The following is a 56,420-nucleotide window of genomic DNA, read 5'->3' as shown; positions in this document are numbered from 1 at the left end:
TTGCTGTTACGATTTACTTCTGGATTCTAGACATCGGGATTTCAGCTCTCGTAGATCTAATTGTCTAACGAAGGCCCAAAGGTGGATTTGTGATGGAAAAAAGATGGTACGTCGTGCATACGTATTCCGGCTATGAAAACAAAGTGAAGGCTAATTTGGAACGTCGTGTTGAGTCCATGAATATGGAAGATAAAATTTTCCGTGTTCTTGTACCGATGGAAGACGAGATCGTAGAGAAGGACGGTAAGCGTAAAACCGTTCAGCGCAAGGTATATCCTGGCTACGTGCTTGTCGAGATGATCCAAACAGATGATTCATGGTATGTTGTTCGTAATACGCCTGGAGTTACGGGTTTCGTAGGATCGACTGGTTCAGGATCAAAGCCTACTCCATTATTGCCTGAAGAAGTGGAACAAATTCTTAAGCATATGGGTATGGAAGAGCCTAAGCCGAAGATTGAGTTTGAGCTGAAAGAAACTGTTCGCGTCAAGGTAGGTCCTTTTGCAGACTTTGTCGGAACTGTGGAAGAAATTCTGCTCGACAAGGCGAAGCTAAAGGTTCACGTCAACATGTTTGGTAGAGAAACCCCGCTTGAGCTTGACTATACTCAAGTCGAGAAGGTGTAACCTTTATCGAAGGGGACTCGGGCAAGAGCTTGTAAAAGCTATCTTGTATATCACGTCAAGGAGGTGTGAATCATGGCAAAAAAAGTTATCAAATTGGTAAAACTGCAAATCCCTGCAGGAAAAGCTAACCCAGCGCCACCGGTCGGTCCAGCACTAGGTCAAGCTGGTGTTAACATCATGGCATTCTGTAAAGAGTTTAACGCTCGTACAGCTGACCAAGCGGGATTGATTATTCCGGTTGTTATCTCAGTATTTGAGGATCGCTCCTTTACTTTTGAAACAAAAACGCCACCTGCTGCTGTACTTCTTCGTATCGCTGCTGGCGTTGAAAAAGGATCTGGAGAACCTAACAAGAAAAAAGTTGCAACGGTTAAACGTGACAAAGTTCGCGAAATCGCTGAAACAAAAATGCCAGACCTTAACGCAGCTACTGTTGAAGCAGCTATGCTTATGGTTGAAGGTACTGCTCGTTCAATGGGTATCACGATCGTTGACTAATCAACAGATGATATCTACGCGAGAACAACTCGCTTTGTGAAGCTTTTGCTTCACGGGTGGGAGGAGTGGCGTTTGAAGTCACCCCGTTATAACCACAATAGGAGGAATTTACAATGGCTAAACACGGCAAGAAGTATGTTGAAGCAGCTAAGCTGATCGATCGTGAAGCTAGCTACGAGCCACTACAAGCAATTGAGCTTGTTAAGAAGGCATCTACTGCAAAATTCGACGAGTCCGTTGAAGTTGCTGTACGTTTGGGCGTAGACCCACGTAAACAAGACCAAGCTGTTCGTGGTGTAGTTGTACTACCACACGGTACTGGTAAAACAAAAAAAGTTTTAGTTTTCGCTAAAGGTGAAAAACTAAAAGAAGCAGAAGCTGCTGGCGCTGACTATGTTGGCGACACAGACATGATTAACAAAATCCAACAAGGTTGGTTCGATTTCGATGTCTGCGTAGCAACACCAGACATGATGGCTGAAGTTGGTAAGCTAGGTCGTATCCTTGGTGGTAAAGGCCTAATGCCTAACCCTAAAGCAGGCACAGTAACATTTGATGTTGCTAAAGCCGTTCAAGAAATCAAAGCGGGTAAAATTGAATACCGTCTTGATAAAGCAGGTCAAATCCATGCTCCAATTGGTAAAGTTTCATTCGATGCTGAAAAGCTGAATGAAAACTTGAAAGCTCTAGTTGATGCACTTCTTCGTGCTAAACCAGCAGCAGCTAAAGGGGTTTACCTGAAAAACATCGCTGTTTCTTCTACAATGGGTCCTGGTGCTCGTGTTGATACTTCGAACTACCGCTAATTGATCGAAGAATAGTGAATTAAATTTGAATATGCATACCGTAGACAGTAGGTGCCTATAAGGCTTAATTTCCTACCGAGGTGTTATGATAGAGCGTTAAGCAATTCAAGATTATTGAAGTGCGAATCGAATCATGGCCCTTGCTACTAGATTGCGAGGGCCTTTCTCATGCATCGAGGGCAGGATCTCTCTTTTACACGGGATGTAAATTTTTACAGGAGGTGTACAGTTTGGCTAACGCTAAGATTATTGAGCAGAAACAACAAGCAGTTAACGTGGTAGCTGAGAAGCTTTCTTCCAGCCCAAGTACGATTATCGCTGATTATCGTGGACTTAATGTTGCTCAAGTAACTGAGCTACGTAAACAGCTTCGTGAAGCTGGTGTTGAGTTCCAAGTTCTTAAAAACTCAATCGTTCGTCGTGCGACTGAAGGTACTGATTACACAGCGCTTAACGATATTCTAACTGGTCCTACAGCTGTTGCATTCAGTAATGAAGATGCAGTTGCTCCAGCTAAAATCCTTTACAACTTCGCAAAAGAAAATGATGCGTTGCAAATTAAAGGTGGTCTAGTTGAAGGTAAAGTAGTTGACGAGGCACAAGTTAAAGCACTTGCTCAACTTCCTTCTCGCGAAGGTCTTCTTTCTATGCTACTCAGCGTACTTCAAGCGCCAGTTCGCAACTTCGCGCTTGCAGTTAAAGCTGTTGGTGATAAGCAAGAAGCAGAAGCTCAAGCTTAATATCGCTTGATGCATGTACTGTTGAATGACAATCGATGCTTGAAGCATCGCAAAAAAACTAAATTATAATATATTTCGGAGGTAATACCATGTCTAAAGAGCAAATCTTAGAAGCAATTAAAGGTATGACAGTTCTTGAACTGAACGATCTTGTTAAAGCAATTGAAGAAGAATTCGGCGTTACTGCTGCAGCTCCTGTAGCTGTTGTAGCTGGTGGCGGCGACGCTGGCGGCGCAGCTGCTCAAACTGAGTTTGATGTAATCCTTACAAGCGCTGGCGCTGGTAAAATCAACGTAATCAAAGCAGTTCGTGAAATCACTGGTCTTGGCTTGAAAGAAGCTAAAGAACTTGTTGATGGCGCACCTAAAGCAATCAAAGAAAAAGTTGGCCAAGAAGAAGCAGATTCTATCAAAGCTAAACTTGAAGAAGCTGGCGCATCTGTAGAAGTTAAGTAATTAACTTTTACTTGTGGCAGATCAAACCCCTTGAAGCCTGGCTTCAAGGGGTTTCTTTCCATGTGTTAAGGTAATAACTAGGATTTAGAATTAGAATATATGTTGTAGGCTGGTGACCTTATTGAGCAATCACTATTATAGCGAAAAGCCGAATGTAGCTAGTAATGAACAGCAGCATGAATGGCAGTTACGTGGATTTAAGCTGAAATTTACGACCGATGCTGGTGTTTTCTCTAAAGCTGGAGTTGATTATGGAAGTCAGGTATTAATAGGTGCCATGGAATTTGCAGAGCATGCTACCGTATTGGATGTAGGTTGTGGCTACGGCCCGATTGGAATTACTGCAGCCAAGTTAGCTCCTAAAGGACATGTTACGATGATCGATATCAACGAGCGGGCGGTAGAGCTAAGCAAAAGAAATGCAGCACTAAACGAAGTTCACAATGTAACGGTTATGCAGAGTGATCTATATGAAGCGGTTAAAGAAATGCGCTTTGACTGTATTATAAGCAATCCACCTATCCGAGCAGGAAAAGCGGTAGTTCATCGTGTGTTTGAAGAAGGATATGAGCTTTTGAATGATGGCGGTACAATGTGGATCGTCATTCAAAAAAAACAAGGAGCTCCTTCTGCAAAAGCAAAGCTGGAATCGATGTTTGCTGGGGTGGAAGAGGTGACCAAGGATAAAGGCTATCGCATCTTCAAAGCTACTAGATGAAGTTCAAAAATTTAACTTTGATCACGATGTGCTGCGTTGTAGCTTATTCGACATCGAATCTTGAATTCAGCCGGGACTTCCGGTACTCACGTACCAACTACGTACGCTGCGTTCCTCATTCCCTAGCTTTATTCAACCTTCTCGGTGCTGAAAGTTGAATTTTTGAACACCTATTTGAAGATGAAGTTCAAAAATCCAACTTTGATCACGATGTAATACGCTGTAGCTTATTCGACATCGAATATGAAACGCTACCGAAAACTTCGGTGCTCACGTACCAATACCGTACGCTGCGCTCCTCGTATTCTAGTATCGTTCCATCTTCTTGGTGCTGAAAGCTGTATTTTTGAACACCTATTTGAAGGGGAGTTCAAAAATCCAACTTTGATCACGATGTATAACTGAAAGCATACTCGACATCGAATCTTGAATTCAGCCGGGACTTCCGGTACTCACGTACCAATTACGTACGCTGCGTTCCTCATTCCCTAGCTTTATTCAACCTTCTCGGTGCTGAAAGCTGAATTTTTGAACACCTATTTGAAGATGAAGTTCAAAAATCCAACTTTTGATCACAATGTACGACTGAATGTATACTCGCATCGCAGCTTGAATATGGCTGATTCACTTGGATTAGCAGTTTATGAAAATTATTCTGAAAACCAAGAAAAAGATTTGACTTGACATTTCGGATATGTTAGTATTATAAAATGTCAGCATAAAATTGCTTGAATTGTGCTTAGTTATCTACTGTCAAGTGTCAAATTGCGGTATAACCAAAATAATTTGTACATCTTGGAGTATAACGATATAAATTTGGGCAAAATTACTTGATATGGACCATTATGTAAGATTACAGGTGGTCATCAGCCGGAAACATGCTCTTTTTTCGAACTATTCGATAAGGGCTTTTCTTTATTTTTATGATCTCTAACTATGAAAAATGTAGAGATTGCAACAGCTGTATAAAATATTGCTGCTGTTAGACAGACATGAGGGGTGAGGTTAAGTTGGCAGGACAACTTGTTCAGTATGGTCGTCGTACGCGTAGAAGCTACAGTCAGATCAGAGAGGTGCTGGAAGTCCCGAACCTGATTGAAATCCAACAAAAATCGTATGAGAAATTTCTGGAGACAGACTTGATCGAGTTATTCCAGGATATATCACCGATTACGGACTTTACGGGCAATTTATCGCTTGAGTTTATTGATTACAGCTTAGGTGAACCTAAATATTCAGTCGATGAATCGAAAGAACGGGATGTTACGTATGCAGCTCCTTTGCGCGTGAAGGTACGCTTATTTAATAAGGAGACTGGCGAGGTTAAGGAACAAGAAGTCTTTATGGGTGATTTCCCACTAATGACAGAGACCGGCACGTTTATTATTAACGGGGCGGAACGCGTTATAGTCAGCCAATTGGTTCGATCCCCAAGTGTTTACTTCAGCACTAAGGTTGATAAAAACGGTAAAAAGGCATACACGGCTACTGTAATTCCTAACCGTGGTGCTTGGCTCGAGCTAGAAACGGATGCGAAGGACATTGTTTATGTTCGTATCGACCGTACGCGTAAAATTCCTGTAACAGTATTGCTTCGTGCTTTAGGTTTCGGAACAGACGCAGAAATTCTTGATCTGCTCGGACACGATGAATATATCTCTAATACGCTTGATAAAGACAGCACGGACTCTACAGAAAAAGCACTCATTGAAATTTATGAGCGCCTGCGTCCAGGTGAACCACCAACATTGGATAACGCAAAAAGCTTGCTAGTAGCTCGCTTCTTTGACCCAAAACGCTATGATTTAGCGAATGTTGGTCGTTATAAAATTAACAAAAAGCTTCATATCAAAAACCGTCTGTTCAATCAGCGCCTTGCAGAGGATCTGATTGATGCATCGACTGGTGAGATTGTTGCTGAAAAAGGCCAAGTTATTGATCGACGCTTGCTTGATCAAATTCTAGATCGTCTAGAATCAGATATTGGCTTCAAAACATATGGAGTAGCGAATGGTGTGCTTGATGCACATGACATTCCGCTGCAAACGATCAGCGTGTACTCGCCGCTTGATGAAAGCAAAGTAATTAAGATTATCGCAAATGGCATTATCGATAAGTCTGTTAAGCATATTACACCTGCAGATATTATCGCTTCGATCAACTACTTCTTGAACTTGCTTCATGGCGTAGGTGACGTAGATGATATTGACCACTTGGGTAATCGTCGTTTGCGTTCAGTTGGTGAGCTACTGCAAAACCAATTCCGTATTGGTCTTTCTCGTATGGAACGTGTTGTTCGTGAGAGAATGTCCATTCAGGATGCGAATGCTATTACGCCTCAGGCTCTAATTAATATTCGTCCAGTGATTGCATCCATTAAGGAGTTCTTCGGATCCTCCCAGCTATCACAGTTTATGGACCAAACGAACCCACTGGCTGAACTAACGCATAAGCGTCGTTTGTCTGCACTAGGACCTGGTGGTTTGACGCGTGAGCGCGCGGGCTTCGAGGTGCGTGACGTTCATAACTCTCACTATGGTCGTATGTGTCCGATCGAGACGCCAGAGGGACCGAACATCGGTTTGATCAACTCCTTGTCTACGTATGCACGTATTAACGAGTACGGCTTTATCGAAGCTCCGTATCGTTGGGTTGATCCTGAGACAGGTGTTGTTACAGATAAAGTAACGTATATGACTGCGGATGAAGAGTACAACTATATCGTTGCGCAAGCGAATGCTCCTCTAACGGAAGAGAACAAGTTCGCTGAGAAAGAAACGATTGTACGTTTTAATAAGCAGGCAGATAATATCTTGACTATGCCAAGTTCTCGCGTTGACTATATGGACGTATCTCCTAAGCAGGTTGTATCTGTGGCAACGGCGCTAATTCCGTTCCTTGAGAATGATGACTCCAACCGTGCGCTTATGGGATCGAACATGCAACGTCAGGCGGTACCATTGCTTATACCGAAAGCTCCTTTTGTAGGTACAGGTATGGAGCATAAAGCTGCGAAGGATTCTGGTGTATGTATCGTTTCTAAATACGATGGTGTCGTTGAACGCGTATCGGCAAATGAAATCTTGCTGCGCCGCGTTGAGATCGTTGACGGCAAGGAAGTACAAGGTGACCTTATTAGACATAAGCTTCATAAGTTTATGCGTTCTAACCAAGGTACATGTATTAACCAACGCCCTCTTGTTCGCAAAGGTGACGTCATTAAAAAAGGCGATATCATGGCGGATGGCCCATCAACAGAGAACGGTGAATTGGCATTAGGTCGCAACGTAGTCGTTGCCTTCATGACTTGGGAAGGCTACAACTATGAGGATGCGATCTTGCTAAGCGAGAAGCTAGTTAAAGAAGATGTGTACACATCTATTCATATTGAAGAGTATGAATCCGAAGCTCGTGATACGAAGCTAGGACCAGAAGAAATTACTCGCGATATTCCGAACGTAGGTGAAGAAGCGCTTCGCAACCTTGATGAGCGTGGAATTATTCGTGTCGGAGCAGAGATTAATTCTGGAGATATTCTTGTAGGTAAAGTAACACCTAAGGGTGTAACGGAGCTTACTGCTGAAGAACGTCTACTTCATGCGATCTTTGGCGAGAAGGCACGCGAGGTTCGTGATACGTCCCTACGTGTACCGCACGGTACAACAGGTATCGTTGTCGATGTGAAAGTATTTACTCGTGAGAATGGCGATGAGCTTCCTCCTGGAGTGAATCACCTTGTACGTGTATATATTGCACAAAAACGTAAAATCTCTGAAGGGGATAAGATGGCGGGACGTCACGGTAACAAGGGTGTCATCGCACGTATTATGCCAGAAGAGGATATGCCATTCCTACCAGATGGAACACCAGTAGAGGTTGTTCTTAACCCACTAGGGGTACCGTCTCGTATGAACATCGGTCAGGCTCTTGAGGTACACTTGGGCATGGCTTGTAAATACCTTAACATTCATGCAGCTACCCCAGTATTCGATGGTGCGAATGAGGAAGATGTATTCGACACGATGGAAGAAGCAGGTATGCAGCGTAATGGTAAGACGAAGCTATTTGATGGCCGTACAGGTGAAGAGTTTGAGCGCGAAGTAACCGTTGGTGTCATGTATATGATTAAGCTAGCGCACATGGTAGAAGACAAAATCCATGCTCGTTCAACAGGACCTTACTCACTTGTTACACAGCAGCCGCTTGGTGGTAAAGCACAATTCGGTGGTCAGCGCTTCGGTGAGATGGAGGTATGGGCGCTTGAAGCCTATGGTGCAGCCTATACACTACAAGAAATTCTTACCGTTAAATCCGATGACGTTGTCGGTCGTGTAAAAACGTATGAATCGATCGTTAAAGGTGAAAATGTTCCTGAACCAGGTGTTCCTGAGTCATTCAAAGTATTGATTAAGGAGCTTCAAAGCTTAGGTATGGACGTGAAGATCCTGACAGAGGACGAAGAGGAAATCGAAATGAAGGAAATCGACGACGAGGATGATGGAACAAGCGAAAAGCTAAACCTCGATGAAGTCGATAACTTCGAAAGAGCTCCTGTCAGCGTCGGTGCTTCCGAGCTCGAAGCTGCTGGATTTAGCGAACAAGAAGAAGATATGGATGATCTAGCATAAAAGGTATAACGTAAGCAGAAGAGCTTCAGTCGGTGTGCGCACTGATTGAAGTTCGATGCTTCATTAAGACATAGTCATACATGACGAAGGAGGGTTGCTCCTTGTTGGACGTGAACAACTTCGAGTATATGAAAATTGGTTTGGCATCGCCAGACAAGATTCGCTCATGGTCCCGCGGAGAGGTTAAGAAACCGGAAACCATCAATTACAGAACTTTAAAACCGGAAAAGGAAGGTCTTTTCTGTGAAAAGATTTTCGGACCAACTAAGGACTGGGAATGTCATTGTGGTAAATATAAACGTGTACGCTACAAAGGTGTAGTGTGTGATCGTTGTGGTGTTGAAGTAACACGCGCTAAAGTGCGTCGTGAGCGTATGGGTCACATTGAGCTTGCTGCTCCTGTATCTCATATTTGGTACTTCAAAGGTATTCCAAGCCGCATGGGTCTTGCACTAGACATGTCTCCTCGTTCTCTTGAAGAGATCATCTATTTTGCATCCTATGTTGTAACAGATCCAGGTGAAACTCCACTGGAGAAAAAACAGCTACTATCCGAGAAGGAATATCGCAGCTATCGTGAAAAATATGGCTACGGCTTCCAAGCAGGAATGGGTGCTGAAGCTGTTAAAAAATTGCTTCAAGATATCGATCTTGAACGCGAGCTCGAAACATTGAAGGAAGAGCTTCGCACAGCACAAGGACAACGTCGTAACCGTGCGATCAAACGTCTAGAGGTCGTTGAAGCATTCCGTAACTCTGGCAACAACCCAGAGTGGATGATCATGGATGTACTTCCTGTCATTCCACCGGAGCTTCGTCCAATGGTTCAATTGGATGGTGGACGCTTCGCTACATCGGATCTAAATGATCTTTACCGTCGTGTTATTAACCGTAATAACCGCTTGAAACGTCTATTAGATCTTGGTGCTCCAGACATTATCGTACAAAATGAAAAACGCATGCTTCAAGAAGCAGTGGATGCGTTGATTGACAATGGTCGTCGTGGTCGTCCAGTTACTGGACCTGGTAACCGTCCATTGAAATCACTTTCTCATATGCTTAAAGGTAAGCAAGGTCGTTTCCGTCAGAACCTACTAGGTAAACGTGTCGACTACTCTGGTCGTTCCGTTATCGTTGTAGGTCCTAACTTGAAAATGTACCAATGCGGTTTGCCTAAAGAAATGGCGCTTGAGCTGTTTAAGCCATTCGTCATGAAAGAGCTTGTGAATAAAGGTCTTGCGCATAACATTAAAAGCGCAAAACGCAAAGTAGAGCGCGTTAGTCCAGAGGTATGGGATGTGCTTGAGGAAGTAATCAAGGAGCATCCAGTTCTGCTTAACCGTGCCCCTACATTGCACAGACTAGGGATTCAAGCGTTCGAGCCGATTCTTGTTGAAGGTCGTGCGATTAAGCTTCATCCACTAGTATGTACAGCGTACAACGCGGACTTTGACGGTGACCAAATGGCCGTTCACGTTCCATTGTCTGCTGAAGCACAAGCAGAGGCGCGTATGCTAATGCTTGCGTCTGGTAACATCTTGAACCCTAAAGACGGTAAACCTGTTGTTACTCCGTCTCAGGATATGGTTCTTGGTTCTTACTATTTGACTATGGATAATAATGAAGCGAAGGGTAGCGGTTCGATCTTTGCTACGGTAAACGAAGCTGTATCTGCATACCAACGCGGTATCGTTTCTCTTCATGCTCGTATTGTTATTCCAGCAAAAGTATTGAACAAATCAAGCTTTACTGAAAAGCAAAACAATGCATTACTTTGTACAACGGTCGGAAAAGTCATTTTCAATGAAATTTTCCCTTCTGAATTCCCGTATATCAATGAGGCTACTAAATCTAACTTGATTAACGGAATTCCTGATAAATACTTCGTTTTCGATAAAGGTGTAGATTTGTTATCGGTGCTTAATGAATTGCCAATCGCTCCTGCAGTTGGTAAGGACTACCTAGGCTCCATTATTGCGGAATGCTTCCGTAAATATCACACTACGAAAACTTCGGTTATCCTTGACGAAATCAAGCAGCTTGGTTTCACTTACTCTACAAAGGCTGGTATTACGATCGGTGTTGCCGACGTTATCATCCCAGAAGAGAAGAAAGAAATTATGCGTGCATCTGAGGAAAAAGTTCAAGTCGTGATGAATCAATACCGTCGTGGTTTGATTACGAACGAGGAGCGCTATGACCGTATTATTAGCATTTGGAGTAAATGTAAGGATGATGTTACAGATATCCTGATGAGATCGATGGATCGCTACAACAACATTATGCTTATGGTTGACTCTAAAGCCCGCGGTAACAAATCTCAGATTACACAGCTTGGCGGTATGCGTGGTTTGATGGCCAACCCGTCTGGTCGTATCATCGAGTTGCCGATCAAATCTAACTTCCGTGAAGGTCTTACAGTCCTAGAGTACTTTATCTCGACGCATGGTGCGCGTAAAGGTCTTGCCGATACAGCACTACGTACAGCCGATTCTGGTTACTTGACTCGTCGTCTTGTTGACGTTGCTCAGGACGTAATCGTTCGTGAAGAGGATTGCGGCACAGATAAAGGCTTTACCGTTAGCAAAATCCAAGACGGTAAAGAGGTTATCGAGGATCTATTCGACCGTATCGAAGGTCGTTATTCCTTCGAAACTGTTCGTCATCCACAAACAGGAGAGGTTCTTGTTAATCGCAATGAACTAATCGATGCAGATAAAGCGGAGGAAATTGTAGCTGCAGGTGTAGAAAAGCTGCAAATCCGCTCTGTTCTTAGCTGCCGTGCTCGTCACGGTGTATGTAAAGTGTGCTATGGCCGTAACTTGGCTACAGGTAAGCATGTTGAGATTGGTGAAGCGGTTGGTATTATCGCTGCTCAATCCATCGGTGAGCCGGGTACACAGCTGACGATGCGTACGTTCCATACAGGGGGCGTAGCCGGAGACGATATTACACAGGGTCTACCGCGTATCCAGGAGCTTTTCGAGGCGCGTAATCCGAAAGGTCAAGCGATTATCTCTGAGCTTGATGGTGTCGTGAAGAAAATTCACGAAGCGAAAGATCGCCGTGTAATCGAAATCCAAGGTGAAGCAGAATCGAAAGAATATGCGGTAACCTATGGTTCTCGTATCCGTGTCACAGAAGGCCAGCATATTGAAGCTGGGGATGAGTTAACTGACGGTTCCATCGACCCTAAAGAAATGCTTCGCATTAAAGGGGTTCGTGGTGTTCAAAACTACATCCTTCAAGAAGTACAACGCGTTTACCGTAACCAAGGGGTAGAAATTAACGATAAGCACGTTGAAGTAATGATCAAGCAAATGCTTCGTAAAATCCGTATCGTCTTGTCTGGAGATACGAGCCTATTGCCAGGTTCCTTCGTTGACATGCACGAATACGAAAGTGCGAATCTGGAAGCGATTCTTGCAGGTAAAGAGCCGGCTATCGCTAAGCCAGTGCTATTAGGTATTACGAAAGCATCACTTGAAACAGATTCCTTCCTATCTGCAGCATCGTTCCAGGAGACTACTCGTGTCCTTACAGATGCAGCGATCAAAGGTAAGGTTGACCAGCTTCTTGGTCTTAAGGAGAACGTTATTATCGGTAAGCTGATCCCTGCAGGTACAGGTATGCAGCGCTATCGCAATATTCGTTTCCAAGGGATGGAAGACGCGAACGACTCAGATCAAAATACTGACGAACAGCAAGAAGCATTAGCTGTCGAGTAACTTTGATATAAATTAAAACGACAAATTTCAAGCCTTAGTGGTGCGAGATTTGTCGTTTTTTTATTCAGGGCTACTCATATTCGTATCCAGAGGTAATGAAGAATTTGTCTAAACAAACGTGTAGAAATAAAGAGTTTGTAAATATGAGTATAACGGAGTAAATGTTGGTACAAGCTTCAAGTATTAAGCGTTATAATATGTGTGTGAAGCTCGAGTCGAAGCGATCCTAACAAGGGATATCATATGCTTTACAGCTATTGAGTACATTCGAAAAAAATGTTTCAGAAAGCAACAAAGATAACTTGACACACTCTACCCGCAAATGATACTATATCTGAGTGCGCCTAGGAATCAGGCTTAAGAATTCTTACGCAAAATTATGATTCGCCTGGATCTGTGGGCTTGAATTTAGGGTGAAATGTCTACCAACATAAATGACATAATTATGGGAAGGGGGTGGCACAATTGCCAACAATTAACCAGCTAGTTCGTAAAGGACGTCAAGCGAAAGTAGTGAAATCTAAATCTCCAGCTTTGCATAGAGGTTATAACGCGTTGAAACGTGAGATTACTGAGCTTAACTCTCCACAAAAACGTGGTGTTTGTACTCGTGTAGGTACAATGACTCCGAAGAAGCCGAACTCCGCGCTTCGTAAATATGCCCGTGTACGTCTAACTAACCGTGTAGAGGTTACTGCGTACATTCCAGGTATCGGTCATAACCTTCAAGAGCACAGTGTAGTACTAATCCGTGGTGGCCGTGTTAAGGACTTACCGGGGGTACGTTACCACATCGTTCGTGGTGCGCTAGATACTGCAGGTGTGAACAACCGTATGCAAGCTCGTTCTAAATACGGTACGAAACGTCCTAAAGCTAAAAAATAATCGTACGCTCATAAAGAGCAACGTCAAACCAACAACCAACAACTAATAACAATATTGATGAAAGGGGGACTTCTAAATGCCACGCAAAGGTCCTGTTACTAAACGCGATGTGCTACCAGATCCGTTGTATAACTCTAAACTGGTAACACGCTTGATTAACCGTATTATGATCGACGGTAAAAGAGGCGTTGCGCAAACAATTTTGTATGATGCATTCAAATTGGTTCAAGAACGTACTGGAAATGATCCAATGGAAGTTTTTGAAGCAGCTATGAAGAACATCATGCCTGTACTTGAAGTTAAAGCTCGTCGTGTAGGTGGTGCGAACTATCAAGTACCTATCGAAGTTAAACCAGAACGCCGTACGGCACTAGCACTTCGCTGGTTGGTTAACTACTCCCGCAACCGCGGTGAGAAAACGATGGAAGAGCGTCTTGCAGCAGAAATCATCGATGCTTCCAATAACACTGGTGCATCTGTGAAAAAACGTGAAGACACTCACAAAATGGCGGAAGCTAACAAAGCATTCGCACACTACCGCTGGTAGAATTAAGAGAATTGAAAGGAGAAAATCACTGTGGGTAAAAGAGAATTCTCCTTGGAAAATACACGTAACATCGGTATCATGGCGCATATCGATGCGGGTAAAACGACAACTACCGAGCGTATCCTTTTCTTCACTGGTCGTAATCACAAGATCGGTGAAACTCATGAAGGTACTGCTACAATGGACTGGATGGAGCAAGAGCAAGAGCGTGGTATCACAATCACATCTGCTGCGACAACAGCTCAATGGAAAGGTCACCGCATCAACATCATTGATACTCCAGGTCACGTAGACTTCACAGTTGAAGTTGAACGTTCCCTACGCGTATTGGACGGGGCTGTAGGCGTATTTAGTGCAAAAGAAGGCGTTGAGCCGCAATCTGAAACTGTATGGCGTCAAGCTGATAAATACAACGTACCTCGTATTGCGTATGTTAACAAAATGGATATTATCGGTGCAGATTTCTTGAACGTAGTCAAGGATATGCGTGATCGTCTACAGGCTAATGCGGTTGCGATTCAAGTACCAATGGGTGCTGAATCTGACTTTGTCGGCGTAATCGACATCATTGATCGTGTAGCTTACACGTACAACGATGATAAAGGTACTGATGCAGTAGCTGGTGAAGTACCTGCTGAGTATGCTGATCAAGTTGAAGAGCTTCGCAATGAGCTTATCGAAAAAGTTGCAGAACTTGACGAAGATCTAATGATGAAATATCTTGAAGGTGAAGAGATTTCTATTCCAGAAATCAAAGCCGCTCTTCGTAAAGGCGTAACTGAAACTAAAATTTTCCCTGTTGTTGCTGGTTCTTCTTACCGTAACAAAGGGGTTCAACCAATGCTAGATGCGGTTGTAGCATATCTACCTTCACCGGTTGATATCCCTGCAATCAAAGGTACACTTGAAGATGGTACTGAAACAACTCGTCCTTCTTCTGATAGTGAGCCATTCTCAGCGCTAGCTTTCAAAATTATGACTGACCCTTATGTTGGCCGTTTGACGTTCTTCCGCGTATACTCTGGTGTTCTTACATCCGGTTCTTACGTATTGAACTCTACAAAAGGTAAACGTGAGCGTATCGGTCGTATCCTGCAAATGCATGCGAACCACCGTGAGGAAATCCAAGAGGTATTCTCTGGCGATATCGCTGCTGCTGTAGGCTTGAAAGATACAACAACAGGGGATACACTATGTGATGAGAAGAATGCAGTTATTCTTGAATCCATGAATTTCCCTGATCCAGTTATCCAGATCGCAATTGAGCCTAAAACAAAGGCTGACCAAGATAAACTTGGTGTTGCGATTTCTAAACTTGCTGAAGAGGATCCAACTTTCCGCGCTTACACTGACGAAGAAACTGGTCAAACAATTATCGCTGGTATGGGTGAGCTTCACCTAGACGTTCTTGTAGACCGTATGCGTCGTGAGTTTAAGGTAGAAACAAATGTTGGTGCTCCACAGGTTGCTTACCGTGAAACATTCCGCGCTGCTGCGAAGGTTGAAGGTAAGTTCGTTCGTCAGTCTGGTGGTAAAGGTCAATTCGGTCATTGCTGGGTTGAATTTGAACCACTTGAGGCAGGTAGTGGATTCGTATTCGAAAGCAAAATTGTCGGTGGTGCAATTCCTCGTGAATACATCGCTCCGATCCAAGCTGGTATCGAAGAATCCATGAAAAATGGTGTGGTTGCAGGCTATCCACTTGTTGATATTAAAGCAACAGTTGTAGATGGTTCATACCATGACGTTGACTCCTCTGAGATGGCGTTCAAAATTGCAGGTTCTCTAGCGCTTAAAGCTGCTAAAGATAAATGTAATCCGGTTATTCTTGAGCCTATCATGAAGGTTGAAGTTACAGTTCCTGAAGAATACTTCGGTGATGTAATGGGTATGATCAGCTCTCGTCGTGGACGTATTGAAGGTTCAGATAGTCGCGGAGGCGCTCAAATTATCCGTGCTAAAGTACCTTTGTCCGAGATGTTTGGTTACTCCACAACTCTTCGTTCCGGTACTCAAGGACGCGGTGTATTCGCAATGGAGCTTTCTCACTACGAAGAGGTTCCAAGATCTATTGCTGAAGCAATTATTGCTAAGCATAAAGGCGAATAATTCAAATATTTGATTTTGGCCGAATTTAGATATAAAATAGTCTAAACTCGGCCTACACATAAATATAAATTAAGATACATTGAGGAGGATTAAGTTCAATGGCAAAAGCTAAATTTGAACGTACTAAACCACACGTTAATATTGGTACTATCGGTCACGTTGACCATGGTAAAACAACTCTAACTGCTGCAATCACTACTGTTCTTTCTGTAAGAAACGGTGGCGCAGCTATGGGCTATGACCAAATCGATAAAGCTCCAGAAGAGCGCGAGCGCGGTATCACAATCTCTACTTCTCACGTTGAGTATGAGACTGCTAACCGTCACTACGCACACGTTGACTGCCCAGGTCACGCCGACTACGTTAAAAACATGATCACTGGTGCTGCTCAAATGGACGGCGCGATCCTAGTAGTTTCTGCTGCTGACGGTCCAATGCCACAAACTCGTGAGCACATCCTTCTTTCTCGTCAAGTAGGTGTTCCTTACATCGTAGTATTCTTGAACAAATGTGACATGGTTGAAGACGAAGAGCTTCTTGAGCTTGTTGAAATGGAAGTTCGCGATCTTCTTTCTGAGTATGAGTTCCCTGGTGATGATACTCCAATCATCCGTGGTTCTGCTCGTGAAGCTCTTCAAGATCCTAACGGCCAATGGGCTGACAAAGTTGTTGAGCTATTCGAACAAATCGACTCTTACATCCCAACTCCAGAGCGTGCTACTGACAAGCCATTCCTAATGCCTGTCGAGGACGTATTCACAATCACTGGTCGTGGTACAGTTGCTACTGGCCGTGTTGAGCGTGGCGAAATCAAAGTTGGTGATGAAGTTGAAATCATCGGTCTACAAGAAGAAGTTCGTAAGTCTGTAGTAACAGGCGTTGAGATGTTCCGTAAATTGCTTGACTATGCTCAAGCTGGCGATAACATCGGTGCTCTTCTTCGTGGTGTTGATCGTAAAGACATCGAGCGTGGTCAAGTTCTAGCTAAACCAGGTTCTGTTAAACAACACACAAAATTTACAGCTTCTATCTACGTTCTAACTAAAGAAGAAGGTGGCCGTCATAAGCCTTTCTTCACTGGTTACCGTCCACAGTTCTACTTCCGTACAACTGACGTAACTGGTATCATCAACCTTCCAGAAGGTTCTGAAATGGTTATGCCTGGTGACAACATCACTGTAACTGTTGAATTGATCGCTCCAATCGCGGTTGAAGAAGGTACTCGCTTCTCTATCCGTGAAGGTGGTCGTACAGTAGGTGCAGGTGCGGTTGCATCCATCGAAGCTTAATAATTGCGCAGCATAAGCTGCTCAAAGCTCCCAGTTTACTGGGAGCTTTTTTTATTGATTATACATAAATATTTTCCTTATCAATTTAATGTGTTGACGCGAAACTGCGTTAATATTAAGATGATGTAAAGTAGCTTATCCTATATTGTTCGAGAGGGGTCAACCAATGAAGAAGAAAAGTTTATTTGTTACATTATTAGCAACAATGATGCTGCTAATGACAGCTTGTGGTGAAGGCAATACGAATACAAATAAGAACAGCAACAGCAATACTGGGGAAGAGGCTTCGGGTAAAAAGTATAAAGTAGCAATTTCGCAGTTTGTTGAGCATCCATCACTAGACGCTGTTAAAGACGGTATTATCGCAGCATTAGCAGATGGCGGCATTAAAGAAGGCGAAAATCTTGAAATTGACTATCAAAACGCTCAGGCTGACTTTAATAACTTACAGCCTATCTCGCAAAAGATTAAAGATGGAAAACCAGATGTAGCGGTAGGTATTGCAACACCAAGCGCATCTGCACTTGTAGATGAAATTACAGATTCACCGGTTGTATTTGCAGCGGTTACAGATCCAATTGATGCGAAACTAGTTCCTTCATTAGAGGCATCTGGTAGTAATGTAACAGGGGCTTCGGATTCTAACCCTGATGCTATTCATCAATTGATGGATTTCATTGCAGCTGAGTTTACTGAAGTGAAGAAAGTTGGTATCGTAATTAATAAAGGTGAGCCTAATGCTGTCGTTATGGCGGATACTGCGAAAGCACGCTTAGCAGAGCATAACATTGAGCTTATTGAAGCGGCGATCGCGAATAGCTCAGACATTCCGCAAGCAGCTCAATCTCTTGTTGGTCAAGTCGATGCATTGTATGTAACGCTAGATAATACGGTTGTTGAAGCGATTGATATTATTCTAGATGTTGCACATAAGCATGATCTTCCGCTGTTCACTTCTGATCGTGACACAGTAGAGGCGGGCGCATTTGCAACAGTTGGTTTTAAATATTATGATCACGGCTATGAAGTCGGTGAAATGCTGCTTGAAATCTTAAAAGACGGTAAAAATCCTGGGGATATGAATATCCGCAAACCAGAAAATCTTGATTTTATTCTTAACGTAGGTGTTGCCGAAGAAATGGGCATTACGGTTACAGATGAAATGAAAGCTTACGTAAAAGACCCAGCAACTAATATTCTTGAATAGTATAGAACTTACAAGTATTTGCAGGGATCAGGATGTGCTGATCCCTTTTTTCATGAAAAACTAACTAGTAATAACATAAGTAGAATTGGAGGTAGATACATGTGCTGACTTCTTTGCTTGGTGCAGTAGAAAGCGGTTTATTGTATGCATTAATGGCACTTGGTGTTTATATCACCTATCGTGTGCTTGATTTTCCCGATTTGACCGTTGACGGAAGCTTTACCACAGGGGCGGCGATCGCTACTGTTTTGACACTTAACGGTACACCACCGGTCCTTTCATTAATATGTTCGTTTATCGGTGGAGCATTAGCAGGGCTTATGACAGGACTTCTTCATACGAAGGGTAAAATTAATGGGCTATTATCCGGTATTATTATGATGATTGCTTTATATTCTATTAACTTGAGAATTATGGGTAAACCTAACGTTTCACTTCGTGGTGAAGCAAACTTGTTTGATGGTGCTAATGTATTGCTCGTTGGATTAATTATTGCGGTTGGTGTGAAGCTGCTGCTTGACCTATTCTTCAAAACGAATGTAGGTCTAAGCTTGCGCGCTACTGGAGACAACAAGCGAATGATTCAAAGCTTCGGTGCAAACACTGATCGCACAACCATTATTGGTGTATCATTGTCCAATGCACTAGTTGCAACATCTGGTGGTTTGATCGCGTTTTCTACAAACCAAACTAATAACAACATGGGTGTCGGTATGATTGTTATCGGACTTGCATCTGTCATTATTGGTGAGGCCATCTTCGGTAAGTCTTCAATTTTCCGCACGACACTTGCTGTCGTGCTTGGTGCCATTGCATATCGCCTGATCTATGCGCTAGCACTTCGCGTGCCAGGTATGGATGCTCAGGATATGAAGCTGATCACAGCTATTATTATTGTAGGTGCACTCGTTATTCCGACGATAAGGTCGGCGATTCAGGATAAAAGTGTTTCGCGTAAACGAGCTGCTGAGGTCATTGAGAAAGTTGCCTCGAAGGGAGGCGTAAGTTAGATGCTGCATATTAAAGAGGTATCGAAATTATTTAACCCAGGGACGATTGATGAGAAGGTTGCTTTGCTTAAAGCGGACCTTCAGCTTAAGCAGGGTGATTTTGTTACGATCATCGGAAGTAACGGTGCGGGGAAATCTACGCTGATGAATATCATTTCTGGCGTTCTGAAGCCTGATATTGGAGTTGTCGAGATCGACGGTAATGATGTTAGTTCGTTGCCTGAGCATAAACGGAGTCAATGGATCGGCAGAGTATTTCAGGACCCTATGGCAGGAACAGCGCCGCGAATGACCATTGAGGAGAATTTGGCTGTTGCTTATAAGCGCGGTCAGTCGCGTGGTTTTTCTTTCGGTGTTACGAAGAAAACCAAAATGATCTTTAGAGAAGAGCTATCGAGACTAGGGATCGGTTTAGAAAATCGTATGAATGCGAAGGTTGGTCTACTCTCTGGTGGAGAGCGTCAAGCGTTAAGCTTGCTCATGGCAACCTTTACACGTCCGCAAATTTTATTGCTAGACGAGCATACAGCCGCTCTGGATCCAGCTCGAGCAGAGCTAGTTACAGATTTAACAGAAAAAATCGTTAAAGACTTAAATCTAACGACCTTGATGGTTACACATAATATGGAGCAAGCCATCCGCCTAGGTAATCGATTAATTATGATGGACAAGGGTCAGATTATTTTGCAGGTGAATGAGGATCGTAAAAGTGAGCTGACTGTTGAAAGATTGCTAGGTGAATTTGAGCAGATCAGCGGTAAGAAAATGGCAGACGATCGGGTCGTTCTCGGATAAAGCTTGCTAGATTAGACTTTATAGTGACAATATGATAAGGTAGATTAATAGGCATTTCATTCGCGCAGAATGAGGTGCCTATTTATATAGTGGAGTAGAAAGGAGGCTTGATGCGATGAAGCTCTAGTGTCTCTCACACAATGTGAGAGCGGAATCTATAGTCGAAAAAAGGCAATCGATTTTGATAAAAAGCACAGGGTATGAAAAGGAGACGATCATATGAGTAATCAAATCTTAGTTAACGTACGCGAAAAAAGCAGTCGTGCGCAATTAAAGCAGCTACGTAAAGCAGGTAGAATTCCTGCTGTAGTATTCGGAGCAGGGAGTGAGAATGCTACCATTGACGTTCCAAAAAAAGAGTATTTACAATGGTTGAAGACTGGCGGAGGTAGTGTTGTATATCTTCAAGTAAACAATGAAGATAAGGTTCCTGTCCTTTTGGAGGATATGCAGCGTCATCCAGTGACGGGTGAAGTGATTCATATCGACTTCTTGCGTGTAAACGCGAAAGAAGAGGTTCGTACACGCCTGCCAATTGTATTTACAGGAACTCCAATTGGTACAAAGGAAGGTGGCATTATTCAAACGGATAGCACATCCGTTGAAGTTACAGCACTTCCTCATTTGATTCCGGCTTCGCTGACAGTTGATATTAGTGGGATGAAAGTTAGCGATACGATTCAGGCAAGTGATCTTAAGCTGCCTGAAGGTGTTCAACTAACATCTTCCCCGAACGAATATCTAGTCTCGATTGTAGCGTCCCAGGTAGCAGCGACGGTGGTTGATGGTGAAGAAGTAACTTCATAATCAAGCCTTCACATATATTAGAGGAAGTTAAAAAGCCCGACTTTGATGACGATGTCATGTGCTGTAGCATACTCGACGTCGAATATGGAGAGCTAGCGAAAACTCCGGTGCTCACGTACACAAGACGTACGCTGCGCTCCACGTTTTCTACTAGCTCTCCATCTTCTCGGTCCTGAAAGCCGAGCTTTTTAACCTATATTGGAAGAGGAAGTTAAAAAGCCCGACTTTGATGACGATGTCATGTGCTGTAGCATACTCGACGTCGAATATGGAGAGCTAGCGAAAACTCCGGTGCTCACGTACACAAGACGTACGCTGTGCTCCTCGTTTTCTACTAGCTCTCTATCTTCTTGGTCCTGAAAGCCGAGCTTTTTAACCTATATTGGAAGAGGAAGTTAAAAAGCCCGACTTTGATGACGATGTTTTGCGTTGTAGCTTACTCGGCATCGGATCTAGCATTCATCGGTTTGAACAATATCAACAGCCAAAAGCGGCAAATGCAGTCAATGCATTTGCCGCTTTTTATTTTTTTAATCCATCTATTTACAATACCAATGTTATAGTGTACTATGTAACTAATACACAGATACACAATATTGGATAGGAGTGAAAAGCGATATGTCACATCAACAGGATGTAGTTCTTCAACTAGACAAAGTAACGAAGAAGATCGGAAAGCAAACGATCGTTGATCAACTGAGCTTTGAAGTGAAGAAAGGTGAGATCGTCGGCCTGCTGGGTCCTAATGGAGCAGGAAAAACGACAACGATTCGCATGATCGTTGGTCTAATTGGAATGACCAGCGGAGAGGTGCTAATTAACGGACAGAGTATACGCAGCAGCTTCTCAAAAGCTATTGCTCGTGTTGGTGCCATTGTAGAGAACCCGGAATTTTATTCGTATATGACCGGCTGGGATAACTTAAAGCAATACCAACGCATGATTCCATCGATAACAGTAGAGCGAATGAAGCAGGTCGTTGACGTTGTCGGTCTAACAGATGCTATGAATAAAAAGGTAAAGTCATATTCATTAGGGATGAGACAGCGCTTAGGCATTGCACAGGCACTCATGCATTCGCCAAGCATTTTAATATTGGATGAGCCGACCAATGGTCTAGATCCTGCAGGTATCCGTGAAATGCGGGATTACTTAAAAACAATCGCACAGCAGGAAGGAATAGCGGTACTTGTATCTAGTCATCTATTATCTGAGATTGAACTGATGTGTAGCCGAGTCGTTGTTATTCAGCAAGGTAAGTTCGTGCATGAACAGCTGATTGGCGGTGCACAGATACAGCAAGATGGCAACGAAGAGTTCAATGTACTCGTTAGAGTAAACCAATTAGAACAGGCGAAGCAGCTGCTTGTCGGCCGCGAGGAACTTCAATTCATTCAAGCGAATGAATTAACGAATGAACTGGAGATTCGTTGTAAGGACGAGGCACTTGCTAATTATATTCATGAGCTGAGTGCTCACCGGATTTCGGTATACCGGGTCGTAGAAGTAAAACGCTCGTTAGAGGATGAGTTCTTAACGTGGACTGGAGGGAATCAGATTGTATAGTTTCTTACAATTAACAACAAATGAATGGTTAAAGCTAGCTAAAAAGAGAGGTTTTTTCATAGCTTTTCTAATTATCCTTTTAATGCCGCTAGGCATTGCAGTTGTCGTAAAAAGCTTTCTAGAGGGAACAGAGCTCGGATATGTTGAGTTTATGCAATCTGTCATAGACATTAATGGTGGCGGAACACTCTATCTGTTCCTTTGCATGATCTATACAGCAAGCTTGGTATCGGGAGAACATCAGCTTGGAACGATTAAACTGCTGCTTATTCGTCCGCATTCTCGAAGTAAAATTCTTGCTTCTAAATATGCAGCATTGCTGGTATTTAATATTGTACTTCTATTGTTTGCGTTAATTGTTAGCTTTATTATCTGCATAGTGTTCTTTGGTATGCAGGGTGAAGGCAGTATGATCGATGTTTGGAAAACGGTTCTGTACACCTCCGTAAATACTGTGATGTATACCTCCATTGTCTTTATGCTGAGTGTACTAACGAAATCAACAGGCGCAACGATCGGAATTGCACTCTGTCTTGTATTCGTATCAGATCTTGCTGTCTTGCTGCTAGCTAAATACGAATTTGCAAAATATCTTCTATTTTTCAACCTAGATTTGCGCATGTACGAAGAAGGCGGTGTGCCTTTAATGAAGGGGATGACACTCGGGTTTTCTATTACCGTACTGGCGGCGTATCTCATCGCAATATTAGCGACATCATTCTATGTATTCAAAAAACGCGATGTGGCATAGTTAGGCAAAGCAATGAAACATAGAAAGGGGTGTAAGGCTGGATGATTGAATTTGATAATAACTTACCGATCTATATGCAAATTATGAGCTATCTTAAAAAGCAGATTATCGTTGGAAAGCTAAAGCCTAGCGATAAAATTCCTTCCGTACGAGAGTTAGCCTCTGAGCTGCAAATAAATCCGAATACGGTACAGCGTACATTCTCAGAGCTGGAGAGAGAAGGCATTGTAGAGACGAGACGCGGGCTTGGACGATATGTAACAAGTGAGGAGTCGATCATTATGGGAATTAAAAAGGAAATGGCAGGAGAGCTGATCGAACATTTTATTCAAGGCATGCAGGAGCTGGGCTTTGCCAGTAATGAAATCATCTCAATCGTTAGCGATGCAGTGGAGAGCAAAGGGGAAGAGCGAGGTGACAATCCATGAGTGTAGTTCTTGAGGTGAAGGATATTCATAAGAGCTACTGGAGAAAAACTGCACTAAGCGATGTTAGCTTCACGATCGAACGTGGTAAAGTCATTGGGCTATTAGGTAGTAACGGAAGTGGTAAGACAACACTAATGAAGCTCATCGCGGGATTGACACATCCGACAAGCGGTTCGATTAAAGTAGGCGGTGCGACGGTCGGTCATGATACGAAGCGTATTGTCTCTTATATGCCAGACATTCCACTGACTGAGGGCTGGATGAAGGTAAAGGATGCAGTTTCGTTTTATCGTGACTTCTATGTTGATTTTGATCATGCGAAAGCAAACGAGATGATATCCTTTATGAGGCTGAATGAACAGGATCGAGTAAGCAGCCTTTCCAAGGGGATGCAGGAGAGATTACAGCTAACGTTAGCACTTTCGCGTAATGCAAGCCTGTACTTGCTGGATGAGCCAATAGGCGGTGTAGATCCGGTTGCACGTGGTAAAATACTAGACGCACTCGTTGAGTACTATAACCCAGAAAGCAGCATTATTCTTACGACGCACCTTTTGACGGATATCGAACGAATCTTTGATGAAGTAATCATGCTAAAGCAAGGTAAGCTGATTCTTCAGGAAGATGTTGAGACCATTCGAATGAAACGTGGTAAAAGTGTCGACGAGTTGTTTAAGGAGGTGTACGCAGAATGCTAAAGCTTCTTAAATACAACTGGAAGATGAACAGTCTTAGCTTGTACATTGTTTTGGTGTCATCGGTTCTCTTGTATGCACTCTTAGTCATCGGTAAATATAAATGGGGCTGGATGGATGAACTAGTGTTCGTTGGTGGTGTTGTCGTTTCATCACTAAGCAGCTTAATCCTTCTTGTAATGACGAGTCTCAGCTATAAACATCAATTGAGCAGCTATCATCGAAGATTGCTTCCGTTATCGCAGCTAGAAGAAATTGCTTCTATATTATTGCTTGGTGTTGTATATATGCTGCTTGCTGCGACGCTTACGTTTGCATTCTTCGCAGTGCTAGACGTTAATTTCAATTCTGCAGAAGTAAATAAGGCAATGGAAATTTTGCTGCAGCCAAAGCCATTAATAAGTAGTATTTTATTCGCATTATGGAATACCATTACGCTATTAGCTCTAATTATGCTATCGATGGCGACGACTTACTCCTTCCGTGGTAAGTATCGCGCATGGATTGGTGTTATTGTGTTTATTGGCTTTAGCTTGGCTGTCGATTACATCACAAACTTAGTTGTAGGACCATCCTATGATCAGTACTTCGCATTCATTAAGTTCGGTAGCTATGAAGCCGACATTTCACTAAGCGAAAGCTTGCCAGTCGATTGGTTTCACTTCTGGTCAGTGCCGATGCTCATCGCTGCGCTGGCGTTAGTGCTCAAGCTAGCGGTTACTCACTATCTAATGAAGAAACGTATTCAGCTTTAATCGTAGCTTCTGATTAAACAGTCTTAGCTCATGTGCTAAGACTGTTTTTATTTGGCACATGACAAATAAAAGATGTTTCATTATAATTGTTTAGGTGTTCGAAAGTATCGGAAATTAGGCCAGAAAATCAGTTGTAAAACAACGTATAAATTTAGTTGCAATCAAATGCCCACTCGTGTATAATATTGACTGTTGGTCTGACGTTGCGTTGATGTAAGAGGTTGCCGACACACCCGGCCCCTTTGCCATGGGGAGTGTGTAGGGTTTTCTTACGGAGTATGTCCGATTAAAAAATTGGGCGATAGAAGGAGGGACTTTAAATGGCAAAGCAAAAGATTCGTATTCGCTTGAAAGCATACGATCATAGAATTCTTGATCAGTCCGCAGAGAAAATTGTGGAAACTGCAAAACGTTCCGGTGCAGGTGTATCCGGACCGATTCCGTTGCCAACGGAAAAGCAAATCGTCACTATTTTGCGTGCGGTGCACAAATACAAGGATTCTCGCGAGCAATTCGAACAACGCACTCATAAGCGCTTGATCGATATCGTGAATCCAACGCCGCAGACAGTTGATGCTTTGATGCGTCTGGATCTACCATCCGGTGTAGATATCGAAATCAAACTGTAAGATGATTCAATGTGATTATAGAGAGGAAACGAGGTGTCAACATGAAAGGTATCTTAGGTAAAAAACTTGGTATGACTCAAGTGTTTACTCCTGAGGGCAATGTTATTCCAGTAACAGTTATCGAAGCTGGACCATGCGTAGTGCTTCAGAAGAAAGACTTGGAAAACGACGGCTACGAAGCGGTTCAACTAGGATTTGCTGACAAAAAAGAAAGCAGATCAAACAAACCAGCTGTAGGCCATGCTAAGAAAGCTAACACTACTCCTAAGCGCTACGTTCGCGAAATTCGCGGAATTAATCTTAGCGAGTATGAGGTTGGCCAAACAGTTGCTGCTGACTTGTTCGCTCAAGGTGAATTTGTTGACGTAACAGGTATTTCAAAAGGTAAAGGTTTCGCGGGTGTTATCAAACGTTGGGGACAACGCACTGGTCCTAACACTCACGGTTCTCGTTACCATCGTGGCCCTGGTTCTATGGGTTCCATCCAAGCGAACCGTGTACCGAAAGGCAAACGCCTTCCAGGACATATGGGTACAGAAACAGTTACAATCCAAAAACTTGAAGTTATCCGCGTAGACGCTGAGCGTAACGTGCTTCTAGTTAAAGGCTCTATCCCAGGTCCTAAAAATGGATTCGTTAATATTAAACAATCAGTTAAAAGCTAATTGTCTTTGAAGAAAGGAGGAACAAGAAATGCCTAAAGTAACAGTATTCAACGTGAGCGGTGCACAGGTTGGTGAACTAGAACTAGCTGATAGCGTGTTCGGTATCGAACCTAATGCTCATGTTATGCACAGTGCTGTCCTTTTGCAAAACGCTGCTGAGCGTCAAGGAACGCACAAAACAAAAGGACGCTCCGAAGTACGTGGCGGTGGACGTAAGCCTTGGAAACAAAAAGGTACAGGTCGCGCTCGTCAAGGTAGCATCCGTTCTCCACAATGGGTTGGTGGTGGTACAGTATTTGGCCCAACACCTCGCTCTTATGGATTTAAGCTTCCTAAGAAAGTTCGTCGTCTTGCGATCAAATCTGCACTTTCTTCTAAGGTAATTGCAGAGAACATTATCGTATTGGATCAACTAGCATTCGCTGCTCCAAAAACGAAGGAATTCGCAAGCTTGCTTAACAATCTTAAAGTAGATCGCAAAGCTTTGGTTGTTACAGCTAACTATGAGGATAACGTTGCATTGTCTGCGCGCAATATCCCTGGTGTGAAATTCATCGCTGCTGATGGCATCAATGTTCGTGATGTACTTGTACATGATAAATTGATTATCACTAAAGAAGCGGTAGAGAAAGTACAGGAGGTGCTTGCGTAATGAAAAATCCTCGCGATATCATCAAGCGCCCGGTTATTACGGAACGTACGAGCGATTACATGGCTGCTAAACGTTATGTTTTTGAAGTAGACCTACGCGCGAACAAAACCGAAATCAAATCCGCGATCGAAGCGATTTTTAACGTGAAAGTAACTAGCGTTAACACAATGCGTGTTGCTGGTAAACCAAAACGTTACGGTCGTTACAGCGGCTACAGACCTAATTGGAAAAAAGCAATCGTTCAATTGAGCGAAGATAGCAAAGAGCTAGAATTCTTTGAAACGTCAGTCTAGTAAAGGAGGGAACATAAGTGTCAATCAGAAAGTATAAACCGACCTCTCCTGCACGTCGTAACATGAGTGTTTCTACATTCGAAGAAATTACGACAAGCACTCCGGAGAAATCGTTGCTTGCGCCGCTTTTCAAAAAAGCTGGACGTAACAACCAAGGTAAAATTACAGTTCGTCACCACGGTGGTGGACATAAGCGTAAATACCGTATTATCGACTTCAAACGTATTAAAGATGGCGTAATCGGTAAAGTTGCAACAATCGAGTACGATCCAAACCGTACTTCCAATATTGCATTGATCCACTATGTGGACGGCGCAAAAGCTTACATTATTGCACCGAAAGGTCTTAAAGTAGGCGATCAAATTCAATCTGGTCCAGATGCGGATATCAAGATCGGTAATGCTTTACCACTTGTTAATATCCCAGTTGGTACAGTAATCCACAACATTGAGTTGAAACCAGGTAAAGGCGGACAATTGGTTCGTGCTGCTGGTACAGAAGCTCAATTGCTTGGTAAAGAAGGCAACTATGTAACGGTTCGTCTTAACTCAGGCGAAGTACGCCATATCCTTAACACTTGCCGTGCAACAATCGGTTCAGTAGGTAATGGTGACCACGAGCTTATCAAAATTGGTAAAGCTGGTCGTTCTCGCTGGTTAGGTAAGCGTCCAGAAGTTCGCGGGGTAGTAATGAACCCTAACGATCACCCTCACGGTGGTGGTGAAGGTAAAGCTCCGATCGGCCGTAAATCTCCAGTGTCTCCTTGGGGCAAACCGACACTTGGATACAAAACACGCAAGAAGAAAAAAGCATCAAGCCAATATATTGTTCGTGGACGTACGAAGTAATCGTTGCTTGATACAAGCCGCATAATCTAAATTATGCAAAGCTCTTACGTGAAGGGAGGATCTCACATGGGTCGCAGTTTGAAAAAAGGTCCATTTATTGATGGTTACCTTTTGAAAAAAGTCGAGGAATTGAATGAAGCGAACAAAAAGACTGTTGTTAAAACATGGTCTCGCCGTTCTACAATTTTCCCACAATTCATCGGTCACACTTTTGCAGTGTATGATGGTCGTAAACATGTTCCGGTATATGTGACAGAAGATATGGTTGGTCACAAGCTTGGTGAATTTGCACCGACACGTACGTACAAAGGTCATGCCGCTGATGACAAAAAAACAGGCAGACGTTAATTGCCTATTCACTTTCTAATGAATGAGAGGAGGTTCCATCATGGCAGAAGCAAAAGCACACGCACGTTTCGTACGTATTGCTCCTCGTAAAGCTCAACTGGTAGCGGACCTGATTCGTGGTAAACAAGTTGGCGAAGCAATCGCGATTCTGCGTCACACGCCAAAAGCTGCTTCCCCAATTTTGGAGAAGTTGTTGAACTCTGCAATTGCTAACGCTGAGCATAACAATGGGCTTGACGTTAACAATTTGGTTGTATCGCAAGTATATGCGAACCAAGGACCAACTATGAAACGTTTCCGCCCACGTGCAATGGGTCGTGCAAGCAGAATTAATAAGAGAACCAGCCACATCACTTTGGTCGTATCAGAAAAATAAGGAGGGATAACGAGTGGGTCAAAAGGTAAATCCAATCGGTCTACGCGTCGGGATTATCCGTGATTGGGAATCCAAATGGTACGCTGAAAAAGACTTCGGCGATCTTCTACTTGAAGACGTGAAAATTCGTGAATACCTTAAGAACAAGCTGAAAGATGCAGCAGTTTCCCATATCGAAATCGAGCGTGCGGCTAACCGCGTTAACGTGACGATTCATACTGCTAAGCCAGGTATGGTTATCGGTAAAGGTGGAGCTGAAGTTGAAAATCTTCGTGTTCAACTAGGTAAAATCGCTGACAAAAAGAAAGTTCATATCAATATTGCTGAAATTAAACAAGCAGATCTTGATGCTATTCTAGTAGCAGAAAGCATTGCTCAACAATTAGAGCGTCGTGTTTCTTTCCGTCGTGCTCTAAAACAAGCTATCCAACGTTCTATGCGTGCGGGTGCTAAAGGAATCAAAACTTCAGTTTCTGGTCGTCTTGGCGGCGCTGAGATTGCTCGTACTGAAGGATATAGTGAAGGTACTGTTCCACTTCATACACTTCGTGCTGATATCGACTATGGTACAGCTGAAGCACATACGACTTATGGTCGTCTTGGTGTAAAAGTATGGATCTATCGTGGTGAAGTCCTTCCTACTAAGAAGAAAGCTCCACAGGAAGGAGGCAACTAATCATGTTGGTACCTAAGCGTGTAAAACATCGTAAACAACAACGTGGTCACATGAAAGGTCGTGCAAAAGGCGGTACTACTGTAGCATTCGGCGAGTACGGCTTACAAGCACTAGAACCATCATGGGTTACTAACCGTCAGATCGAAGCGGCTCGTATCGCGATGACACGTTACATCAAACGTGGCGGTAAAGTATGGATCAAAATTTTCCCAGATAAACCAATCACTCAAAAGCCTCTTGAAGTGCGTATGGGTAGCGGTAAAGGTAACGTAGAGAAATGGGTAGCTGTTGTTAAGCCAGGCAAAGTTATGTTTGAGCTTGCAGGCGTATCCGAAGAAGTAGCTCGCGAAGCAATGCGTCTTGCTGCTCACAAGTTGCCTGTTAAATGTAAGTTTGTGAAACGAGAAGAAGTGGGTGGTGAAGCAAATGAAGGCTAGTGAATTTCGCAACTTAACCTCTGCTGAAATCGAACAACAAATCGCTGGTTTCAAAGAAGAGCTGTTCAACCTTCGTTTCCAATTGGCAACAGGTCAACTGGACAATCCAACTCGTATTCGTGACGTGCGTAAAGAAATTGCTCGCGCTAAAACCGTTCTACGTGAAAGAGAACTTGGAATAACCAGCTAATCATTGTTGATAGTGATGAATCTGATCACGGTCAGGAAGGAGGCCAAACATGAGCGAACGCAATGCCCGTAAAGTAGAAATCGGCAAAGTGGTAAGTGACAAAATGGACAAAACAATCGTTGTTGCTGTTGAAACATACAAAAAACATGATTTGTACCATAAACGTATTAAATATACGAAAAAATACAAAGCACATGATGAGAACAATACTGCTAAAATCGGCGATGTTGTAAAAATCATGGAGACTCGTCCACTATCTAAAGACAAGCGCTTCAGACTGGTCGAAGTTATTGAAGAAGCTGTCATTCTTTAATGAACGTTGTGCTTTACATGTTTTGGTGAAAGGAGGACGTTAAAATGATTCAAGCATTTAGTCGACTTAAAGTTGCCGACAACTCTGGTGCAAGAGAATTGATGTGTATCCGCGTGCTAGGTGGTACGAACCGCCGTACAGCTGCAATTGGTGATGTCATTGTATGTTCTGTTAAACAAGCAACACCAGGGGGAGTTGTCAAGAAAGGTGATGTAGTTAGAGCTGTTATCGTTCGTACGAAACGTTCTGTACGCCGTAAAGATGGTTCATACATCTCTTTTGATGAAAATGCAGCAGTTGTAGTTAAAGATGATAAGAGCCCACGTGGAACTCGTATTTTTGGACCAGTTGCTCGTGAACTTCGTGATAAAGATTTCATGAAAATCGTATCATTGGCTCCGGAAGTAATCTAAGCTCCAAACAATATAACCCTGAAAGCAGAAGCGAGCAGGAGGTGTAATAAATGCCAAAAGTGAAAAAGTTGTTGGAATCTCATAACAACAAGCTACATGTCAAGAAAGACGATACAGTTATCGTAATTTCTGGTAAAGACAAAGGTAAGAAAGGTCGCGTGATCGCAGCTTACCCACGTGAAAACCGTGTGCTTGTTGAAGGTGTAAACATCGTGAAGAAGCACGCTCGCCCATCTCAAGCGAACCCGCAAGGTGGAATTATCGAGCAGGAAGCTCCAATTCACGCATCAAACGTCATGCACGTTGATCCAAAGAGCGGAAAAGTAACTCGTATTGGATACAAAGTGCTTGATAACGGCAAAAAAGTGCGGATCGCTAAGCGTTCCGGTGCACAGATTGACTAATCGCAAAAGTAGGAAAGGAGGTCTATGATCTATGACAGCTAGACTGAAAAGTCGCTTTCTTAATGAAATTACTCCTGCTCTAATGCAGAAGTTTAACTATACTTCAGTGATGCAAGTACCTAAAATTGAAAAAGTTGTTATCAACATCGGTATGGGTGAAGCTGTATCGAATTCAAAAGTACTTGACGTTGCACTTGAAGAGCTACAAATTATTTCTGGTCAAAAACCTGTTGTTACACGCGCTAAAAAATCTATCGCAGGATTTAAATTGCGTGAAAACATGCCGATCGGGGTTAAAGTTACACTACGCGGCGAGCGTATGTATCATTTCCTAGACAAATTGTTCAATATCTCTTTACCTCGCGTACGTGACTTCCAAGGTGTTTCTACTAAAGCATTTGATGGCCGCGGTAACTACACACTTGGTTTGAAAGAGCAACTTATCTTCCCTGAGATTGAGTACGATAAAGTTGACAAAACACGTGGTATGGATATCGTCATCGTCACGACGGCAAAAACAGACGAAGAATCTCGTGAATTGCTATCTCAAATGGGTATGCCGTTTGCGAAGTAATCCACTACTAGGAGGTGTAATACCGAGTGGCAAAAACTTCGATGAAAGTGAAACAACAACGCGCACCTAAGTTCAAAGTTCGTGCTTATACACGCTGTGAGCGTTGTGGTCGTCCGCATTCTGTTTTGCAAAAGTTTAAAATTTGCCGGATTTGTTTCCGCGAGTTAGCATACAAGGGCCAGATTCCTGGCGTTAAAAAAGCAAGCTGGTAATCAGCCTAGTTCGGGAAGGAGGTTCACACTAATGGTTATGTCTGATCCGATTGCAGATATGTTGACACGCATTCGCAATGCGAATGTTGTTCGTCACGAAACTGTAGAAATGCCCGCTTCAAAAGTGAAAAAAGAAATCGCTGAAATCTTGAAGCGTGAAGGATTTATCCGTGATGCAGAGTACATCGAGGATAACAAACAAGGTATGATTCGTATTTTCTTGAAATACGGAGCTAACCAAGAGCGTGTTATCACTGGTTTGAAACGTATTTCTAAACCAGGACTACGCGTTTACACAAAATCTAACGAAATTCCACGCGTACTTGGTGGACTTGGAATTGCAATTATCTCCACGTCCAAAGGTGTAATGACAGACAAAGAAGCTCGTGCAGCAAAAGCTGGCGGCGAAGTAGTCTGCTACGTATGGTAAGATACAAGTAACGAAGACAGGAGGTGTAACGATGTCCCGTATCGGTCGTAAAGTGATTCCAGTTCCAGCAGGTGTTGCTGTTACTTTGGATAACTCGGTTATTACAATTAAAGGACCTAAAGGTACGCTAACACGCACGCTTCATAGCGATATGATCGTAAACGTAGCAGAAACTGAAATTTCTGTTGAGCGTCCTTCTGATAATAAAACTCATCGTTCTCTACATGGAACGACTCGTACAGTTATTGCGAACATGGTTACAGGTGTTACTGAAGGCTATAAGAAAAATCTTGAGCTTGTAGGTGTAGGTTACCGTGTTAACAAAACAGGCGAGAAAATTACATTGAACGTTGGTTACTCTCACCCGGTTGAATTCACTCCAGAAAAAGGTATTGAATTCGAGGTTGTTGGTACAACTAAACTTACTGTTCACGGTATTGATAAAGAGCGCGTTGGGCAGATCGCTGCTGAAATTCGCCAAGTACGTCTTCCTGAGCCATATAAAGGTAAAGGTATTAAGTACGAAGGTGAGCGCATCATCCGTAAAGAAGGTAAAGCCGGTAAGAAGAAATAAGCTACTCGCTTAATCTTGCGTCTTAAGGCAAAGGAAAGGAGTGTACCTGCATGATTACTAAAGGTGATAAGAACAAAGCACGTCTGAAAAGACGTTTCCGCGTTCGTAAGAAAATCAACGGCACAGCTGCTCGTCCACGTTTGTCTGTGTTCCGTTCTTCTAAGCACATTTATGCTCAACTAATCGATGATGTAGCTGGTGTGACAATCGTGTCCGCTTCTACTAAAGATAAAGAGCTTGCGTCTTCAATTGGCAACGGCGGTAATGTTGAATCTGCTGCTAAGGTTGGCGATCTAATTGCTAAACGTGCGGTAGAAAAAGGTGTTTCTGAAGTAGTATTTGACCGTGGTGGATACCTATATCACGGAAGAATTCAAGCACTAGCTGATGCAGCTCGCGAAGCTGGCTTGAAATTCTAATCAATCAATAAGGAGGTAAACGACTTGCGTGTAGATCCTAATACGTTGGAACTTACTGAAAAAGTAGTTCATATTAACCGTGTTGCAAAAGTTGTTAAAGGCGGACGCCGTTTCAGCTTTAGCGCACTTGTAGTTGTCGGTGACGGAAAAGGCTACGTTGGCGCAGGGATCGGTAAGGCAGGCGAAGTACCTGATGCGATTCGCAAAGGTATCGAAGATGCTAAGAAAAACCTGATCCATGTACCACTTGTAGGAACAACGATTCCTCACCTAATTGAAGGTCGTTTCGGAGCTGGTAAAGTTCTTTTGAAACCAGCGATGGAAGGTACAGGAGTTATTGCTGGTGGCCCAGTACGTGCAGTACTTGAGCTTGCTGGTATTGGCGATATTTTAACGAAATCACTTGGTTCTTCCAATTCTCTAAATATGGTAAACGCGACGCTAGAAGGTCTTTCTCGCCTAAAACGTGCAGAAGATGTTGCTAAGCTTCGTGGTAAAACTGTTGAAGAGCTACTAGGTTAAGGAGGGAAAATCGATGGCAAAATTGCAAATCACCCTCGTTCGCAGTTTGATTGGCCGCAACGAGAAACAACGTGCAACTGTTCAGTCGCTCGGCCTTAGCAAAATTCGTCAATCGGTCGTTCTTAACGACAGCCCAGCTATTCGCGGCATGGTTCATCATGTTAGCCACTTGGTTAAAGTTGAAGAAGTTTAATCAGGCAGCTTGGGATGATTATGATACGAAAACAATAAGGAGGTGCACGAACGATGAAATTGCATGAATTAGCACCAGCTGCTGGTTCCAAATTCGAGCCAAAGCGCAAAGGTCGCGGTATTGGTTCAGGAAATGGTAAAACAGCAGGTAAAGGTCATAAAGGTCAAAATGCTCGTTCCGGTGGCGGTGTTCGTCCTGGTTTCGAGGGTGGTCAAAACCCACTGTATCGTCGCTTACCGAAACGTGGTTTTAACAACCCGTTCCGTAAAGAGTATGCGATTGTAAACATTCAAGATTTGAACAGCTTTGCTGCAGGTACGGAAATCACTCCAGAAGTTCTTCTTGAAAAAGGCATTGTTAAAAATGCGCTAGCAGGAATCAAAATCTTGGGTAATGGTGAGTTGAATGTAGGACTTACTGTGAAAGCTAATAAGTTCTCTCAATCTGCGGTAGAGAAAATCCAGGCTGCCGGCGGTAAAACCGAGGTGATCTAATTGTTTACGACCGTGTCCAATATTTGGAAAGTTTCAGAACTTCGTACGCGAATTCTGTTCACGCTTTTCGTATTATTGATTTATCGTATTGGTGCCTTCATTCCGGTACCAGGAGTAGATACAGAGTTGTTAAAACAAGCTGGATCTAACGGTTCAGACCTATTCGGCTTGCTTAACACGTTCTCAGGTGGAGCATTATTTAACTTCTCTATCTTTGCAATCGGGATTACGCCATACATCACTGCATCGATTATCGTGCAGCTGTTAAGTATGGACGTTATTCCTCGTTTTGCAGAATGGGCGAAGCAAGGTGAGGACGGTAAGCGCAAGCTTGCTCAAATCACTCGTTACGGTACTGTAATACTAGGTCTAGTACAAGGTTTAGCTACAGCGATTGGTTTCAATCGTATCTATGGAGTAGAGATTATCCACAATGCTAATTTTGTAGATTATCTTGTTATTGCTATCATCTTGACTGCAGGTACTGCATTCTTGATGTGGCTTGGTGAGCAAATCACAGAAAAAGGTATTGGTAATGGTATCTCCATCCTAATCTTTGCTGCGATTGTGGCTGGTTTACCTGGTCATGTTCGTACGCTTTACCAAACACAGCTTGCTGATGCTGAGAACTTGTTCTTGAACATCGTGAAAGTACTACTAATCGCTCTTGTCGTTATCGTCATGATCGTTGGTGTTATTTTCATTCAGCAAGGTATTCGTAAGATCCCTGTTCAATACGCTAAACGTGTAGTAGGACGCAAAATGTATGGTGGACAATCCACTCATATTCCGATGAAAGTTAACGGTGCGGGCGTTATTCCTGTCATCTTCGCCATTTCTTTGCTTATGTTCCCAATTACGATTGCGAACTTCTGGGCAGATAAACTATGGGCAAGATGGATTATCGATAACTTGAGCTACGACAAGCCACTTGGTATGGTGTTGTATGTTCTACTAATTATCGGTTTTACATTCTTCTACACATTCGTACAAATCAATCCTGTTCAAATGGCTGATCAAATGAAAAAGAACGGTGGCTACATCCCAGGTATTCGTCCTGGTAAACCAACTTCTTCTTATTTGACAAAAGTATTGACTCGATTGACATTGACGGGTGCAATATTCTTGGCGGTAATCTCAATCTTCCCAGTGCTTTTCGGATCACTTGCAGGATTAGACCGCTCCATACAGCTAGGTGGTACTTCACTAATTATCGTTGTCGGTGTTGCACTTGATACGATGAAACAGATCGAAGGCCAATTGATCAAACGCCATTACAAAGGGTTTATCAATAAATAACAACAGGTTCGAACAGGGGTTGCCGCTAGTGCAATGCGGTGCCCTAACGGGCCTATTGTGCTTAAAGTGAGGAAGTCACTAATGAACATTCTATTTATGGGTCCTCCGGGAGCTGGTAAAGGAACGCAAGCGGAGAGAATTGTTGAGGAATTTAACATTCCGCATATTTCCACAGGCGATGCTTTTCGTCTAGCGATGAAGCAAGGCACGCCAATCGGTCTTAAAGCGAAGGAGTATATCGATCAAGGTCTACTCGTTCCTGATGAGATCACCAACGGAATCGTAAAGGAAAGATTAGCACAAGCAGATTGCGAAAAAGGTTTCCTGCTTGATGGCTTCCCTCGTACGATTCAACAAGCTGAAGCGCTTGACAGCATGCTGCAAGAGCTTGGCCGCAGCATTGATCATGTTGTTAACCTCGATGTTGATCGCGATCTTCTGCTAGCTCGTCTAACAGGTCGTCGCATCTGTAAATCATGTGGTGCAACGTATCATATTATGTTCAACCCTCCTAAAACTGAAGGAGTTTGCGATAAGGATGGCGGTGAGCTGTATCAACGCTCTGATGATTCAGAAGAGAAGGTTGGTACACGCCTAGATGAATATACATCTAAAACAGCGCCTCTTTTAGACTACTACAGTAAACAAGGGTTGCTGCGTGAAGTGAACGGTGAACAAGATATCAATGTTGTGACTGCTGAGATCATTTCAACTTTGAGAGGTTCCTTGTAATGATCATTTGCAAATCCGAATCGGAACTGCAATTAATGAGAGAAGCAGGGCGAATTGTTGCCAAGACACATCAATTGATGGTTCAAGCAATTGAACCTGGAATTACGACGGGTGAGCTCGACGCGATAGCTGAAAAGTACATTCGCAGTCAAGGTGCAATTCCATCTTTTAAAGGTTATAATGGTTTCCCATCCAGCGTCTGTGCTTCTGTAAATGACGAGCTTGTGCATGGGTTTCCAGGTTCACGCAAGCTGAACGAGGGCGATATTATTAGTCTCGATATCGGCGCGCAATACGGTGGTTACCACGGTGATTCAGCATGGACCTATCCGGTTGGTGCTGTATCGGAAGAGGTTACACGCCTCTTAACGGTTGGAGAGCAATCACTGTATGCTGGAATCTCGCTAGTGAAGCCTGATGTCAGACTGTATACGATATCGCACGCCATACAAGAGGTAATTGAAGCAGCAGGATTTTCTGTCGTTCGTGAATATGTTGGTCATGGGGTCGGAGCCGATCTTCATGAAGAACCGCAAATTCCGAACTATGGAGTAAAAGACAGAGGACCGCGGCTGAAGCCTGGAATGGTGCTAGCAATCGAGCCTATGGTTAACATAGGTGAACGATATGTTCGGACACTTGAAGATAACTGGACGGTAGTTACTCGGGACGGTACATGGTGCGCTCATTTTGAGCATACGGTTGCCGTTACGGAGGACGGTTTTGAGATATTGACGAAGCTGCCATCTCAAAGTTGAGGAAACGATCATGATGAAAGCTCAAATCGGACAATTAATCAAAATTCTTAAAGGTAAGGACGAGGAGCGTTATGCAGTAATCGTCGATGTGCTTGATGAGCGCTTCGTACTCATTGCTGACGGAAAGAAACGCAAATTCGACGCGCCAAAGAAAAAGAACGTTCTGCATCTCGAGCTGCTGCCTATTATTAGTCAAGAGGTTGCAATCAGCTTGCAGGAAACAGGCAAAGTAACGAATGCTAAGTTGCGTTATGCTGTGCAGAAGTATGCACATGGAAAGGAGAACTAAAATGGCTAAAGAAGATGTTATTGAAGTTGAAGGTACAGTAATTGAGCCGCTACCAAACGCTATGTTTAAGGTAGAGCTTGAAAACGGTCATCAGATTCTTGCTCATGTATCTGGCAAACTTAGAATGCACTTTATTCGCATTCTTACTGGAGACAAAGTGGTCATTCAGTTATCGCCTTATGATCTATCAAGAGGGCGTATCACCTATCGTAAATAGTCTTTATGGATCTATTTACGAAAGATTCGGGAGGTAATCACAATGAAGGTAAGACCTTCGGTTAAGCCAATTTGCGAGAAATGCAAAGTTATTCGTCGCAAAGGTAATGTTATGGTGATTTGTGAAAATCCGAGACACAAACAAAAACAAGGATAAGGAGGAACATACTCAATGGCACGTATAGCTGGCGTAGATATTCCGCGTGACAAACGCGTTGTTATCTCTTTGACGTATATTTTCGGTATCGGAAATACTACGGCTCAGAAGATTCTTGCATCTACTGGCGTAAATCCGGACACTCGTGTTCGTGATCTTACAGAAGATGAGCTTGGTCGTATTCGTGATGAAATCGACAAAAACGTTAAGGTAGAAGGCGACCTTCGTCGTGAAGTATCCCTTAACATCAAACGTCTAACTGAAATTGGTTGCTACCGTGGTCTTCGTCACCGCCGTGGTCTTCCAGTTCGCGGTCAACGTACTAAAACAAATGCTCGTACACGTAAAGGTCCTCGTCGTACTGTAGCTAACAAGAAGAAATAAGAAGGGAGGATAAACGATAATGGCTAAAGCTAAAAAAGTCGTTCGTACTAAGCGTCGTGATCGTAAAAATATTGATAGCGGCGTAGCACATATCCGCTCGACATTTAACAACACAATCGTTACGATTACAGATCCACATGGTAATGCAATCTCTTGGGCAAGTTCTGGTGGTCTAGGCTTCAAAGGTTCTCGTAAGAGTACTCCTTTCGCAGCTCAGATGGCTGCTGAAACAGCTGCAAAGGCTGCTATGGAACATGGCATGAGAACGGTTGAGGTTATGGTTAAAGGTCCTGGAGCAGGCCGTGAAGCTGCAATTCGCTCACTTCAAGCTGCTGGCTTGGAAGTGAACCTAATTAAGGACGTAACACCAGTTCCGCATAACGGATGCCGTCCACCAAAACGTCGTCGCGTGTAATTTGTTGACTTGGTGGTATCAAATAGTAACAATCTGTGAATAATGGTTGTGAAGGTTTGGCATACTACGAGGTTTGACATAAAAACGACTTAGGTAACGGAGCGACGTTTGAAGGAGGGTACTATTGTGATTGAGATCGAAAAGCCGAAAATCGAAACCGTAGAATTGAACGACGGAGGCACATATGGTAAATTCGTTGTTGAGCCGCTAGAACGCGGGTACGGCACAACGCTGGGAAATTCGCTTCGTCGAATTTTGTTATCTTCTTTACCTGGCGCTGCAGTAACATCCGTTCAGATCGATGGTGTACTGCATGAGTTTTCTACAGTTCCAGGAGTGATCGAAGACGTTACTGAAATCATCCTGAATTTGAAAGGACTCTCGCTGAAAATCCACTCCGATGAAGAAAAGGTATTGGAAATTGACGCTGAAGGTGAAGGTATCGTAACAGCTGGTGATATTCGTGCTGACAGTGATGTCGAGATTTTGAGCCCTGATCTTCACATTGCGACTTTGGCATCCGGAGCACGTTTGCATATGAGAATTTTCGCTAACCGCGGACGTGGTTATGTGCAAGCTGACCGGAACAAAAGCGACGATCAACCGATAGGCGTCATTCCTGTAGATTCAATCTACACGCCCATTACTCGTGTTAATTATAGCGTTGAGAATACTCGCGTAGGTCAAGTTACAAACTATGACAAGCTAACGCTTGAAGTTTGGACTGACGGAAGTATTCGTCCTGAAGAGGCTGTAAGCCTTGGAGCTAAAATATTGACAGAGCACTTGGACTTGTTCGTTGGATTAACGGATGAAGCCAAAGATGCGGAAATCATGGTTGAGAAGGAAGAAGATAAGAAAGAAAAAGTGCTTGAGATGACTATCGAAGAGCTTGATCTTTCTGTTCGTTCTTACAACTGCTTGAAGCGTGCAGGTATTAATACCGTTCAAGAGCTTATCACGAAATCTGAAGAGGATATGATGAAGGTCCGTAACCTTGGTCGTAAATCTCTTGAAGAAGTTCAAGAGAAGCTTGAAGAACTGGGTCTTGGCCTCCGTACAGACGAGTAGAGCTTCTCAGCTGAAGCGGTGAAGAAAACAGCAAGGGAGGGGAAATCAAAATGGCATACCAAAAATTAGGTCGTGATGCAAGCGCACGTAAAGCACTTTTTCGTGATCTTGTAACTGACTTGTTCCTATATGAGCGTATTCAAACTACAGAAGCTAAAGCGAAAGAGGTTCGTTCTATCGCTGAAAAGCTAATCACGAAAGCAAAGAAAGGTGACCTTTCTGCACGTCGTCAAGTTGCTGCTTACGTACGTCGTGAAACTGTAGATGGCGAGAAAGATGCAATTCAAAAGCTTTTCTCTGAATTGGCTTCTCGTTATGCAGAGCGTAACGGTGGTTACACTCGTATCCTTAAACTAGGACCTCGTCGTGGTGACGCTGCTCCTATGGTTTACTTAGAGCTAGTTGACCGTGATTAATAAAAAGAAGGTGGCCTTTTAGGTCCACCTTTTTCTTTTGAGATGAAGGTTAAAAGCCTGGGCTTTGATGACGATGTCTTGCACTGTAGCGTAGTCGACATCGAAACTAGCATTCATCGGGAGCCTGCGCTGCTCACGTACCTAACCCGTACGCTGCGCTGCTCATTCCCTAGCTTCATGCTATTTTCTTGGTCCTGAAAGCCCAGCTTTTAACCCCTTATTTAAAGTTACGAGCTTAAAAGCATAAAGCTAAGCTCCGAAGATATCTGCTCCGAAGTTGTCTCGTACTGACGATGCTCTGCTCGGCGATGCTTTGCCCCAAGGTAAAGCGAGAAGTAGTAAAAAGCTTCTTGGGCAACACAGAAGAAGACTCCAGCGGAGGAGTATGCGATTGTGGAAAGCGGAGCGCGTCGCTTTTAAGTTCCGATTCTTCCTCTTTATCTAATTCGAAGAATCGGGATTTAAACCGCGACTGAAACAACGCATTATTCCGGAGCGCTGAAAGGAAATGATGATGCGAAACATTTGTATGAAGGTAAGCTATGATGGAACGAAGTTTAATGGATTCCAGGCTCAGCCTAAGGATCGAGCAGTACAAAACGTCATCGAAGATGTACTGAAGATTCTGACGAAGGAAGATATTACGATCCATGCTTCTGGTCGTACCGATGCCGGTGTACATGCTCGCGGTCAAGTATTTCACTTTCTTACGGAATGCAACATTCCCATCGATCGTTTTGCTATTGCAATGAATTCGCGCCTACCGGACGACGTGATGATATTGGAAGCGAAGGAAATGCCGTTAGATTTTCATGCGAGGCATTCGGCTAAGCGTAAAACGTATCGTTACAGTATTGATAACGGTAAATTCCCTGATTTATTTGGACGTCATTATCGCTTACACGTACCTGTTCCGTTGAACCGGGAGCTTATGAGACAAGCATTGTCGTATATTGTAGGTACACATGATTTTACGTCCTTTACTTCTACGCGTTCTGTTAAGCCGCATCATGTGCGGACGATCTATGAAGCAAGGCTGATTGAAGAGGGGCCGATTATTCATATTGAGATGACGGGGAATGGTTTTACGTACAATATGGTACGAATCATTACGGGGACGTTGCTCAAGATTGGGCATCAAAAGTTAAAGCCCGAAGACATGTGCAACATATTGGAGGGCTGCGATCGTAGTCTCGCAGGTCCAACGGCACTGCCAATCGGGCTTATGCTCATGGATGTAAGCTATGAATGAAGCTGGATATCTTATTGAAGACTGAAGTTGCCTGACGATGTTTTAACATACAACGGAACTTCTCCGCTTCCGAATTTGCCTTCAAGCTTTCGATTTTCTTGGGTAATTAACTCAAAGCCCGATTTACCGATTGAGGATGAACCGGAGCTTTTTTGATGAATAACAGTGAGAGATTGAGGCTGCTTTAGAAACGTTAGCCTAATGTTTCCACTGCTGCTTTCAAGTCTGCTTTCCTTTGACAAATCATCGATTTCGATATGAATATTACCTGAAGATGAGGAAGCATTCAGCCCAGCTGTTTTACCTTCTAATGATAGGTTGCCGCTGCTCACTTCAGCTCGAACATCGACTGCTGTAAACGAAGTTAACTTCGCGTTACCGCTCGTTGCTTTTAATGCTACAGATGAGCTTTCGAGTTGTTCCGCTGTTATGTTTCCACTCGAAGCAGTAGCCGAGATTGAATGGCTCGAGATATCATTGAGCTTAATGTTACCGCTAGTTACCTTTGCAGATAAAGTCTCGCTGTTTGATTTTTGGATCGTTATATTACCGCTATTTGCTTCAAGTGTTAATTCATCTAAGTTGATGCTATTGCTAATAATATTACCACTTTTTGAATCAACCTGCAGATCACGTATTAGGTGGGTTGGGACAGTAATCTCATACGTATAGCTCTTAAACTGAAATGGAATATACCATTTACGTGGTGAGTTAACATTAAGCTCAAGCTGATTGCTGAATTCCGACTTTGTTACATGCTTCGTAACATCATACGTTTTATTTCTAGAATCATATAGCTTCATCTGTATAGTATTACTATCTGTTGGAAGCAGCTTCACATTAACCGATGACGTACGGATCGTTAATTCATTGATTTGCGTTGCGTCGTACAAGTGTGATACCTCCTCACCTTTAGTGAAGTCATTGCTAAACTTGAGATCGAATACATTGGAGAATAGAATTGCAGCTCCAACGATGATAATAATCAATCCGAGTAAGGTTTGCTTATTCATACTATAATTCTCCTTGAATGGAATTTATAGATTTAGTATAACATGTAGATCGAATCTAACAATCGGCCCCATGTTGTATACTTTCTAAGTCTAGAGACTGAGAAAAATATGATAAGCACGCGGTTTTTATTGAAGAAAGCACTTGATTATTCTCACTGTATATAGTAAAATATATTTTGTGCTTTCTTAGTGGCTCTCCCACAGCCCCGACTAGGATTGCTTATGAACAATGATAAACTTAAATGAAGAATTTAACGATTCCGTTGTTATAAAAAAGAATAATGTAATTGAATCAAGGAGGAACATCCATGCGTACCACTTATATGGCTAAGCCTAATGAAGTAGAACGTAAATGGCTTTTGATTGACGCTGAGGGCAAAACTCTTGGTCGTCTTGCGAGCGAAGCAGCTGCGCTAATTCGCGGTAAACACAAGCCACAATTTACACCACATCTTGATACTGGTGATTTCGTAGTTATTATTAACGCTGACAAAATCGTTCTAACTGGTAACAAAATGGCTGACAAAAAATACTACCGTCACTCTGGCTACTCTGGTGGTTTGAAAGTAACTCCAGCTGGCGAGATGCTACAAAAGAAACCTGAGCGTATGGTTGAGCTAGCTGTACACGGTATGTTGCCTAAGAATCGTCTTGGTAACAAAATGAAGCTTAAACTTAAAGTATATGCAGGTGCGGAACATCCACATCAAGCACAAAACCCTGAAGTTTACGAACTTCGCGGGTAATAGAAGAGGAGGACATGTTTCATGGCTCAAGTGCAATACTATGGAACTGGTCGTCGTAAGCACTCTGTTGCACGCGTACGTCTTGTGCCGGGTGAAGGACGAATCATTATTAACAAACGTGATATCAATGAATATTTTGGCTTAGAAACTCTTAAGCTAATCGTTAAACAACCATTGAACTTAACTGATACAGTTGACAAATACGATGTATTGGTTATCGCTCAAGGTGGAGGTATGTCTGGACAAGCGGGTGCTATCCGTCATGGTATCTCTCGTGCGCTTCTTAAAGCGGATCCTGAATTCCGCCCATCCTTGAAACGTGCAGGCTTCTTAACACGTGACCCTCGTATGAAAGAGCGTAAAAAATACGGTCTTAAAGCGGCACGTCGTGCGCCTCAGTTCTCAAAACGTTAATATCGTTTTTGTATGGACGTTTACAACCCCTTCCTGGGTTATCCGGGAAGGGGTTTTTATTATGTTCAAAAACGGAACACAGCTGCAGTAATAATGTAGCATATGTGCGATTATACAGGCCGTGCTGAGAACATGGCGTTTCCAGTATGAGTAAATCACATTAGGCATAAAACCATCACCTCAAGTGCATTTTATATGTAGGAGGTGAAGGACAACATGTACAAACGTATTGGTGCGACCTTTGTGTGTACAGCACTAGCGCTAAGCTTAACAGCATGCGGAACAGATGATAACAACACCAGAGACAATGTCCGAAATGACAGGATCCGTACTCAGTCAACTCAGAACGGGCCAGACGGTTTCATCAATGGTAACGCCTATGACAATGGTATGATGAACAAAAACTCAGCACGTAATGGTACAACGCTTAATGGTAATGATCGTAACAACACGATGAGTAATGGCGATCAAATGAACAATCAGCAGCAACGATTGGTACAGCGTGTACGTAACGTGAACGGCGTTAACGATGCTACAGTATTTGTTAATGGTCGAGATATTATTGTTGGTCTTGAGCTTAACAATGTTGGTCAACGAGCAAAGGTTGAACAGGACGTTAGAAGAGCATTAGAGCAAGATAATAACGGCTATAACGTTCATGTGACATCGGAACGTGCAATGCATGACCGTATTCGTTCGATTCAAGGACAAATGCAGCCACTGGATGGTCAGCCAGTAAGAGATATGGCTACGGATATTGCTGATTTGTTAAGAGATATGGGTAATGCAGTAACAGCACCTTTCCGTTAATAAATAGTAAGCAGCACAGTTCCTTTTAGGAACTGTGTTTTTTATTTTTTGTTAGCTTAATGACAACGTAAAAGAAAGTCTCAAACTCATTTTGCAATGAGTTGAGACTTTCTTTGTTTGTCCTGCTATATAGCTAGCGTACAGGGATATGTCTGACGCCTTGATTATCTTAGTTTTGTGGAAGAGTGTTCGTGTATTTCGCAACGGTACTGCTAATTCCGTTGCTGCCTGTTGATTGGTTAAACGAGCTATTGCTCAGAGAGCTGTTGCTTAGTGTGCTGTTGCTCAAAGAGCTATTGCTTAGTGAGTTGTTGCTGAGAGAGCTGTTGCTTAATGAGCTATTGCCAAGTGAGCTGTTGTTAAGCGAGCTGCTGCTTAATGGGCTGCTTCCGATGGAATGATTAATCGATGAAGTATATTGATTTTGATTGAAATCTACAGAGCTGCTGCTTGGGTAAGCATTGGAGCTTGAAGTAAAGCTGTTGGAGCTGGTTGGATAGCTGCTAGAACCCGTTGTATAACCAGAAGTGCTTGATGGAGTAGATCCAGACACATAACTAGAAGTGCCAGCAGTAGCATAGCTCGATGGGCTTGGAATTGAAATTTGATTGCATAGAGAAGAGATCTGATGCAATTGCTGCGTAGCCGTATGGTGACCTTGAAGAGCAGTTTGAATAACATGAGCAGCATGCTGTTCCTTCTGTGCAAGCTGTTCTAGTGTACGTGCGTTTTGCTGCTCTTGAGTAAGGAGCTGTTGATATTGCATCGATGCTTGCTGTGTTTGACTAATAAGCTGCTGTACAAGCTGCTCGATTTGAGCAAGCTGTTGTCGAGCTTGAGAACTGCTGTCAAAGGAATGTGTGTTGAATTGACCACTTGTCCCATATTGATTATAAGACGAGTATTGATTGTTCATTGTTAGCTTCCTCCTAATAAATCGTAGTGATGGGGTTACTCGAATAACTTCCCCAATTATTAAATAAACATACGACCATAGCGAGGCATGGAAAATTAAAGCAACAATGCAACGATCATTTTACGATAGACATTGTGGATTCCTCAGCTATCCATTCAAGCGGCTTTGTCCTATAGGCAACAAGCTCATCCTGATCGTTATAGGTAAAGATATGCTCAAGCTGAAGATTTCCTTGCAGTATAACGGGTAAAAAGTGCTTAATATTATCAACGATGCCTGCATTATGCTCATGAAGCACCCATGATAATGACTTCCACATAAGAATACCCTCATCCACAGCTACTGGTGTATCGATATGTAGCTTCTGTTCCTGTAGGTTACAATAAAAAACATACATGCCTGATTGCGCCTCATTACAATCATCATGGCTACTGATCCACCGTACAACTCCTGCTGGTTGAACTTGATCTGGCTCCACTATAAGTCCGGTTTCCTCAGCGATCTCTCGAATAATACTTTGCAGTGGTGTTTCATTTGCTTCGAGCTTACCACCTATCCCATTCCATAAACCCATATTGGGGGACTTTAGGCGATTAAGTAATAACAGCTCATCACCGTATTGAATAAAACAAATAGTATACTTGAGCATATATGCAACTCCTTATCCTTACCACTTCGTATTCGTATACTTTCATTATACAGGATCGTGCAAGTTGTATTGATAAGGGTCAATGTAATTAGTCAATAAATGTTATGCATTGATATTGAAGTCAATAATAGAAAAAGCTATAATTAAACCAGCGTGCCATCAATATTGTCTATAAAAGCGAGGGGAATAGTATGAATTTGATTGAGAAGGAAAAATTAATCGCTGAACAAGCGGTTGCTTTGGAATCTGCAAGTGCTGAGGAAGTGCTTCGTTTTGCAGTAGAAACGTTTCCTAACATTACCTTCGCATGCAGCTTCGGAGCGGAGGACGTTGTGCTTGTCGATATGCTGCAGCGCGTCAGTCCTACAACAGATATTTTTTATTTAGATACAGACTTTCACTTTAAGGAAACTTATGAGACAAGAGATCGACTAGCAGCTCGTTATCCAGGTATTCCATTTGTTGAAGTTAAACCACTTATTACACCAGAGCAGCAGGCGGAGCAGCATGGCGAAAAGCTATGGGAAACAGATGCTAACGCATGCTGTAATATACGTAAAGTAGAGCCTCTAACTCGTACATTGGCAAAATACGAAGCATGGATTACAGGTATTCGTCGTGATCAAGCGCCGACACGTGCTAATGCTAAGAAGATTGAGTATGATACAAAGTTTGGACTTGTGAAATTCAATCCAATTGCAGATTGGACGAATGATGACGTGTGGAAGTATATTCGTGATAATAACGTCATTTATAACCCTTTGCATGACAACCATTACCCAAGCATCGGTTGTGAGTATTGCACTCGCCAAGTGATGCCTGGCGAAGATCCACGCGCAGGAAGATGGTCAGGGCAAGAAAAGACAGAGTGTGGCTTACACAAGTAAAAATAGTTGAGAAACAGGCGAAGTAAAGCAACTACAGTAACACAACGTGAATAAAACAACTGAAGAAGTAGCTGTAGTAACTAAAGGAAATCAACTAACTAACTAAAGCAAGCAGAGTCAACAGTAAGTGATAATTGACAGTGGAACAACAAGTCGCAAAGCAGCTCGAAAGGTTCATCCGTAAGTTGGAACCCTTCGAGCTGCTTTTGCTTAATATTTAAGTACCATGTTGATTCTTAAGTCGCTCCTTAGCATAACTTGGGCTATGGTTTTCCCCGTAACTAGCTGGTTAACTTAGACTAGCTACGCTCTCGCGAATAATTAACTTGCTTGGCAGTAACACTTTAGCAGGAAGCTTACGACGCTTTTGGATGCGGTCAATTAACAGCTGTACTGCCCAATTCCCCATCTCGACAATGGGCATCCCTACCGTTGTCAGCATCGGCGATACATAACCAGATAGCTCGATGTTATCCATGCTTATAATCGATAGTTGCTCTGGCACCTTGATCTTCTCCTCTGTAAAACGTCGTAGTGCGGCAATGGCCACAATATCATTAGAGCAAAATACAGCTGTCGGAAACGGAGAAGCTTTTGCTAATAGTTGTTCAGCTCCCTGATAGCCACCGGACCCATTTTGCGGGCAGTTGCTTACCCATTTCTCCGAGTGCTCTAGTCCGTATTTTTGCAGGATGTCGCAGTACGCCTCATACCGCACTTCATTTGTTGTCTCCCCAATATAACCGATTCGTTTATGCCCAGTGGCAATGAGATGCATAATTGCAGTTTGTGTTGCTTCGTACCCATCGCAGATCACTTGGTCGCAGCTTGCATCGATGACGTTACGTCCGACATAGACGAGGTTTTTGTAATGCTGCTCAAGAAAATTCATACTATCGTTGCTGAAGCGGCCTAATATAATTGCGCCGTCTGTATGTGCTGATTCGATCTGAGCGAGCAATGCATCGGTATCAATATCGAATAGTGAGTAGGATAGATGCATGGCGTACCCTAAGTCTAGCGCTTGCTGTTCAATTGCACGAGAAATTTGCGCAAAGAATGGATCATCGTCCAAATGCTTCGTACGTCCTAGAATGCACGAGATGGAAGGTGGAGCATTGCGCTTGGAGGTTGACTTGCCAAGCTTGAGCTCACGAGCGCTCTGATTCGGCACATAGCCGATTTCCTTAACGACCTTCCACACTCTGTCGCGCACTTCTTTGCTGGCAAAGCTATTGTCTGGGGAATTTAATATACGCGATACAGTAGAGATTGAGACATCTGCCATAGCAGCGATTTGTTTTAAAGTCATCGGACTCCCCCCTAGAGGTAGTTCGAAAAACTCAACTTTGATGACAAAGCAGTGCGGAGTTAAGCTTTTGAACTCGAATAATGTTTTCAATTTGATTAAAAAGATCAGCTCACTATGATCATAACGGCTTTTTGCGTAAAACTAAAGTCAATTTGCGCAAATCCTATGCAATATTAAGCAATTATGCAAGTAAAACGTTTGCGTAATTAATACTAGTATTCCACTAGGATAAATCATATAATGAAATCAAATTGATTGGCAATATAGGAGTGATACACATGTCGCTGACACATTTAGATAAGCTGGAGGCTGAAGCAATCTACATTTTCCGTGAGGTTGCCGCTGAGTGCGAGCGCCCGGTTATGCTGTATTCGATTGGTAAAGATTCATCCGTGATGCTTCATCTTGCAATGAAGGCATTTTATCCAGAAAAACCGCCATTTCCGTTGCTACAGATTGATACGAGCTGGAAATTTCGCGAAATGATTGAATTCCGTGACCGCCGAGCGAAGGAGCTGGGTGTTGAGCTAATTGTACACCGCAACGAAGCTGCTATTGCGGAAGGAATCAACCCGTTTGATCACGGAGCAGCGTACACCGATATTATGAAAACACAAGCGCTCAAAGAGGCGTTGACGAAGTATCAGTTTACTGCCGCTTTCGGAGGCGGACGTCGTGACGAGGAAAAGTCTCGCGCGAAGGAACGTATCTTCTCATTCCGTAACGAGCAGCACACATGGGACCCTAAAAACCAACGTCCAGAAATGTGGAAGCTGTACAATACACGCATCCACAAAGGGGAGAGCATGCGCGTATTCCCGATCTCTAACTGGACAGAGAAGGATATTTGGCAATATATCCAGCGCGAGAAGATCGAGATAGTTCCGCTGTATTTTGCAGCAGAGCGTCCAGTTGTGCACCGTGATGGCAATATTATTATGGTGGACGATAGCCGCATGAGACTTCTGCCTGGTGAAACTCCTGAAATGAAGAAGGTGCGTTTCCGTACACTAGGCTGTTACCCACTTACAGGCGGGGTTGAGTCAGATGCAGATACGCTCGATGAGGTTATTGCGGAGACATTGTCGGCAACCACTTCCGAACGTACAAGCCGCGTCATTGACAAAGAAGCCGCGGGCAGCATGGAGCGTCGCAAACGGGAGGGGTATTTCTAATGAGTCATGCAGAAAGCAGTCTTCTAAAGTTTATTACCTGTGGCAGCGTCGACGACGGAAAGTCTACGTTGATCGGTCATATTTTATATGATTCAAAAATGCTGTACGCAGACCAAGAGCAAGCACTTTTGCTAGATAGTCAGGTTGGCAGCCGTAACGGTGCAATCGACTATTCACTATTGCTTGATGGATTGATGGCAGAGCGTGAGCAAGGCATTACGATTGATGTCGCTTATCGATATTTTAATACAGACCGTCGCAGCTTTATCGTTGCCGATACTCCGGGACATGAGGAGTATACTCGCAATATGGCAGTCGGTGCGGCATTCGCAGATTTAGCAATTATTTTACTAGATGCTACACAAGGTGTTTTGGTGCAAACTCGTCGCCACGCTCGGATCTGTGCGCTGATGGGGATTAAGCATTTTGTATTTGCCGTAAATAAAATTGATCTTGCTGGCTACGACCAACGCCGCTTCCTGGACATTTCCGAGGATATCGAACAGCTAAGCAAAGGACTTGGTCTAGAGAATACGCTAATTATTCCTGTTTCAGCTACCGAAGGTGACAATGTAACGCAGCGTTCGGCTAATATGCCGTGGTATGATGGCCCGACATTGCTCGAGCATCTGGAAACGGTTGATATATCCGGAGATGTCATAGAGCAAGGCTTTTACATGCCTGTGCAGCGGGTAAGTCGTCCTGACCATAGCTTCCGTGGCTTCCAAGGTCAGATCGAAGCAGGTAAAGTTGAATGTGGCGAGACGATTACGATTTTACCAAGTGGCGAGACGGCAATCGTCAAGTCACTATATGTTGGTGACACGAAGGTAGAGCGTGCGATTGCCGGACAGCCTGTTACGATACAGCTGGATCGTGAGGTAGACGTTTCGCGTGGATGCGTGCTGACGCGAGACGCTGGTCTGCAAACCGCGACGACGTTATCTGCGACGCTGCTATGGATGGATGAACAGCAGCTGGTTCCCGGTAAGGAATATTGGATCAAGGTTGGCACTAAGCTGTTGCCGGCTATTGTGACAGAGATTCATCATAAGGTTGACGTTAATAATGGAGAGCTGCTACCGGCTACTAGCGCTGTTAAAAATGAGCTAGTAAGCTGTGATATCGTCGTAGCTGAACCGCTTGTTGTCGATGAGTTCCAATCACACAAGACGATGGGCGGACTTATATTGATTGATCGTGTTACGCACGCGACAGCAGCATGCGGAGTGATTGTGTCCATTAGTGATCAAAACGATGATAGCGTATTGCTCGTGGATGGAGAGGTTAAGCTTCAGGTTAATTTGTTCGATAGCTTCCTGTTTGATCCTGCTGTGAATATGATCTTGCGACAAAAGCATCCAGCGGCTACGTATACGAAGGGTGATGCATTGCCACTTCAAAGCGAGCAATGCGGATACCCTGCTGATTTTGATGTACTTGCCAATGATGCTGGCTTTGCTAACGTACGTGGCGGTATATTTACAGGCTTCGGTGCTCGTGACCCTCAATGGCCATTGCTTGATGTGAATGGGCTTGAAGTTGGTACTGGTTCAAACGGAGACTTTGGCAAGTATCGCAATATTCTCGTTCGTTAATATTTGTTCAATATTCGATGTCGAGTACGCCTCAACGCGTGACTTCGTAATCAAAGTTGGACTTTTGAACATCTACTACTATAGTTAATTCATAAAAAACCACCTTGTCCCATATATATAGAAGTACCTGCTTGTTGCAGCTTGTACGTTCTATGAAAATGGCTATGAGGTGGTTTTTTATGCTTAAATTTCGTCAGCGTTTTATTGTATGGCTGTCGCCTAAAAGCAAGATGCGATTGTTAGCCGGATTAGGTTTGGTGGTCATAGCAGTGTTTTTATTAAGCCGCACACCACCTTCAAGCAGTACGTGGTCAACCTGGAGTCTGCCGCTATCAGGAATGACGATCGCGATAGATGCTGGTCACGGAGGTGTGGATGGAGGGGCAGTTAGTAAAAGTGGGGCAATTGAAAAGGATCTAAGCTTGTCCATTGCGCTGTATGTAAGAGATTATTTGCAAGAAGCGGGTGCGATTGTATTTATGACTCGCGAAGGGGATTACGATCTTGCCCAGGATGATACGAAATCGTACAGCAAACGGAAAACAGAGGATCTGTTAAAGCGGGTATCCTTGCTCCAAGAAGCTAATCCGGAGCTGCTCATCAGCATCCATATGAATAGTATCCCGCAGGAAAGATGGTCTGGTGCTCAAACGTTCTATCACAAGACCGCGATAGAGGAAAGTGAAGTACTGGCTAAAGCGATTCAAGAGCAGCTGAAACTTAATCTTGAGAATACGAATCGGGAAGCCAATACGGTGGAGACGATTTATATTTTGAAGGCGATGCAACACATCCCTGCTGCTCTCGTTGAAGTTGGGTTTCTCTCTAACCCGGCAGAATCACAGCTGCTCGTCGATGCTCAGTATCAACGCACTGTCGCGGCTTCGATCTACAAAGGGATATTGCAGTATGTCACTCAGAATAGTGCGAAGGAACAAGTGGAATAATGATTGAAATGTGAAAATTTGCAGGCAGCCCTTCACTTCTGCTCGCAAACCGCCTATGCTATATATATAAGACTAAAGCGCTTAACTAAAAAGGTGGGAATAGAGATGGCAATTACACGTGAACTAGCGGTATCAACGATTGAGTCAATACTTGCATCTCAATATGGTGCGAATCAAATAAGCTTTCGAGACGTAATGGTGCGTAATGATCAGGTATCTGTAACGATTTTGGGTGCTGCTCAGGAGCAGCAGTCTGCAATTGAAGCTGTTCTGCTCGATAGCTTGAAGGAAGCTGGAGCCACAGCATTGTATTGCCGATTCAGAGACAGTGGTGTTGCAGCTACAGCCCATCAGCAGCAGGAAAGTGGAGCATCGAAGCAGCAGTCTCAGCCCAAGGTGCAAGGCCATGGTGCGAATTTGCAAAGTCCGTTACTTACCGAGCAAAGCAATGTAAACTTTATTGCGATTGCATCGGGTAAAGGTGGCGTAGGAAAATCCACAGTTACCGTTAATCTTGCAACAGCTCTTGCTCGCAGCGGGAAGCGAGTAGGCATTATTGATGCAGATATCTATGGCTTTAGTGTGCCTGATATGATGGGCATTGAAGAACGTCCTGAAGTCATTAATGACCGTGTCATTCCGATTGAGCGATTTGGTGTTAAAGTTATCTCTATGGGCTTCTTCGTAGAGGACAATAGTCCAATTGTATGGCGAGGACCTATGCTTGGAAAGATGCTGCGCAACTTCTTCCAGGAGATCGAGTGGGGGGAACTGGATTATGTGCTGCTAGATCTTCCACCAGGAACAGGTGATGTGGCGCTTGATGTTCATCAAATGATTCCGCAGAGTAAAGAAATCATCGTGACTACCCCTCATGCAACGGCCTCCTTTGTAGCTGCACGTGCAGGTGCAATGGCCATTAAGACGGAGCATGAAATTATCGGTGTCGTTGAAAATATGTCATATTTCGAATCGAAGCTAACCGGTGAACGAGAGTATGTATTTGGTCGCGGTGGTGGAGGTAAGCTTGCAGAGACGCTTCATTGTGAGCTGTTAGCACAAATTCCGCTAGGACAGCCTGAAAACCACCCGCTCGATCCAAACTTTTCACCAAGTGTATTTGCAGCAGATACACCGATTGGCGAGCTGTATCAAGAGCTGGCACAAAAAGTGATGAAGCATTGCGAATAATAGAGGATATAAAAAAGCTCCGAGCATTGATGCTTCGGAGCTTTTTGACTTAGGATTCTTTTTCAGATTCACCGCCGGCCTTATCCTTAGATGATTCAGATTCTTTGTCTGAGCCGGAGTTGCTTTGTCCGCTTTCTTCTCCACTACCGCTAACAGATTGGGGCTTAACGGTTAGCTCATCTGCTACGGCCTGCTTCATCAGGTCAAGCAGCTGCATTTTGAAGATCGGATTTTTAAGTGACTCCTGCATTAATGTCATCAATTCTTTGCGATATTCCGGTCCCTTGAAGACTTTTAAGATCACCTTCTGCAAATGATCAGACTCGAATGCCGATACGAGTCCTTCTTGATACTGGGGATCCTTTATAAGTTCAACATGAAGATCTTTATTCATTTCATTAACGGCTTTAGAAAATTCGCCCGCAAAGCGGGTATCAGTCATTAATGATTTTAATACTTCATCATACTCTGGTGAGAGGATGACATCCTTTACTGCTAATCGAACCGATTCTTGATCTTGTGCATTGAGCATCGTAGCGCTCTGTGCCTTATAGCCGGATTGAGCGCTGGCGGATTCCTGCAACGCCTTTTGTGCATCCTCTGTTTTAAGAATATCGATGACCATCGACTTCATATCCTTGTAGGTCATAGCGGAGGATTCTCCACCACCGCCGCTGCCTCCAGTGCTGCAGCTTGTTAGAAGGGTAATGGAGGCTATAAGCATAGACAAAGCAATAAAATGTCGCATGATAAAAATACCTCCTACATAAAAAATGTCTCGTACCTATAGCATGCGCAATGTTCGATGTTTTATCATAGTGCTTGTTAGCATTTTTGTGTGAACGTGGTAAAATACAGTAAAAGAGGTTGTTCAAAAGATCCCCTTAAATTAAAAAGTAAACATCGTCGTGTAAATCAATATTCAGGAGGAATTTTGGCGTGACAATTAGAAAATGGTTTTTCTTATTTTGGAGCACCATGGCTATCGGTGCTGCCGTATGTATGGTACTAGGGCTAACTATGCTGCTAACTGATCAAGAATTTGGTTTTTTAGGTATTAAGGCTACAGGCTTTAACCTATTCATGATGCTTCTTGCGGGCACAGTAATTGGCGCATTTAGTCAAATGTGTTTTTTCGCTTACTTAACACTCAACTATATCGCGTTAAGTGTGTTTCGTAAAAAATACTTATGGAACGCGCTGCAGGGTTATACAACCATATTCGCTGTTTTTCTGCTCGGATACGTATTGTATGATGGTAGAATGAACAATTGGTTCTTTTGGGTTTTACCGCTAAGCTTGTTTATCCTGTCGTTAGCTGCTTCCTGGTTCAAGGTGAAACAGACGAATCGCTCTGCTTTTATTCCAACGATGTTCTTAATGTTTGTTATCACATCGATTGAATCCTACCCAGCCATTCAAGGTGAGAACAATGTAGGGGCTATCATCTTTATGATGCTTCCACTCTTTGTTTGTAACTTATATCAAAACCATCAAATGGCCAAGCTTACTGGAAATGCGACAGCCGCTTCCGCTGGTGTACCAGCAAAAACGGCTGTTTAATAAGATGATGAATTATAGGACGCAAGGTAAATTTGTTATGCTTGTAAGTTAATGATCTTCGTTAACCTAAGAGCTCGTAACAGATTGACCTTGCGTTTCTGTTTGAGTAAGCAGCTCAGATACAGATACGAAGTCATAACCTTTATCGCGCAGCTGATCAATAATAATAGGCAGAGCAAGATGTGTTTGTTTAGCTGAGTCACTAGCATGCATAAGAATAATGTCTCCAGGATGTGCACGGGAAATGACACGATCAGCAATTTTGTCGGTACCGATGCTTAACCAATCCATTGAATCGGTATCCCATTGAATCACTTGATATTGAAGCTCGCTAGCGATCTTAAGCACGCGCTTATCAAAATCACCATTAGGCAAACGAATTAAATTAGGACTTGTACCTGTGACCTCTGATATAATACTATGAGCTGTAGTTATCTGACTGCGTATCTCTTCGTCAGTTAAAGTAGAATAATTATCATGCTTGTGACCATGGCTGCCAATTTCGTAGCCAGCCTCTTGAATCTTTTTAACGAGCTCAGGATGCTGCTGACTCCATACAGAGGATACGAAGAAGGTTGCTGAAGTAATGTCTTTCTGTTTAAGCACTTCTAAGATAGGCTCCAGACGCTTGTCACCCCAGCTAATGTCAAAGGTTAGAGCAACGACATTACGCTCTGTAGGTACGTTGTAGATCGCAAGTGGCTGCTGTGGTGCGAATACAGTAATATTGTCTCGCTCAGTGTAAATTACCCCGACTGCAAACACGAGTGCAATCGTTAAAAAGAAGTACTTTTTTATTTTGCTGGCAGATAACACAAAAAAAGAATTCATTGATATTATTCTCCTCTCTACTTACCGTGTAATTTACTGAATCGGGCTTGTCAGACCTATAGTACAATCTATGCTCGTACAAAAAAGATATTCAATGTTTTATTGATGAGGTGATAAAATGTTTAAACTGCGTAATGTGTGGCATGATTTGAAGGTAACAAAGCAATTTATTATTGTAGCTACGATTATATTTGCTGTTAGTATTTATGTAGGGATGACTAACGAGGGCTTTACTGTCTTCCTTAATAACCAAATGAACGCTATGGGACAATTAGTGGAGCAAATAGATCAGAGCGGCAATCCAACGATGTCGATGATGATCTTTATCTTCTTCAATAATGCAATCAAATCTGTCATGGTCATATTCTTAGGTGCATTCTTCGGAATTTTCCCTGTGTTCTTTCTTGCGATAAACGGAATGCTGATCGGCTATATATTAAAGCTGTCCATTGATGGGCAGATGGCGATATCTTTGTTTGACTTAGTGGTGAAGACATTGCTGCCACATGGCATATTGGAGATTCCGGCGTTAATTATTGTAGCTGCTTATGGATTGCGCTTAGGAAGATTGTTGTTTAGCACGATGTGGGCGTTAATATCCAATCACAATAAGCTTGAATCGATTGGAGCTTCTTATAAAGATACGCTTAAACGGTGTGGGGTTATTGCGCTTT

Annotated in this window: 70 protein-coding genes and 1 other annotated feature (2 of these 71 cut by a window edge); of the genes, 64 read left to right on the top strand and 6 right to left on the bottom strand. The window is 43.2% G+C overall.

All coding sequences use genetic code 11. From position 1 onward, the window contains the following. From secE to truA, 54 genes are all read left to right on the top strand, one after another. A protein-coding gene (secE, locus tag NSQ99_RS00975) for a preprotein translocase subunit SecE (RefSeq protein WP_251670938.1) crosses the window boundary here: on the top strand, positions 1-68 show its final stretch. It extends 142 nt beyond the left edge of the window; the window shows 68 of its 210 coding nt (coding positions 143-210); its start codon lies off the left edge, out of view; it ends in the stop codon at positions 66-68. A gap of 24 nt (positions 69-92) precedes the next feature. Then, entirely contained in the window at positions 93-626 is a 534-nt protein-coding gene (gene nusG, locus NSQ99_RS00970; RefSeq protein ID WP_251670936.1) for a transcription termination/antitermination protein NusG, read from the top strand. A gap of 72 nt (positions 627-698) precedes the next feature. Then, positions 699-1,124 (top strand): 50S ribosomal protein L11, encoded by a 426-nt coding sequence (gene rplK / locus NSQ99_RS00965; RefSeq protein ID WP_251670934.1) that lies wholly within the window; start codon positions 699-701, stop codon positions 1,122-1,124. A gap of 113 nt (positions 1,125-1,237) precedes the next feature. Next, on the top strand, positions 1,238-1,930 hold the full coding sequence (rplA, locus tag NSQ99_RS00960; protein ID WP_251670933.1) for a 50S ribosomal protein L1: 693 nt from the start codon (positions 1,238-1,240) through the stop codon (positions 1,928-1,930). Between the two features lie 20 nt (positions 1,931-1,950). Beyond that, positions 1,951-2,106 (top strand) — a sequence feature (ribosomal protein L10 leader region). Between the two features lie 54 nt (positions 2,107-2,160). After that, positions 2,161-2,670 carry a 50S ribosomal protein L10 gene (gene rplJ / locus NSQ99_RS00955; protein ID WP_251670932.1) on the top strand — a complete coding sequence of 170 codons (510 nt, stop codon included), beginning with the start codon at positions 2,161-2,163 and terminating at the stop codon, positions 2,668-2,670. Positions 2,671-2,759: 89 nt separating this feature from the next. Beyond that, the gene (gene rplL, locus NSQ99_RS00950; protein ID WP_251670931.1) at positions 2,760-3,125 is read left to right on the top strand and encodes a 50S ribosomal protein L7/L12; all 366 of its coding nucleotides are present in this window, start codon (positions 2,760-2,762) and stop codon (positions 3,123-3,125) included. A gap of 121 nt (positions 3,126-3,246) precedes the next feature. Beyond that, on the top strand, positions 3,247-3,843 hold the full coding sequence (locus NSQ99_RS00945; RefSeq protein WP_340834397.1) for a class I SAM-dependent methyltransferase: 597 nt from the start codon (positions 3,247-3,249) through the stop codon (positions 3,841-3,843). Between the two features lie 1,010 nt (positions 3,844-4,853). Then, on the top strand, positions 4,854-8,471 hold the full coding sequence (rpoB, locus tag NSQ99_RS00940) for a DNA-directed RNA polymerase subunit beta (RefSeq protein WP_251670929.1): 3,618 nt from the start codon (positions 4,854-4,856) through the stop codon (positions 8,469-8,471). A gap of 101 nt (positions 8,472-8,572) precedes the next feature. Then, positions 8,573-12,199 (top strand): DNA-directed RNA polymerase subunit beta', encoded by a 3,627-nt coding sequence (rpoC, locus tag NSQ99_RS00935; RefSeq protein WP_251670928.1) that lies wholly within the window; start codon positions 8,573-8,575, stop codon positions 12,197-12,199. A gap of 465 nt (positions 12,200-12,664) precedes the next feature. Next, entirely contained in the window at positions 12,665-13,084 is a 420-nt protein-coding gene (rpsL, locus tag NSQ99_RS00930; protein WP_251670926.1) for a 30S ribosomal protein S12, read from the top strand. Between the two features lie 76 nt (positions 13,085-13,160). Further along, positions 13,161-13,631 (top strand): 30S ribosomal protein S7, encoded by a 471-nt coding sequence (rpsG, locus tag NSQ99_RS00925; RefSeq protein ID WP_251670924.1) that lies wholly within the window; start codon positions 13,161-13,163, stop codon positions 13,629-13,631. Between the two features lie 30 nt (positions 13,632-13,661). Continuing rightward, positions 13,662-15,740 carry an elongation factor G gene (gene fusA, locus NSQ99_RS00920; RefSeq protein WP_340834392.1) on the top strand — a complete coding sequence of 693 codons (2,079 nt, stop codon included), beginning with the start codon at positions 13,662-13,664 and terminating at the stop codon, positions 15,738-15,740. A 98-nt stretch (positions 15,741-15,838) separates the two neighbouring features. Continuing rightward, a complete protein-coding gene (tuf, locus tag NSQ99_RS00915) occupies positions 15,839-17,029 on the top strand; it encodes an elongation factor Tu (protein WP_251670922.1) in 1,191 nt (396 codons plus the stop codon). Between the two features lie 166 nt (positions 17,030-17,195). After that, a complete protein-coding gene (locus NSQ99_RS00910; RefSeq protein ID WP_251670920.1) occupies positions 17,196-18,236 on the top strand; it encodes an ABC transporter substrate-binding protein in 1,041 nt (346 codons plus the stop codon). Positions 18,237-18,337: 101 nt separating this feature from the next. Then, complete coding sequence (locus NSQ99_RS00905; RefSeq protein ID WP_251670918.1) at positions 18,338-19,246, top strand: ABC transporter permease; 909 nt, start codon at positions 18,338-18,340, stop codon at positions 19,244-19,246. Continuing rightward, positions 19,247-20,041, top strand: a complete 795-nt coding sequence (locus tag NSQ99_RS00900; protein ID WP_251670916.1) for an ABC transporter ATP-binding protein — start codon at positions 19,247-19,249, stop codon at positions 20,039-20,041. A gap of 219 nt (positions 20,042-20,260) precedes the next feature. Next, positions 20,261-20,848, top strand: a complete 588-nt coding sequence (locus NSQ99_RS00895) for a 50S ribosomal protein L25 (RefSeq protein ID WP_251670914.1) — start codon at positions 20,261-20,263, stop codon at positions 20,846-20,848. Between the two features lie 618 nt (positions 20,849-21,466). Further along, a complete protein-coding gene (locus NSQ99_RS00890) occupies positions 21,467-22,414 on the top strand; it encodes an ABC transporter ATP-binding protein (RefSeq protein ID WP_251670912.1) in 948 nt (315 codons plus the stop codon). Beyond that, the gene (locus NSQ99_RS00885) at positions 22,407-23,165 is read left to right on the top strand and encodes an ABC transporter permease (RefSeq protein ID WP_251670910.1); all 759 of its coding nucleotides are present in this window, start codon (positions 22,407-22,409) and stop codon (positions 23,163-23,165) included. The genes NSQ99_RS00890 and NSQ99_RS00885 overlap by 8 nt, the downstream gene beginning before the upstream one ends. A 41-nt stretch (positions 23,166-23,206) precedes the next feature. After that, positions 23,207-23,593, top strand: a complete 387-nt coding sequence (locus NSQ99_RS00880) for a GntR family transcriptional regulator (protein ID WP_251670909.1) — start codon at positions 23,207-23,209, stop codon at positions 23,591-23,593. Further along, positions 23,590-24,291: an ABC transporter ATP-binding protein gene (locus NSQ99_RS00875; protein ID WP_340834386.1), complete on the top strand. Its 702-nt coding sequence runs from the start codon at positions 23,590-23,592 to the stop codon at positions 24,289-24,291. The genes NSQ99_RS00880 and NSQ99_RS00875 overlap by 4 nt, the downstream gene beginning before the upstream one ends. Next, the gene (locus tag NSQ99_RS00870; RefSeq protein ID WP_340834383.1) at positions 24,285-25,043 is read left to right on the top strand and encodes a hypothetical protein; all 759 of its coding nucleotides are present in this window, start codon (positions 24,285-24,287) and stop codon (positions 25,041-25,043) included. The genes NSQ99_RS00875 and NSQ99_RS00870 overlap by 7 nt, the downstream gene beginning before the upstream one ends. Before the next feature lie 320 nt (positions 25,044-25,363). After that, positions 25,364-25,672: a 30S ribosomal protein S10 gene (gene rpsJ / locus NSQ99_RS00865; RefSeq protein WP_251670904.1), complete on the top strand. Its 309-nt coding sequence runs from the start codon at positions 25,364-25,366 to the stop codon at positions 25,670-25,672. A gap of 41 nt (positions 25,673-25,713) precedes the next feature. After that, positions 25,714-26,337, top strand: coding sequence for a 50S ribosomal protein L3 (rplC, locus tag NSQ99_RS00860; protein WP_251670903.1), 624 nt, complete (start codon positions 25,714-25,716; stop codon positions 26,335-26,337). Positions 26,338-26,365: 28 nt separating this feature from the next. Next, positions 26,366-26,989, top strand: a complete 624-nt coding sequence (gene rplD / locus NSQ99_RS00855) for a 50S ribosomal protein L4 (RefSeq protein WP_251670902.1) — start codon at positions 26,366-26,368, stop codon at positions 26,987-26,989. Then, a complete protein-coding gene (rplW, locus tag NSQ99_RS00850) occupies positions 26,989-27,282 on the top strand; it encodes a 50S ribosomal protein L23 (RefSeq protein ID WP_251670901.1) in 294 nt (97 codons plus the stop codon). The genes rplD and rplW overlap by 1 nt, the downstream gene beginning before the upstream one ends. A gap of 17 nt (positions 27,283-27,299) precedes the next feature. Beyond that, positions 27,300-28,130, top strand: a complete 831-nt coding sequence (gene rplB / locus NSQ99_RS00845) for a 50S ribosomal protein L2 (protein ID WP_251670900.1) — start codon at positions 27,300-27,302, stop codon at positions 28,128-28,130. A 66-nt stretch (positions 28,131-28,196) separates the two neighbouring features. Further along, the gene (gene rpsS, locus NSQ99_RS00840; protein WP_251670899.1) at positions 28,197-28,478 is read left to right on the top strand and encodes a 30S ribosomal protein S19; all 282 of its coding nucleotides are present in this window, start codon (positions 28,197-28,199) and stop codon (positions 28,476-28,478) included. Between the two features lie 40 nt (positions 28,479-28,518). Continuing rightward, positions 28,519-28,854 carry a 50S ribosomal protein L22 gene (rplV, locus tag NSQ99_RS00835; protein WP_251670897.1) on the top strand — a complete coding sequence of 112 codons (336 nt, stop codon included), beginning with the start codon at positions 28,519-28,521 and terminating at the stop codon, positions 28,852-28,854. A 13-nt stretch (positions 28,855-28,867) separates the two neighbouring features. Then, the gene (rpsC, locus tag NSQ99_RS00830; protein WP_251670895.1) at positions 28,868-29,530 is read left to right on the top strand and encodes a 30S ribosomal protein S3; all 663 of its coding nucleotides are present in this window, start codon (positions 28,868-28,870) and stop codon (positions 29,528-29,530) included. 2 nt (positions 29,531-29,532) lie between these two features. Beyond that, positions 29,533-29,967 (top strand): 50S ribosomal protein L16, encoded by a 435-nt coding sequence (gene rplP / locus NSQ99_RS00825; protein ID WP_251670893.1) that lies wholly within the window; start codon positions 29,533-29,535, stop codon positions 29,965-29,967. Continuing rightward, positions 29,957-30,157, top strand: coding sequence for a 50S ribosomal protein L29 (gene rpmC / locus NSQ99_RS00820; protein WP_251670891.1), 201 nt, complete (start codon positions 29,957-29,959; stop codon positions 30,155-30,157). Before rplP ends, rpmC begins: the two co-directional genes overlap by 11 nt. Positions 30,158-30,206: 49 nt before the next feature. Next, the gene (rpsQ, locus tag NSQ99_RS00815) at positions 30,207-30,470 is read left to right on the top strand and encodes a 30S ribosomal protein S17 (RefSeq protein ID WP_251670889.1); all 264 of its coding nucleotides are present in this window, start codon (positions 30,207-30,209) and stop codon (positions 30,468-30,470) included. Positions 30,471-30,514: 44 nt separating this feature from the next. Beyond that, on the top strand, positions 30,515-30,883 hold the full coding sequence (gene rplN / locus NSQ99_RS00810; RefSeq protein WP_251670887.1) for a 50S ribosomal protein L14: 369 nt from the start codon (positions 30,515-30,517) through the stop codon (positions 30,881-30,883). A gap of 50 nt (positions 30,884-30,933) precedes the next feature. Continuing rightward, positions 30,934-31,287, top strand: coding sequence for a 50S ribosomal protein L24 (rplX, locus tag NSQ99_RS00805; protein WP_213520385.1), 354 nt, complete (start codon positions 30,934-30,936; stop codon positions 31,285-31,287). 31 nt (positions 31,288-31,318) lie between these two features. Next, entirely contained in the window at positions 31,319-31,861 is a 543-nt protein-coding gene (gene rplE, locus NSQ99_RS00800; RefSeq protein ID WP_251670886.1) for a 50S ribosomal protein L5, read from the top strand. Positions 31,862-31,887: 26 nt separating this feature from the next. Beyond that, on the top strand, positions 31,888-32,073 hold the full coding sequence (locus NSQ99_RS00795) for a type Z 30S ribosomal protein S14 (protein WP_010348808.1): 186 nt from the start codon (positions 31,888-31,890) through the stop codon (positions 32,071-32,073). Between the two features lie 31 nt (positions 32,074-32,104). Continuing rightward, complete coding sequence (rpsH, locus tag NSQ99_RS00790) at positions 32,105-32,503, top strand: 30S ribosomal protein S8 (protein WP_251670883.1); 399 nt, start codon at positions 32,105-32,107, stop codon at positions 32,501-32,503. A gap of 31 nt (positions 32,504-32,534) precedes the next feature. Then, entirely contained in the window at positions 32,535-33,077 is a 543-nt protein-coding gene (gene rplF / locus NSQ99_RS00785) for a 50S ribosomal protein L6 (protein WP_251670881.1), read from the top strand. A gap of 50 nt (positions 33,078-33,127) precedes the next feature. Further along, entirely contained in the window at positions 33,128-33,496 is a 369-nt protein-coding gene (rplR, locus tag NSQ99_RS00780) for a 50S ribosomal protein L18 (protein WP_251670879.1), read from the top strand. Positions 33,497-33,520: 24 nt separating this feature from the next. Beyond that, positions 33,521-34,018: a 30S ribosomal protein S5 gene (rpsE, locus tag NSQ99_RS00775; RefSeq protein ID WP_251670877.1), complete on the top strand. Its 498-nt coding sequence runs from the start codon at positions 33,521-33,523 to the stop codon at positions 34,016-34,018. 13 nt (positions 34,019-34,031) lie between these two features. Beyond that, positions 34,032-34,211, top strand: a complete 180-nt coding sequence (gene rpmD / locus NSQ99_RS00770; protein WP_251670876.1) for a 50S ribosomal protein L30 — start codon at positions 34,032-34,034, stop codon at positions 34,209-34,211. A gap of 53 nt (positions 34,212-34,264) precedes the next feature. Continuing rightward, entirely contained in the window at positions 34,265-34,705 is a 441-nt protein-coding gene (gene rplO / locus NSQ99_RS00765) for a 50S ribosomal protein L15 (RefSeq protein WP_251670874.1), read from the top strand. After that, positions 34,706-36,004, top strand: coding sequence for a preprotein translocase subunit SecY (gene secY, locus NSQ99_RS00760; RefSeq protein WP_340834353.1), 1,299 nt, complete (start codon positions 34,706-34,708; stop codon positions 36,002-36,004). Positions 36,005-36,085: 81 nt separating this feature from the next. Continuing rightward, the gene (locus NSQ99_RS00755) at positions 36,086-36,736 is read left to right on the top strand and encodes an adenylate kinase (protein WP_340834352.1); all 651 of its coding nucleotides are present in this window, start codon (positions 36,086-36,088) and stop codon (positions 36,734-36,736) included. Further along, positions 36,736-37,494 (top strand): type I methionyl aminopeptidase, encoded by a 759-nt coding sequence (gene map / locus NSQ99_RS00750; protein WP_340834351.1) that lies wholly within the window; start codon positions 36,736-36,738, stop codon positions 37,492-37,494. The genes NSQ99_RS00755 and map overlap by 1 nt, the downstream gene beginning before the upstream one ends. Positions 37,495-37,504: 10 nt before the next feature. Next, positions 37,505-37,783 (top strand): KOW domain-containing RNA-binding protein, encoded by a 279-nt coding sequence (locus NSQ99_RS00745; protein WP_251670869.1) that lies wholly within the window; start codon positions 37,505-37,507, stop codon positions 37,781-37,783. 1 nt (position 37,784) lies between these two features. After that, entirely contained in the window at positions 37,785-38,000 is a 216-nt protein-coding gene (gene infA / locus NSQ99_RS00740; protein WP_015847200.1) for a translation initiation factor IF-1, read from the top strand. A gap of 42 nt (positions 38,001-38,042) precedes the next feature. Continuing rightward, positions 38,043-38,156: a 50S ribosomal protein L36 gene (rpmJ, locus tag NSQ99_RS00735; protein WP_015253313.1), complete on the top strand. Its 114-nt coding sequence runs from the start codon at positions 38,043-38,045 to the stop codon at positions 38,154-38,156. A gap of 15 nt (positions 38,157-38,171) precedes the next feature. Next, positions 38,172-38,540 (top strand): 30S ribosomal protein S13, encoded by a 369-nt coding sequence (gene rpsM, locus NSQ99_RS00730; protein WP_251670868.1) that lies wholly within the window; start codon positions 38,172-38,174, stop codon positions 38,538-38,540. Positions 38,541-38,559: 19 nt separating this feature from the next. Next, on the top strand, positions 38,560-38,955 hold the full coding sequence (rpsK, locus tag NSQ99_RS00725; RefSeq protein WP_251670867.1) for a 30S ribosomal protein S11: 396 nt from the start codon (positions 38,560-38,562) through the stop codon (positions 38,953-38,955). A gap of 126 nt (positions 38,956-39,081) precedes the next feature. Continuing rightward, positions 39,082-40,026, top strand: a complete 945-nt coding sequence (locus NSQ99_RS00720) for a DNA-directed RNA polymerase subunit alpha (RefSeq protein ID WP_251670866.1) — start codon at positions 39,082-39,084, stop codon at positions 40,024-40,026. 50 nt (positions 40,027-40,076) lie between these two features. Further along, positions 40,077-40,442, top strand: coding sequence for a 50S ribosomal protein L17 (rplQ, locus tag NSQ99_RS00715; RefSeq protein ID WP_251670865.1), 366 nt, complete (start codon positions 40,077-40,079; stop codon positions 40,440-40,442). Between the two features lie 529 nt (positions 40,443-40,971). Further along, a complete protein-coding gene (gene truA / locus NSQ99_RS00710) occupies positions 40,972-41,694 on the top strand; it encodes a tRNA pseudouridine(38-40) synthase TruA (RefSeq protein WP_340834318.1) in 723 nt (240 codons plus the stop codon). An 11-nt stretch (positions 41,695-41,705) separates the two neighbouring features. Here truA and NSQ99_RS00705 read toward each other — a convergent pair whose 3' ends face one another. Continuing rightward, positions 41,706-42,707, bottom strand: coding sequence for a DUF4097 family beta strand repeat-containing protein (locus NSQ99_RS00705; protein ID WP_340834316.1), 1,002 nt, complete (start codon positions 42,705-42,707; stop codon positions 41,706-41,708). A 308-nt stretch (positions 42,708-43,015) separates the two neighbouring features. On the opposite strand from NSQ99_RS00705, the gene rplM reads away from it, so the two are divergent. The 3 genes from rplM (at position 43,016) to NSQ99_RS00690 (ending at position 44,677) form a co-directional block, all read left to right on the top strand. Further along, entirely contained in the window at positions 43,016-43,453 is a 438-nt protein-coding gene (gene rplM / locus NSQ99_RS00700; protein ID WP_251670862.1) for a 50S ribosomal protein L13, read from the top strand. A gap of 21 nt (positions 43,454-43,474) precedes the next feature. Beyond that, positions 43,475-43,867, top strand: a complete 393-nt coding sequence (gene rpsI / locus NSQ99_RS00695) for a 30S ribosomal protein S9 (protein ID WP_251670860.1) — start codon at positions 43,475-43,477, stop codon at positions 43,865-43,867. Positions 43,868-44,083: 216 nt separating this feature from the next. Then, positions 44,084-44,677, top strand: a complete 594-nt coding sequence (locus NSQ99_RS00690) for a YhcN/YlaJ family sporulation lipoprotein (RefSeq protein WP_251670858.1) — start codon at positions 44,084-44,086, stop codon at positions 44,675-44,677. A gap of 169 nt (positions 44,678-44,846) precedes the next feature. Here the strand turns inward: NSQ99_RS00690 and NSQ99_RS00685 are convergent, their stop codons facing one another. Beyond that, on the bottom strand, positions 44,847-45,593 hold the full coding sequence (locus NSQ99_RS00685; RefSeq protein ID WP_340834313.1) for a hypothetical protein: 747 nt from the start codon (positions 45,591-45,593) through the stop codon (positions 44,847-44,849). Positions 45,594-45,708: 115 nt separating this feature from the next. Further along, complete coding sequence (locus NSQ99_RS00680; RefSeq protein WP_340834311.1) at positions 45,709-46,242, bottom strand: NUDIX hydrolase; 534 nt, start codon at positions 46,240-46,242, stop codon at positions 45,709-45,711. Between the two features lie 191 nt (positions 46,243-46,433). Here NSQ99_RS00680 and NSQ99_RS00675 point away from each other — a divergent pair, with 191 nt between their 5' ends. Beyond that, the gene (locus tag NSQ99_RS00675) at positions 46,434-47,129 is read left to right on the top strand and encodes a phosphoadenylyl-sulfate reductase (protein WP_340834309.1); all 696 of its coding nucleotides are present in this window, start codon (positions 46,434-46,436) and stop codon (positions 47,127-47,129) included. A gap of 289 nt (positions 47,130-47,418) precedes the next feature. Here the strand turns inward: NSQ99_RS00675 and NSQ99_RS00670 are convergent, their stop codons facing one another. Further along, the gene (locus tag NSQ99_RS00670) at positions 47,419-48,441 is read right to left on the bottom strand and encodes a LacI family DNA-binding transcriptional regulator (protein ID WP_340834306.1); all 1,023 of its coding nucleotides are present in this window, start codon (positions 48,439-48,441) and stop codon (positions 47,419-47,421) included. 278 nt (positions 48,442-48,719) lie between these two features. Between NSQ99_RS00670 and cysD the strand changes: the two genes are divergently transcribed. From cysD to NSQ99_RS00650, 4 genes are all read left to right on the top strand, one after another. After that, positions 48,720-49,616 (top strand): sulfate adenylyltransferase subunit CysD, encoded by an 897-nt coding sequence (cysD, locus tag NSQ99_RS00665; RefSeq protein WP_251670853.1) that lies wholly within the window; start codon positions 48,720-48,722, stop codon positions 49,614-49,616. After that, positions 49,616-51,214, top strand: a complete 1,599-nt coding sequence (locus NSQ99_RS00660) for a sulfate adenylyltransferase subunit 1 (protein WP_340834300.1) — start codon at positions 49,616-49,618, stop codon at positions 51,212-51,214. Before cysD ends, NSQ99_RS00660 begins: the two co-directional genes overlap by 1 nt. A gap of 179 nt (positions 51,215-51,393) precedes the next feature. Beyond that, entirely contained in the window at positions 51,394-52,161 is a 768-nt protein-coding gene (gene cwlD / locus NSQ99_RS00655) for an N-acetylmuramoyl-L-alanine amidase CwlD (protein ID WP_251670849.1), read from the top strand. 105 nt (positions 52,162-52,266) lie between these two features. Continuing rightward, positions 52,267-53,352: an Mrp/NBP35 family ATP-binding protein gene (locus NSQ99_RS00650; protein WP_285855813.1), complete on the top strand. Its 1,086-nt coding sequence runs from the start codon at positions 52,267-52,269 to the stop codon at positions 53,350-53,352. Between the two features lie 49 nt (positions 53,353-53,401). Here the strand turns inward: NSQ99_RS00650 and gerD are convergent, their stop codons facing one another. Beyond that, complete coding sequence (gene gerD, locus NSQ99_RS00645) at positions 53,402-54,100, bottom strand: spore germination lipoprotein GerD (RefSeq protein WP_251670848.1); 699 nt, start codon at positions 54,098-54,100, stop codon at positions 53,402-53,404. Positions 54,101-54,291: 191 nt separating this feature from the next. Between gerD and NSQ99_RS00640 the strand changes: the two genes are divergently transcribed. Beyond that, positions 54,292-54,915 (top strand): KinB-signaling pathway activation protein, encoded by a 624-nt coding sequence (locus NSQ99_RS00640; RefSeq protein ID WP_251670832.1) that lies wholly within the window; start codon positions 54,292-54,294, stop codon positions 54,913-54,915. Positions 54,916-54,981: 66 nt separating this feature from the next. Here the strand turns inward: NSQ99_RS00640 and pdaB are convergent, their stop codons facing one another. After that, entirely contained in the window at positions 54,982-55,746 is a 765-nt protein-coding gene (pdaB, locus tag NSQ99_RS00635; protein WP_340834286.1) for a polysaccharide deacetylase family sporulation protein PdaB, read from the bottom strand. 118 nt (positions 55,747-55,864) lie between these two features. Between pdaB and NSQ99_RS00630 the strand changes: the two genes are divergently transcribed. After that, on the top strand, positions 55,865-56,420 hold the 5' portion of the coding sequence (locus NSQ99_RS00630) for a stage II sporulation protein M (RefSeq protein ID WP_251670828.1). It continues 77 nt past the right edge of the window; the window shows 556 of its 633 coding nt (coding positions 1-556); it begins with the start codon at positions 55,865-55,867; the stop codon falls past the right edge of the window.

The sequence above is a fragment of the Paenibacillus sp. FSL W7-1287 genome (assembly GCF_038004245.1).
Lineage (GTDB): Bacteria > Bacillota > Bacilli > Paenibacillales > Paenibacillaceae > Pristimantibacillus > Pristimantibacillus camelliae.
The sequence above is the reverse complement of the archived record's forward strand: the minus strand, read 5'-3'. Positions and strand labels throughout refer to the sequence as shown.

Coding starts and splice junctions, on each gene's coding strand:
- rpmC (WP_251670891.1), top strand. CDS start 29,957: ATGAAGGCTAGTGAATTTCGCAACTTAACCTCTGCTGAAATCGAACAA.
- NSQ99_RS00650 (WP_285855813.1), top strand. CDS start 52,267: ATGGCAATTACACGTGAACTAGCGGTATCAACGATTGAGTCAATACTT.
- NSQ99_RS00910 (WP_251670920.1), top strand. CDS start 17,196: ATGAAGAAGAAAAGTTTATTTGTTACATTATTAGCAACAATGATGCTG.
- NSQ99_RS00895 (WP_251670914.1), top strand. CDS start 20,261: ATGAGTAATCAAATCTTAGTTAACGTACGCGAAAAAAGCAGTCGTGCG.
- rplR (WP_251670879.1), top strand. CDS start 33,128: ATGATTACTAAAGGTGATAAGAACAAAGCACGTCTGAAAAGACGTTTC.
- NSQ99_RS00685 (WP_340834313.1), bottom strand. CDS start 45,593: ATGAACAATCAATACTCGTCTTATAATCAATATGGGACAAGTGGTCAA.
- rpsJ (WP_251670904.1), top strand. CDS start 25,364: ATGGCAAAGCAAAAGATTCGTATTCGCTTGAAAGCATACGATCATAGA.
- rpsM (WP_251670868.1), top strand. CDS start 38,172: ATGGCACGTATAGCTGGCGTAGATATTCCGCGTGACAAACGCGTTGTT.
- rplE (WP_251670886.1), top strand. CDS start 31,319: ATGACAGCTAGACTGAAAAGTCGCTTTCTTAATGAAATTACTCCTGCT.
- truA (WP_340834318.1), top strand. CDS start 40,972: ATGAAGGTAAGCTATGATGGAACGAAGTTTAATGGATTCCAGGCTCAG.
- rplN (WP_251670887.1), top strand. CDS start 30,515: ATGATTCAAGCATTTAGTCGACTTAAAGTTGCCGACAACTCTGGTGCA.
- NSQ99_RS00680 (WP_340834311.1), bottom strand. CDS start 46,242: ATGCTCAAGTATACTATTTGTTTTATTCAATACGGTGATGAGCTGTTA.
- pdaB (WP_340834286.1), bottom strand. CDS start 55,746: ATGAATTCTTTTTTTGTGTTATCTGCCAGCAAAATAAAAAAGTACTTC.
- cysD (WP_251670853.1), top strand. CDS start 48,720: ATGTCGCTGACACATTTAGATAAGCTGGAGGCTGAAGCAATCTACATT.
- rplF (WP_251670881.1), top strand. CDS start 32,535: ATGTCCCGTATCGGTCGTAAAGTGATTCCAGTTCCAGCAGGTGTTGCT.
- rplA (WP_251670933.1), top strand. CDS start 1,238: ATGGCTAAACACGGCAAGAAGTATGTTGAAGCAGCTAAGCTGATCGAT.
- nusG (WP_251670936.1), top strand. CDS start 93: ATGGAAAAAAGATGGTACGTCGTGCATACGTATTCCGGCTATGAAAAC.
- NSQ99_RS00675 (WP_340834309.1), top strand. CDS start 46,434: ATGAATTTGATTGAGAAGGAAAAATTAATCGCTGAACAAGCGGTTGCT.
- NSQ99_RS00755 (WP_340834352.1), top strand. CDS start 36,086: ATGAACATTCTATTTATGGGTCCTCCGGGAGCTGGTAAAGGAACGCAA.
- NSQ99_RS00890 (WP_251670912.1), top strand. CDS start 21,467: ATGTCACATCAACAGGATGTAGTTCTTCAACTAGACAAAGTAACGAAG.
- rplW (WP_251670901.1), top strand. CDS start 26,989: ATGAAAAATCCTCGCGATATCATCAAGCGCCCGGTTATTACGGAACGT.
- infA (WP_015847200.1), top strand. CDS start 37,785: ATGGCTAAAGAAGATGTTATTGAAGTTGAAGGTACAGTAATTGAGCCG.
- rplL (WP_251670931.1), top strand. CDS start 2,760: ATGTCTAAAGAGCAAATCTTAGAAGCAATTAAAGGTATGACAGTTCTT.
- cwlD (WP_251670849.1), top strand. CDS start 51,394: ATGCTTAAATTTCGTCAGCGTTTTATTGTATGGCTGTCGCCTAAAAGC.
- map (WP_340834351.1), top strand. CDS start 36,736: ATGATCATTTGCAAATCCGAATCGGAACTGCAATTAATGAGAGAAGCA.
- rpsI (WP_251670860.1), top strand. CDS start 43,475: ATGGCTCAAGTGCAATACTATGGAACTGGTCGTCGTAAGCACTCTGTT.
- NSQ99_RS00705 (WP_340834316.1), bottom strand. CDS start 42,707: ATGAATAAGCAAACCTTACTCGGATTGATTATTATCATCGTTGGAGCT.
- rplQ (WP_251670865.1), top strand. CDS start 40,077: ATGGCATACCAAAAATTAGGTCGTGATGCAAGCGCACGTAAAGCACTT.
- rpsS (WP_251670899.1), top strand. CDS start 28,197: ATGGGTCGCAGTTTGAAAAAAGGTCCATTTATTGATGGTTACCTTTTG.
- rplX (WP_213520385.1), top strand. CDS start 30,934: ATGCCAAAAGTGAAAAAGTTGTTGGAATCTCATAACAACAAGCTACAT.
- rpmD (WP_251670876.1), top strand. CDS start 34,032: ATGGCAAAATTGCAAATCACCCTCGTTCGCAGTTTGATTGGCCGCAAC.
- rplC (WP_251670903.1), top strand. CDS start 25,714: ATGAAAGGTATCTTAGGTAAAAAACTTGGTATGACTCAAGTGTTTACT.
- NSQ99_RS00690 (WP_251670858.1), top strand. CDS start 44,084: ATGTACAAACGTATTGGTGCGACCTTTGTGTGTACAGCACTAGCGCTA.
- rpsK (WP_251670867.1), top strand. CDS start 38,560: ATGGCTAAAGCTAAAAAAGTCGTTCGTACTAAGCGTCGTGATCGTAAA.
- gerD (WP_251670848.1), bottom strand. CDS start 54,100: ATGCGACATTTTATTGCTTTGTCTATGCTTATAGCCTCCATTACCCTT.
- NSQ99_RS00870 (WP_340834383.1), top strand. CDS start 24,285: ATGCTAAAGCTTCTTAAATACAACTGGAAGATGAACAGTCTTAGCTTG.
- rpsH (WP_251670883.1), top strand. CDS start 32,105: ATGGTTATGTCTGATCCGATTGCAGATATGTTGACACGCATTCGCAAT.
- rpsG (WP_251670924.1), top strand. CDS start 13,161: ATGCCACGCAAAGGTCCTGTTACTAAACGCGATGTGCTACCAGATCCG.
- rplK (WP_251670934.1), top strand. CDS start 699: ATGGCAAAAAAAGTTATCAAATTGGTAAAACTGCAAATCCCTGCAGGA.
- NSQ99_RS00900 (WP_251670916.1), top strand. CDS start 19,247: ATGCTGCATATTAAAGAGGTATCGAAATTATTTAACCCAGGGACGATT.
- rplO (WP_251670874.1), top strand. CDS start 34,265: ATGAAATTGCATGAATTAGCACCAGCTGCTGGTTCCAAATTCGAGCCA.
- NSQ99_RS00875 (WP_340834386.1), top strand. CDS start 23,590: ATGAGTGTAGTTCTTGAGGTGAAGGATATTCATAAGAGCTACTGGAGA.
- rpmJ (WP_015253313.1), top strand. CDS start 38,043: ATGAAGGTAAGACCTTCGGTTAAGCCAATTTGCGAGAAATGCAAAGTT.
- NSQ99_RS00660 (WP_340834300.1), top strand. CDS start 49,616: ATGAGTCATGCAGAAAGCAGTCTTCTAAAGTTTATTACCTGTGGCAGC.
- rplD (WP_251670902.1), top strand. CDS start 26,366: ATGCCTAAAGTAACAGTATTCAACGTGAGCGGTGCACAGGTTGGTGAA.
- rpsQ (WP_251670889.1), top strand. CDS start 30,207: ATGAGCGAACGCAATGCCCGTAAAGTAGAAATCGGCAAAGTGGTAAGT.
- rplV (WP_251670897.1), top strand. CDS start 28,519: ATGGCAGAAGCAAAAGCACACGCACGTTTCGTACGTATTGCTCCTCGT.
- tuf (WP_251670922.1), top strand. CDS start 15,839: ATGGCAAAAGCTAAATTTGAACGTACTAAACCACACGTTAATATTGGT.
- rplP (WP_251670893.1), top strand. CDS start 29,533: ATGTTGGTACCTAAGCGTGTAAAACATCGTAAACAACAACGTGGTCAC.
- NSQ99_RS00745 (WP_251670869.1), top strand. CDS start 37,505: ATGATGAAAGCTCAAATCGGACAATTAATCAAAATTCTTAAAGGTAAG.
- rplM (WP_251670862.1), top strand. CDS start 43,016: ATGCGTACCACTTATATGGCTAAGCCTAATGAAGTAGAACGTAAATGG.
- NSQ99_RS00880 (WP_251670909.1), top strand. CDS start 23,207: ATGATTGAATTTGATAATAACTTACCGATCTATATGCAAATTATGAGC.
- NSQ99_RS00670 (WP_340834306.1), bottom strand. CDS start 48,441: ATGACTTTAAAACAAATCGCTGCTATGGCAGATGTCTCAATCTCTACT.